This is a genomic window from Aliivibrio fischeri (genome assembly GCA_038993745.2).
Lineage (GTDB): Bacteria > Pseudomonadota > Gammaproteobacteria > Enterobacterales > Vibrionaceae > Aliivibrio > Aliivibrio fischeri_B.
Window position 1 is genome coordinate 230,685 of sequence record CP160630.1, and the last position, 57,671, is coordinate 288,355.

At 34.4% G+C, this 57,671-nt stretch carries 51 protein-coding genes and 4 pseudogenes (1 of these 55 only partly in view); 36 read left to right on the forward strand and 19 right to left on the reverse strand.

Annotated elements, in window-relative coordinates; all coding sequences use genetic code 11:
- The 3 genes in view from AAFX60_015055 to AAFX60_015065 are tightly spaced (each overlapping or abutting the next) and all read left to right on the forward strand, a layout consistent with a single transcriptional unit that may run on beyond the window.
- On the forward strand, positions 1-379 hold the 3' portion of the coding sequence (locus tag AAFX60_015055; protein ID XDF79736.1) for a biopolymer transporter ExbD. 26 nt of this gene lie to the left of the window's left edge; 379 of the gene's 405 nt are visible here — the last part of the coding sequence; the start codon falls outside the window, past its left edge; the stop codon is at positions 377-379.
- Positions 379-999, forward strand: coding sequence for an energy transducer TonB (locus AAFX60_015060; protein ID XDF79737.1), 621 nt, complete (start codon positions 379-381; stop codon positions 997-999). Before AAFX60_015055 ends, AAFX60_015060 begins: the two co-directional genes overlap by 1 nt.
- Entirely contained in the window at positions 996-2,177 is a 1,182-nt protein-coding gene (locus AAFX60_015065; protein ID XDF79738.1) for a hypothetical protein, read from the forward strand. Before AAFX60_015060 ends, AAFX60_015065 begins: the two co-directional genes overlap by 4 nt.
- Before the next feature lie 63 nt (positions 2,178-2,240).
- Here the strand turns inward: AAFX60_015065 and AAFX60_015070 are convergent, their stop codons facing one another.
- From AAFX60_015070 to AAFX60_015080, 3 genes are read right to left on the reverse strand one after another with little or no spacing between them, the layout of a single operon-like run.
- Positions 2,241-2,720, reverse strand: a complete 480-nt coding sequence (locus AAFX60_015070) for a transcriptional regulator (GenBank protein ID XDF79739.1) — start codon at positions 2,718-2,720, stop codon at positions 2,241-2,243.
- On the reverse strand, positions 2,720-3,652 hold the full coding sequence (locus tag AAFX60_015075; GenBank protein XDF79740.1) for an ATP-binding cassette domain-containing protein: 933 nt from the start codon (positions 3,650-3,652) through the stop codon (positions 2,720-2,722). The genes AAFX60_015070 and AAFX60_015075 overlap by 1 nt, the downstream gene beginning before the upstream one ends.
- Entirely contained in the window at positions 3,649-4,515 is an 867-nt protein-coding gene (locus AAFX60_015080) for an ABC transporter ATP-binding protein (GenBank protein ID XDF79741.1), read from the reverse strand. The genes AAFX60_015075 and AAFX60_015080 overlap by 4 nt, the downstream gene beginning before the upstream one ends.
- 297 nt (positions 4,516-4,812) lie before the next feature.
- Here AAFX60_015080 and AAFX60_015085 point away from each other — a divergent pair, with 297 nt between their 5' ends.
- Positions 4,813-5,949 carry a DUF3103 domain-containing protein gene (locus AAFX60_015085; GenBank protein ID XDF79742.1) on the forward strand — a complete coding sequence of 379 codons (1,137 nt, stop codon included), beginning with the start codon at positions 4,813-4,815 and terminating at the stop codon, positions 5,947-5,949.
- Between the two features lie 52 nt (positions 5,950-6,001).
- Here the strand turns inward: AAFX60_015085 and AAFX60_015090 are convergent, their stop codons facing one another.
- The 3 genes from AAFX60_015090 to AAFX60_015100 all read right to left on the reverse strand — a co-directional run bounded on the left by AAFX60_015090 (position 6,002) and on the right by AAFX60_015100 (position 8,595).
- Positions 6,002-6,400, reverse strand: coding sequence for a CBS domain-containing protein (locus AAFX60_015090; GenBank protein XDF79743.1), 399 nt, complete (start codon positions 6,398-6,400; stop codon positions 6,002-6,004).
- Positions 6,401-6,899: 499 nt separating this feature from the next.
- Positions 6,900-7,502 (reverse strand): hypothetical protein, encoded by a 603-nt coding sequence (locus tag AAFX60_015095; GenBank protein XDF79744.1) that lies wholly within the window; start codon positions 7,500-7,502, stop codon positions 6,900-6,902.
- A gap of 154 nt (positions 7,503-7,656) precedes the next feature.
- Complete coding sequence (locus AAFX60_015100; protein ID XDF79745.1) at positions 7,657-8,595, reverse strand: putative sulfate exporter family transporter; 939 nt, start codon at positions 8,593-8,595, stop codon at positions 7,657-7,659.
- Positions 8,596-8,812: 217 nt separating this feature from the next.
- Between AAFX60_015100 and AAFX60_015105 the strand changes: the two genes are divergently transcribed.
- A complete protein-coding gene (locus AAFX60_015105) occupies positions 8,813-9,676 on the forward strand; it encodes a 5'-methylthioadenosine/S-adenosylhomocysteine nucleosidase (protein ID XDF79746.1) in 864 nt (287 codons plus the stop codon).
- Positions 9,677-9,686: 10 nt separating this feature from the next.
- On the opposite strand, the gene AAFX60_015110 is transcribed toward AAFX60_015105, so the two are convergent.
- Both AAFX60_015110 and AAFX60_015115 read right to left on the reverse strand, forming a co-directional pair.
- Positions 9,687-10,634 carry an endonuclease/exonuclease/phosphatase family protein gene (locus AAFX60_015110; protein XDF79747.1) on the reverse strand — a complete coding sequence of 316 codons (948 nt, stop codon included), beginning with the start codon at positions 10,632-10,634 and terminating at the stop codon, positions 9,687-9,689.
- A gap of 82 nt (positions 10,635-10,716) precedes the next feature.
- Complete coding sequence (locus tag AAFX60_015115; GenBank protein ID XDF79748.1) at positions 10,717-11,886, reverse strand: anaerobic sulfatase maturase; 1,170 nt, start codon at positions 11,884-11,886, stop codon at positions 10,717-10,719.
- 164 nt (positions 11,887-12,050) lie between these two features.
- Between AAFX60_015115 and AAFX60_015120 the strand changes: the two genes are divergently transcribed.
- The 4 genes and pseudogenes from AAFX60_015120 to AAFX60_015135 all read left to right on the forward strand — a co-directional run bounded on the left by AAFX60_015120 (position 12,051) and on the right by AAFX60_015135 (position 17,401).
- Complete coding sequence (locus AAFX60_015120; protein ID XDF80183.1) at positions 12,051-13,448, forward strand: DUF1214 domain-containing protein; 1,398 nt, start codon at positions 12,051-12,053, stop codon at positions 13,446-13,448.
- A 129-nt stretch (positions 13,449-13,577) separates the two neighbouring features.
- Positions 13,578-15,203 (forward strand): annotated as a pseudogene (locus AAFX60_015125) (phosphoethanolamine--lipid A transferase).
- Between the two features lie 99 nt (positions 15,204-15,302).
- Complete coding sequence (locus AAFX60_015130; protein ID XDF79749.1) at positions 15,303-15,989, forward strand: response regulator transcription factor; 687 nt, start codon at positions 15,303-15,305, stop codon at positions 15,987-15,989.
- Positions 15,977-17,401: a HAMP domain-containing sensor histidine kinase gene (locus AAFX60_015135; GenBank protein ID XDF79750.1), complete on the forward strand. Its 1,425-nt coding sequence runs from the start codon at positions 15,977-15,979 to the stop codon at positions 17,399-17,401. Before AAFX60_015130 ends, AAFX60_015135 begins: the two co-directional genes overlap by 13 nt.
- A gap of 67 nt (positions 17,402-17,468) precedes the next feature.
- On the opposite strand, the gene AAFX60_015140 is transcribed toward AAFX60_015135, so the two are convergent.
- From AAFX60_015140 to AAFX60_015150, 3 genes are all read right to left on the reverse strand, one after another.
- The gene (locus AAFX60_015140) at positions 17,469-19,007 is read right to left on the reverse strand and encodes a sulfatase-like hydrolase/transferase (GenBank protein XDF79751.1); all 1,539 of its coding nucleotides are present in this window, start codon (positions 19,005-19,007) and stop codon (positions 17,469-17,471) included.
- A 23-nt stretch (positions 19,008-19,030) separates the two neighbouring features.
- Positions 19,031-20,473, reverse strand: a complete 1,443-nt coding sequence (locus AAFX60_015145) for a DUF1254 domain-containing protein (GenBank protein XDF79752.1) — start codon at positions 20,471-20,473, stop codon at positions 19,031-19,033.
- Between the two features lie 112 nt (positions 20,474-20,585).
- Positions 20,586-21,494, reverse strand: coding sequence for a LysR family transcriptional regulator (locus AAFX60_015150; GenBank protein XDF79753.1), 909 nt, complete (start codon positions 21,492-21,494; stop codon positions 20,586-20,588).
- A gap of 476 nt (positions 21,495-21,970) precedes the next feature.
- On the opposite strand from AAFX60_015150, the gene AAFX60_015155 reads away from it, so the two are divergent.
- The 20 genes and pseudogenes from AAFX60_015155 to AAFX60_015250 all read left to right on the forward strand — a co-directional run bounded on the left by AAFX60_015155 (position 21,971) and on the right by AAFX60_015250 (position 37,165).
- Positions 21,971-22,861, forward strand: coding sequence for a helix-turn-helix transcriptional regulator (locus AAFX60_015155; GenBank protein ID XDF79754.1), 891 nt, complete (start codon positions 21,971-21,973; stop codon positions 22,859-22,861).
- Positions 22,851-23,999 (forward strand): EAL domain-containing protein, encoded by a 1,149-nt coding sequence (locus AAFX60_015160; protein ID XDF79755.1) that lies wholly within the window; start codon positions 22,851-22,853, stop codon positions 23,997-23,999. Before AAFX60_015155 ends, AAFX60_015160 begins: the two co-directional genes overlap by 11 nt.
- Complete coding sequence (locus AAFX60_015165) at positions 23,968-24,288, forward strand: Hpt domain-containing protein (GenBank protein ID XDF79756.1); 321 nt, start codon at positions 23,968-23,970, stop codon at positions 24,286-24,288. Before AAFX60_015160 ends, AAFX60_015165 begins: the two co-directional genes overlap by 32 nt.
- 350 nt (positions 24,289-24,638) lie before the next feature.
- Positions 24,639-24,851 carry a Flp family type IVb pilin gene (locus tag AAFX60_015170; GenBank protein XDF79757.1) on the forward strand — a complete coding sequence of 71 codons (213 nt, stop codon included), beginning with the start codon at positions 24,639-24,641 and terminating at the stop codon, positions 24,849-24,851.
- Between the two features lie 9 nt (positions 24,852-24,860).
- On the forward strand, positions 24,861-25,295 hold the full coding sequence (locus AAFX60_015175; protein XDF79758.1) for a prepilin peptidase: 435 nt from the start codon (positions 24,861-24,863) through the stop codon (positions 25,293-25,295).
- An 8-nt stretch (positions 25,296-25,303) separates the two neighbouring features.
- Entirely contained in the window at positions 25,304-26,089 is a 786-nt protein-coding gene (gene cpaB, locus AAFX60_015180; GenBank protein XDF79759.1) for a Flp pilus assembly protein CpaB, read from the forward strand.
- A gap of 10 nt (positions 26,090-26,099) precedes the next feature.
- Positions 26,100-27,421, forward strand: a pseudogene (locus tag AAFX60_015185) (pilus assembly protein N-terminal domain-containing protein).
- Positions 27,418-27,954, forward strand: a complete 537-nt coding sequence (locus AAFX60_015190) for a hypothetical protein (GenBank protein ID XDF79760.1) — start codon at positions 27,418-27,420, stop codon at positions 27,952-27,954. Before AAFX60_015185 ends, AAFX60_015190 begins: the two are co-directional and overlap by 4 nt.
- 1 nt (position 27,955) lies before the next feature.
- On the forward strand, positions 27,956-28,099 hold the full coding sequence (locus AAFX60_015195) for a hypothetical protein (GenBank protein ID XDF79761.1): 144 nt from the start codon (positions 27,956-27,958) through the stop codon (positions 28,097-28,099).
- A gap of 56 nt (positions 28,100-28,155) precedes the next feature.
- Positions 28,156-29,172, forward strand: a complete 1,017-nt coding sequence (locus AAFX60_015200; protein XDF79762.1) for a P-loop NTPase — start codon at positions 28,156-28,158, stop codon at positions 29,170-29,172.
- A gap of 2 nt (positions 29,173-29,174) precedes the next feature.
- On the forward strand, positions 29,175-30,461 hold the full coding sequence (locus AAFX60_015205) for a CpaF family protein (protein XDF79763.1): 1,287 nt from the start codon (positions 29,175-29,177) through the stop codon (positions 30,459-30,461).
- A complete protein-coding gene (locus AAFX60_015210; GenBank protein XDF79764.1) occupies positions 30,458-31,381 on the forward strand; it encodes a type II secretion system F family protein in 924 nt (307 codons plus the stop codon). The genes AAFX60_015205 and AAFX60_015210 overlap by 4 nt, the downstream gene beginning before the upstream one ends.
- Entirely contained in the window at positions 31,381-32,262 is an 882-nt protein-coding gene (locus AAFX60_015215; protein ID XDF79765.1) for a type II secretion system F family protein, read from the forward strand. Before AAFX60_015210 ends, AAFX60_015215 begins: the two co-directional genes overlap by 1 nt.
- Positions 32,252-32,995 carry a hypothetical protein gene (locus AAFX60_015220; protein XDF79766.1) on the forward strand — a complete coding sequence of 248 codons (744 nt, stop codon included), beginning with the start codon at positions 32,252-32,254 and terminating at the stop codon, positions 32,993-32,995. The genes AAFX60_015215 and AAFX60_015220 overlap by 11 nt, the downstream gene beginning before the upstream one ends.
- A 4-nt stretch (positions 32,996-32,999) precedes the next feature.
- Positions 33,000-33,487, forward strand: a pseudogene (locus tag AAFX60_015225) (TadE family protein).
- Positions 33,471-34,009: pseudogene (gene tadF, locus AAFX60_015230) on the forward strand (tight adherence pilus pseudopilin TadF). Before AAFX60_015225 ends, tadF begins: the two co-directional pseudogenes overlap by 17 nt.
- Position 34,010: 1 nt before the next feature.
- Positions 34,011-35,282: a TadE/TadG family type IV pilus assembly protein gene (locus tag AAFX60_015235; GenBank protein ID XDF79767.1), complete on the forward strand. Its 1,272-nt coding sequence runs from the start codon at positions 34,011-34,013 to the stop codon at positions 35,280-35,282.
- A 39-nt stretch (positions 35,283-35,321) separates the two neighbouring features.
- A complete protein-coding gene (locus tag AAFX60_015240) occupies positions 35,322-35,993 on the forward strand; it encodes an OmpA family protein (GenBank protein ID XDF79768.1) in 672 nt (223 codons plus the stop codon).
- 121 nt (positions 35,994-36,114) lie between these two features.
- Complete coding sequence (locus AAFX60_015245) at positions 36,115-36,750, forward strand: helix-turn-helix domain-containing protein (protein XDF79769.1); 636 nt, start codon at positions 36,115-36,117, stop codon at positions 36,748-36,750.
- Between the two features lie 16 nt (positions 36,751-36,766).
- Complete coding sequence (locus AAFX60_015250; GenBank protein ID XDF79770.1) at positions 36,767-37,165, forward strand: hypothetical protein; 399 nt, start codon at positions 36,767-36,769, stop codon at positions 37,163-37,165.
- A gap of 2 nt (positions 37,166-37,167) precedes the next feature.
- Here AAFX60_015250 and AAFX60_015255 read toward each other — a convergent pair whose 3' ends face one another.
- Together AAFX60_015255 and AAFX60_015260 are read right to left on the reverse strand one after the other, a co-directional pair.
- Positions 37,168-39,378 carry an ATP-binding protein gene (locus AAFX60_015255; protein ID XDF79771.1) on the reverse strand — a complete coding sequence of 737 codons (2,211 nt, stop codon included), beginning with the start codon at positions 39,376-39,378 and terminating at the stop codon, positions 37,168-37,170.
- A 125-nt stretch (positions 39,379-39,503) separates the two neighbouring features.
- On the reverse strand, positions 39,504-39,659 hold the full coding sequence (locus AAFX60_015260) for a hypothetical protein (GenBank protein XDF79772.1): 156 nt from the start codon (positions 39,657-39,659) through the stop codon (positions 39,504-39,506).
- 518 nt (positions 39,660-40,177) lie between these two features.
- Between AAFX60_015260 and AAFX60_015265 the strand changes: the two genes are divergently transcribed.
- On the forward strand, positions 40,178-41,032 hold the full coding sequence (locus AAFX60_015265; protein XDF79773.1) for an MIP/aquaporin family protein: 855 nt from the start codon (positions 40,178-40,180) through the stop codon (positions 41,030-41,032).
- Positions 41,033-41,097: 65 nt separating this feature from the next.
- Positions 41,098-42,612 (forward strand): glycerol kinase GlpK, encoded by a 1,515-nt coding sequence (glpK, locus tag AAFX60_015270; GenBank protein ID XDF79774.1) that lies wholly within the window; start codon positions 41,098-41,100, stop codon positions 42,610-42,612.
- A gap of 12 nt (positions 42,613-42,624) precedes the next feature.
- On the opposite strand, the gene AAFX60_015275 is transcribed toward glpK, so the two are convergent.
- The 3 genes from AAFX60_015275 to AAFX60_015285 all read right to left on the reverse strand — a co-directional run bounded on the left by AAFX60_015275 (position 42,625) and on the right by AAFX60_015285 (position 46,504).
- Positions 42,625-43,077, reverse strand: coding sequence for an Hpt domain-containing protein (locus tag AAFX60_015275; GenBank protein XDF79775.1), 453 nt, complete (start codon positions 43,075-43,077; stop codon positions 42,625-42,627).
- 140 nt (positions 43,078-43,217) lie between these two features.
- Entirely contained in the window at positions 43,218-45,488 is a 2,271-nt protein-coding gene (locus AAFX60_015280) for an ATP-binding protein (protein ID XDF79776.1), read from the reverse strand.
- Positions 45,485-46,504 (reverse strand): cytochrome c peroxidase, encoded by a 1,020-nt coding sequence (locus tag AAFX60_015285; GenBank protein XDF79777.1) that lies wholly within the window; start codon positions 46,502-46,504, stop codon positions 45,485-45,487. The genes AAFX60_015280 and AAFX60_015285 overlap by 4 nt, the downstream gene beginning before the upstream one ends.
- A 332-nt stretch (positions 46,505-46,836) precedes the next feature.
- Here AAFX60_015285 and AAFX60_015290 point away from each other — a divergent pair, with 332 nt between their 5' ends.
- Both AAFX60_015290 and glpD read left to right on the forward strand, forming a co-directional pair.
- Entirely contained in the window at positions 46,837-47,604 is a 768-nt protein-coding gene (locus tag AAFX60_015290) for a DeoR/GlpR family transcriptional regulator (GenBank protein XDF79778.1), read from the forward strand.
- A gap of 177 nt (positions 47,605-47,781) precedes the next feature.
- Positions 47,782-49,329: a glycerol-3-phosphate dehydrogenase gene (gene glpD / locus AAFX60_015295; GenBank protein ID XDF79779.1), complete on the forward strand. Its 1,548-nt coding sequence runs from the start codon at positions 47,782-47,784 to the stop codon at positions 49,327-49,329.
- Between the two features lie 29 nt (positions 49,330-49,358).
- Here the strand turns inward: glpD and AAFX60_015300 are convergent, their stop codons facing one another.
- Positions 49,359-50,480: a winged helix-turn-helix domain-containing protein gene (locus AAFX60_015300; protein ID XDF79780.1), complete on the reverse strand. Its 1,122-nt coding sequence runs from the start codon at positions 50,478-50,480 to the stop codon at positions 49,359-49,361.
- A 510-nt stretch (positions 50,481-50,990) separates the two neighbouring features.
- On the opposite strand from AAFX60_015300, the gene AAFX60_015305 reads away from it, so the two are divergent.
- Positions 50,991-52,079 (forward strand): choloylglycine hydrolase family protein, encoded by a 1,089-nt coding sequence (locus AAFX60_015305; protein XDF79781.1) that lies wholly within the window; start codon positions 50,991-50,993, stop codon positions 52,077-52,079.
- A 21-nt stretch (positions 52,080-52,100) separates the two neighbouring features.
- Here the strand turns inward: AAFX60_015305 and AAFX60_015310 are convergent, their stop codons facing one another.
- Entirely contained in the window at positions 52,101-53,807 is a 1,707-nt protein-coding gene (locus tag AAFX60_015310; protein ID XDF79782.1) for a GGDEF domain-containing protein, read from the reverse strand.
- A gap of 365 nt (positions 53,808-54,172) precedes the next feature.
- Here AAFX60_015310 and AAFX60_015315 point away from each other — a divergent pair, with 365 nt between their 5' ends.
- Complete coding sequence (locus AAFX60_015315) at positions 54,173-54,298, forward strand: hypothetical protein (protein ID XDF79783.1); 126 nt, start codon at positions 54,173-54,175, stop codon at positions 54,296-54,298.
- Between the two features lie 31 nt (positions 54,299-54,329).
- On the forward strand, positions 54,330-56,291 hold the full coding sequence (locus tag AAFX60_015320; GenBank protein ID XDF79784.1) for a methyl-accepting chemotaxis protein: 1,962 nt from the start codon (positions 54,330-54,332) through the stop codon (positions 56,289-56,291).
- Between the two features lie 42 nt (positions 56,292-56,333).
- Here the strand turns inward: AAFX60_015320 and AAFX60_015325 are convergent, their stop codons facing one another.
- On the reverse strand, positions 56,334-57,464 hold the full coding sequence (locus tag AAFX60_015325; protein ID XDF79785.1) for a winged helix-turn-helix domain-containing protein: 1,131 nt from the start codon (positions 57,462-57,464) through the stop codon (positions 56,334-56,336).
- Between the last annotated feature and the right edge of the window lie 207 nt (positions 57,465-57,671).

Here is a 57,671-nt window from a genome sequence, read left to right on the forward strand (position 1 = left end):
TCAAGAAGAAGCACAAATCGATTTAACATCAATGTTAGATATCGTTTTTATTATGTTGATCTTTTTTATTGTAACGAGTTCATTTGTACGTGAATCTGGCGTAGAAGTTAATCGTCCTCAGGCCAGTAATGTATCAAGCCAAAAAGATGCGGGGATATTTGTGGCTATCACTGCATCAAACGATATTTTTATTGATAAACGCATGGTAGATGCTGAACGAGTGCAAGCAACCTTAGAGCATTTATTACTCGAACAACCAGAAGCGTCATTAGTGATTCAAGCGGATGAACATGCGTATAACGGTACGGTTATTAAAGTGATGGATGCAGCGAAAGGCGCTGGTGTTAAAGGTATCGCTTTAGCTGCGGAGAAAGGCTGATGTGGCGTTTATTTTTAGCTATGCCAATCGCAATATCCATGACGTTTGGCATATTCACATTTATGGCTTGGATGGTAGATAACGGCACTCAAGAGAAGCCTGAAAGCAGTGAAACGGTTCGTTTTGATATGGTGATGGCAGAACAAGAACAAGATGTACAGCGCCGCCAACGCCGTGTGCCCGAAAAGCCAGATACACCGGAGCCTCTACCACAAGCGACCCCAATGGCAGCTCAAACTCAAACGTCAATGGCGACACCACAGAGTCCAATGCCACTAATTGGGTTGGACTCAAGTATTTCTGGTTTAGCCATTAGCGCACCAAATTTTGCTGACTTTACAGGTAATCAGCAAGCAATGCCATTGTATCGTGTTGAACCTCGTTATCCTTCTAAAGCGATGAAAAGAGGGGCTGAGGGCTTTGTTGTTATGTCGTTTACGATTGATGAGCAAGGCCGTCCTACTGACGTAAAAGTCACTGATGCAAAACCTCGTAGAATGTTCGAGAGAGAAGCGGTTAAAGCGTTGAAAAAATGGAAATATCAGCCAAAAGTGATTGATGGTAAAACCATTGCTCAAGTCGGACAAACCGTGAAATTGGAGTTTACATTAGCAAAATGATGAAATTTATCGTCCCTCTTTTTAGCGTTGTTTTGATGTTCAGTGGGTTTGCTCAAGCGCAGCAGCTAACCCAATATAATGCGGCAAAAGTACAGCGTGCAATTCAATTGCAGCAACAAGATAAAATAGTGGATGCTATTGATATTCTCTCTAAACTAACGCCATCACAGGCTTATGATAAAGCCTATGTACAGCGAATGTTAGGTGTTTTTCATTGGCAAAATGGGAACAGTAAAGCGGCAGTAAAATACCTTTCAACTGCAGTTAACAGTCAGCAACTCGTTGATGAACAAGCGTGGGTAACACAGCGCATGTTGGCGGATTTATTATTAACAGAACAACGGTTTAAAGAGGCATTACCTCATTACTACCTATTAACGAAAACAATACCTGAAAATCAAAAAATAGGGGACTTATGGTTTCGGATTGCTCAAACACATTATCAAATCTCACAGTGGGATAAGGTGTTATCTGCATTAAATAAGCATCAAAAAGTAGCGAAAATTCATAAAGAACAAGACAAAAGACAATTGTTGGTTTTAAAGCTTGGTGCGCAATTACAACGTAAATATTGGAAATCAGCGATACCAACGTTAACCGCTTTGATTGAATTAGAGCCTGAGCAGGCGGGGTGGTGGCAGCAATTATCAAGTATTCAGTTGCAATTGAATCAACCAAATAATGCGTTGGATACCTTGGTGTTAGCACAGCGTCAAGGTATTGTGTTAAGCCAATCTGAATTGAAAATATTAGCCCAGTTATATGCAGAACGTGGCATTCCTGAAAAAGCGGCGCAAGTAATGGCGCAATTAGCGGATTATGAAACAGATAAAGAAATAATAATTACGCAAGCAAGTTACTGGCAGGCTGCAAAAGAGTGGGATAAAGCGATTGCAGTTTGGCAAAAAGCCGCGCAGTTTGATGGTCAATATTATTGGCAAGTTGCTCAGCTTCAGATTCAAGAAGGGTATTATCAACAAGGGCTAAAAAGTCTTGATAAAGTAAAGGATTACAATAAAACCGATGATGTAGCATTAGCTAAAACTCGCGCTTACTATAAGTTAAATCAACTGGAATTAGCGCTTGTTAATGCTAAAAGAGCTAATGAGTTTAAGCCATCTAATGAAGCAAAAGGATGGATACAATATTTGTCTCAAATGAGGCAGATTAAAGGTTAATCTACTTAATAAAAAAGCAGCGTTCAACGCTGCTTTTTTATTGTTACCATTAATGAATATTATTTAATGCAGTGAGTTTGAATTGTGCATATTTGAAGGTGTCTGTTTTTCATTCCAAGCCACACTTGCCATTAATTTAACGTGATTTTCAATTAATGTATTAGCTTCATTATTCCATGTGGGTTGATCATGTTGTTGGTTACAGAACTCTAAACTTAATACAGTAATGTGCTGTAGTCGTTTAATACACCAATCTTTGATCTCAATATCTGCTGCAGAGTTAAAGGCGGCCATTTCTAACTTTGAGCTGATGTATTGTAATGTTTGAAATGCTTTTGCAATATTATGATACTTAGCATGCTCAAAAACTCGTAGGCATCCATCTAGCCAGCAAGCAATCGCTTTACTTTGATTATCGGTTAATTCTGGTCCCCAAATGGATGTTGGCGCTGAATAAACCAATTGTTCAAGTGAATCAAGCGACTTATCGTGCTTTGTCTGATACCAATCTGTAACTAAAGCTAACCAAGTATTTAGTGTCATTATGCTGCCTCATCCCAATGTTTTACGAAATGATTCGTACCCACTTTTTTATATTCTTCGATAATTATGCTGCTATTTTTCCTAATTTCATCTGCATCTATAGAATAGTTTGGTTCATTTTTGACTAAATTGCCAAATGGTAAATCAGGATCTGGTACAGCAGATATGAGTAGTTTTGTGTAAGGGTGCTGTGGATTACGTAAAATAGAATTAGTATCTCCCCATTCAACAATTTGCCCCTTGTACATAACCGCTGTTTCTTCTGCTATATAATGCGCTGTTGCTAAATCGTGAGTGATATATAAGAATCCAATCCCAAGCTCTTTTTTCATTCGTTGCATGAGGTTAAGTACACCTAAACGAATTGATACATCAAGCATGGATGTTGGTTCATCAGCTAAAATCATTTTAGCTCCAACAGCAAGAGCCCTTGCAAGGTTAACTCGTTGACGTTGGCCTCCGCTTAATTCATGAGGAAACTTCGCCAAAGTATCATGATCTAATTCAACGAGATCTAAAAGTTCTAGAAGGCGATGAGCTATTTCTTTATTCCCCTTAACTTGTTTATGAATCTTAAGAGGGCGTGTTAAATGGTGTTCAATTGTATGTGTTGGATTCAATGAACCAAAAGGATCTTGGAAAACCATTTGTACTTGGCTACGGTAATTGAGAATCTCTTTTGACGAACGAATATTATCAATGTTTTTCCCATCAAAGAGGATTTCACCTTCAGTTGTTGGGTATACTTTAGTTATGAGCCGAGCACAGGTACTTTTGCCACAACCTGATTCGCCAACTAGGGCTAATGTTTTTCCTGCATAGAGGTTAAAACTGATCCCTTGTAAGGCTTTAAAATTTTCTTCTTTAGCAAACCCACCACCAATGGTGAACTCTTTTACTACGTTCTTAACTTCTATAAGTGGCTGAGTCATAATATTGCACCTTCTGTTGACTGTTGTGAAACAGGGGCATTGTGAACTTCATGAATATTCGGGAAAGATGCCCATAATTTTTTTGTATAAGGATGTTGAGGATTCTTTCTGATTTCTTGTGATGTGCCGACTTCAACAATTTCGCCGTAGCGCATAATTGCAATTCGATCGCAGAGCTGACTCATTAATGCTAAATCATGAGTTATAAATAAGACGGAAAAACCAAACTCTTCTTTTAATTGAAATATTTGCTGAAGAATCTCTCGTTGAACAACGACATCCAGTGCTGTTGTCGGTTCGTCCATAATGATTAGTTTTGGACTTAGAGAAAGGGCTATAGCAATAACTAGGCGTTGTCGCATACCGCCACTAAATTGATGAGGGTATTCTGATAGACGTTCTCTGGGGATATTGACTAAATCTAATAATTTTTCAGCTCTGTCTTTTGCTTGGTCGTTGTTCATTGCTTTATGATGTCGGAGTACATCTGCAAATTGTTCTTGAATAGGAAGAACTGGATTGAGGGAGTTCATTGCACTTTGGAAAACCATAGCAATTTCGCTCCAACGAATAGCGTTCAATTGACCGTCAGATAAGCGCAATAAATCTTTGTTTTGAAAAAGAATGCTGCCGGAAGATATAAATGCAGGCGGCTTATGCAGTCGGTTAATAGCAAATGCTATCGTACTTTTTCCACAACCTGATTCGCCTGCTAGTCCGAATATCTCTCCCTTTCCTACATCGAAACTTACTGATTTGACAGCATGAAAATCTCCATTGTCAGTGATGTAATCGACGCATAACCCTTTTATTTGCAATAACGGATCGGAGTGTGTTCCATTTGTTATTCTGTTTGTTGTCATTTATTTTTACCATATGAGAAAGATAATGATTATCATTATTATCACGAGCTTTCATTTTATAAAAGACGCTCAAAGTAAATAAGAGATATGAGTCGAAATAAGTATGTAATGGCAAGTAATAAGATTCATGGCTATGAAAGAGGCAGATAAACAAGGTGTCTCATTTGTGATATTTGATCTTGGAAAGATAAATTAGAGTATTGACTTTAATTTTATCTCATTTTTGGTATGGTTGGGGTAAGGACAAATTTGAATGGATTCAAAATCAATACAATAACTATAAATAAGGAATGCTGTATGAACAAATTAACAGCGCTACTCGTATTTTGCTTGATGACTCCTGCTATAGCTGCTGCACAAGATGATGTGTCTAAGCGAGCTCTTGCACAAGAGTTAAGCCGTGCTTTTCCACAATTAGAAAACAATTTAAAAAGTACTATTAATCAGTATCAAATGAGTGCTTCATTATCTGATTTATCAACTCAAACTAAACCTCAACCACAAGTTCGCACTTTTATGGCTGCAATGACAACAGCAAATAAAACTGAAATCCAAGCTCGTGGTTTAGAAAAATATACCGACGAATTGCTTGAATTGCGTTTAGCTGATCCAAGTATGTTAGCTCGCTGGCAAGCAGGTCAAAGTCCATTATTTGCCTTTGAACCAGAAGGGGCTGAGAGCGAATGGCAATACATCGAGGCTTATGATATTGATGGCAATCTTCATTATTTAGATGTTTACGATGTCCCAGAACGTCCAGTATTAGTGGTTGATACTAATAACCGTGAAGAACTAAAAGCTGGTTTAGCGTTAATGCGTGATGAGTTTAAAGCGCTGCAATCTAATGAACCAAGTGAAAAAGTGAAGCCTGCCCCTTATGCTATGTTAAGAGCTGCTGCGGAACCTACTGAAATTAATACCACTATCTTAAAGAAAATTCAGTTAAAAGATGATCACGAACCTTGGATCTCTGGTAAAGCAGAAATATACGCAATAGTATCTGGCGTCAGTCCTTCAAGAGACGAACCAACGATTGATGTGATTGAAATGCCTTATTTAGATTACGCAGAGCAATCTTACCCTGCTAATCAGATTATGGTTTTTTGGGATCGTTATCGTTGGGGTGCCGCTGATATTATTTTAATGGAACAAGATGATAAAACGGATTATAAGCAGTTAGCGCAAACGATCTTAAAAGTAGCCAGTGATTTCTTAGCGACCATTCCTGATAAGGAAGCGCAAGCGTATTTGATTATTCCTCAAATGACGAGTGCAATTATAGCGTTACTTCCTGATGATCTATTCGTTAACGATGACGATTTTGTTGATGTGTTTTACACCATAATGAAAGACACTGAATACACGGAACACTCAGGCGCTGGAAACAACGCAACTGCAGATTTCGCACCGTTAATTATTCAAAAAACTCAATAGTATCTTACTTTAATAAGAGTGACTTAAAGGCTTAGTTTTTTAAGTCACTTATTTAATATCCAAACCCTGTCATCCCATTAAGTACAATATTGTTGTAACTTACCACTCCCACTATTTCTCCGTGCCTGAGCACTGGAGCGCGACTGATCCCAAAACGTTCAAATAGCTGAGCGCAATATTTTATGTTCATATCAGGTGAGACAGAAAGCACAGGTTTTGTCATGATTTCATAAATATTGGTTCTCTCTGCTGAGCGGTTTTGCATGAGCACTTTTTTGGCAATATCGTTCAATAATACGATCCCGTACTCATCATCATCGTGTCGTTTTTTTATTATGAGTTCTTTTACTTGTTTCTGTTTAGCTAATAAGATCCCCTCGGCTACTGTCATTAGGCCATCAACAATAACGTAGGTATTGGACATAACGTTTTCGACTTTTATTTTATTCATGACTTTTCTACTACATCTTTAGTTCACGCAGCCCTTGATGAACAACCTCAAGTGTATCTTCAAGAACAATTAGTAACTGATATAGTATTTCAATTTTATGTCGTTTTTATGTCATTTATATTGTGTCTATTTAAAGGTGGTTGGTTGTTTATTAGACAGGGCCGAGGTACTTGAACTAAGTGCTTGTTCTATAAATTGAAAGGAATTAGGCATATAAGATATCAACTAAATTTTAGATGCTATCCCCCAATTCTAGTAGGTATTTATAATTGTCCTAAACCAATTTTGAGGCAGTAATTGATGAATAAATATGACTTAGAAAAGCAAGTGCTAGTGAAAGTGATGAAAAAGACCTTGAATTAGCATTGGTAGCCAAAGACATTAGTAAGGCTGATATCATACGTATGTTGAGTTATTTCATTAAAAAAACCGAAGCCTTGAGTGAATAAATTTTAAGTAAAAGCTAATTGAATCTCCCCCTATCAATTAGCTTTTTTTGTTATTCGGATACTTGTATTTTTCGCACTTGATAGCCAAAGCCTAATGCGCTGTATGCTAACAAAGAATAGCCGAGTAACTCAGTACCTTCTTCCGCTAGATTCTTAACCGTTCGAATATAATCACCTTGTAGTAGAATTTGCCATAAGTGATTCATACCAACTAAACGAGAAAAAACCAGAACCACAACTAACGCACAACTCATCGTGTAGAAGTAACGGCTATCGAAGAATTTTGCAGAGGTGGAAAGTAAGCCTTGCTTATCTTTTAGAGCAAAGAAAATACACACGAAGGTGACGACAAGTGCTGGCACAAGCCAAAATCCATGATAAACCTTATCAAGTACACCATCGCATTCTCTAATGAACATGCAACTAAAAAAGCCGACGACTAAGATAGCAAATGAACGCGCCTTAGGGTTTATTTTTGCTATGTAACTGAATGATAAGATAACAATTAAAAGTAAAAACTGTTGGTAGTATTCAGTCAGTGACTGCTCACTTACCCCATCTTTTAATGTGATAATGTCAGTACGAATAACAAGATAGGCAATGGCGACAACAACGCATTGAATAAAGAATTGAAGCAGTCCTCTTTGGATCATTTTGATCTCTTTGGACTTTGAGTAGGAAAAAAGCATAACAGCCTCTCAAATAACGAACGGTTTGTTAGTATAAGAGGCTATTGAATGTAGATATGTATCTATTTATAAAAAATAGGATTCCATAACAGCGGGCTGGTATACCTTAAAATTGTAATTATGCGTAATTCATAATATAAAACAATGAGGTAGTTGAAATGATCACCCAAAGCGAGACCCCAAAAATAAGGGGCTTTGCACCAGCAGCTTTAATTTTTTCGATTGAAATGCCACATCCAATAAAGAATAAGCATAAAACCAGCAGTTTTTTCGATACATCAAAAATACCATTATAAACGACATCAAATTGTGGCAGGTTATCGCTTATCAGTATGGCTAAACAATAAAAGACAATGAAGTAAGGAATAGTGATTTTCTTGCTATTGCTTCTGAATAACAAAGCACTGATTAGAGCAACAGGTACAATCCACAAAGCACGAGCCAATTTTAATGTAGTGGCTGTTTTAAGTGCTTCTTCGCCATAAGCAGACGCCGCCCCTACAACAGAAGAGGTGTCATGAATAGCGATTGCTGCCCATGTTCCGAAGGTGTGTTGGCTTAACTCTAGTGCATGACCAATGACAGGAAAGATAAAGAGTGCAATAGAATTAAGAACAAATACAGTAGCAAGAGCAAGTCCTGTAGATTCTTCATCTGCATTAATCGCCGGAGCGACAGCTGCAATCGCACTTCCGCCACAAATCGCTGTGCCTGAAGCAATTAGGTGTCCTGTGACTTTATCTAATTTCATCTGTTTTGCTAATAGCCAACCTAAAATTAGGGTACCTGTAATAGTGGCTAAAATAATACCGATGCCATTTGACGTCGCTTCAATCGCTTCATTCAGTTGAATGCCAAACCCTAGCCCAACAATAGAGTAAGCCAATAGTTTTTTGGTGACTTTGCCAAGAGCAAAATTGGTTGGAACGAATCCGAAACTGGCAAGAGCAAAGCCCATAACTAACGCGGTTGGAGAACTAATCCAAGGCGTAAGGGTAAGTAGTGCTGCGATATAAAAAGGAGAGTAGTGTAATAAGTGTTGTTTATTAAAAGTCATCTTGAGAATTCTTGGGTACAGGAAAATGAAAGATACCATTTTTTATTTATTTAGTAAGTTTAATTAATCCATATGTATAGTTTAATTAAACTTAACATTATTGGTGTTGAAAGCTCCTTTTTTAAAAATTAAGCAATCGTTTGCTTTTCTCTGACTTTGTCATTTTAAAAGAGTATATAGTCCGTGCGAATTTATTTTTATCAATATTGGAGTTTATATGCGTTCGATTAAAACTGTTTTTCTTTTCTTTATTATGTTGTCAGTTAGTTTCTTTTCTATGGCTGAAATGAAAAGCGTAACTGTGAAAGGAAACGTTCAATCGCCACTAAAACCAATTATTATTCAGGGGCCGATGCCTATTGAAGCTCAACACTTTGCAGCATTATTAGATAACGTTGTTATTGAAAAGAGTGGTCTGTTTGTGTTTTACAAAGGAACGCTAAATGGCTATCCAGTGATTGTTAGTCAAACAGGAAAAGGGCTTGAAAATACAGCGGCAGCAACAGCTATCGCTATAGAACGCTACAGCCCAATAGCGATTATTAATCAGGGAACATCTGGAGGACACGATAAAAACTTAAATGTTGCTGATATTGTTCTCGGTAAACGTACGGTTAATATTGGTAACTTAAAAGCGCCTAAAACACCAGAAGGAAAGGGTTCTAATTCACTTACTTGGATACCAATGGATATTATGGCCTCTAGCGGGAGTGCCGGTGGTGACGATGCAAATAAAATTCGCTATTACGAAGGTAGCAGTGCACTGATTTCTTCTGCGCATAAGGTTAAATATAATAAAGGTAAAGTTGTGGAAGGAACTATTGGTTCTGCAAACTTTTGGAATAATGAATTAGATCGTATTAATTGGTTTCATACAAACTTTGGTACAAGTACCGAAGAGATGGAAAGTGCCTCGGCAGCTCAAATTAGTGAAGCTTATAAGATTCCATTTTTAGCTATTCGTATTTTATCAAATAATGCAACTAATGGTGGTCATTATAATCCGAACACGGCTAAATATTGCCAGTCTTATGTAAAAGATGTGGTTATTCAATATATTAGTGATCTTAATTTAAAGTAATTGTATTGAGTTATCGTTCAGATAAATACGTCACTACAGCACTATGATCAGAACCAGAAAATTGGCTTAACACTTCACGTTTACAAATGAAGAGTGAAGGTGATTCAGTGTTTCTTATCCAAAGATGGTCTATCGCAATTCGAGAGAAAGAAGGTATTGAGAGACCTTTTATCTCTCGTGGCCAGCTTTGTAGTGGAGCGGTGTGGTAATCTTGATAAGCGTCTGTAAACCGTCTTGTATTTGCAGATAAATTAAAGTCACCGATGATAAGAGTATCCGCATAAGGTGAATAGTCAGATAATCGTTCTAAACTGCCTATTAAGGCGTTTCTTTCATGCCAAAGTTGTTCTGATCTTGGTGATGGAGGATGAGCTGTATATAAGCTAACGGGACGATGTTCACTGCTTTGCCAAACGCCACTTATCATGTAATGGCCCGCTGGAGTATTTTGTGCTTTCAGATTTAATGGTTGTTTGCTGATGATCATTTGTCCACTTGGATAACCTAACCCAGGAGTTCCACCAAATTGATATGGATACTTATCGATTAATTCCATAAATCGATCACCATGCCATGGTGCTGTTTCTTGTAATACGACTAAATCGATCTCGTTTTTCTCTAAGTAATCCAAGAATGGCGTGAGGTTAGGGTTAGTGTAATACAGGTTATATTGAACAATGGTTAAAGGGTCTACACACTGACCATTGCTGTAGCTTGAGGGAGGAGAAAGCATAAACCATATACAAGATAATAAAAGCGCTAATCCTGAAAAAGCATAATAGTGAAGAAAAGCAAAAACAATGCTGAGCCCAATATAATAGGTAACTAAAATACTTGGTATGCCTGTTATGTTTTCAAACCACCAGAGGGTGGATAGCTCAAAAGACATGCCCCAGATAGCAGAGGGCAACAGTAAAATGAATATCAATATAATTAAATTTGATGGACGTTTTAGCATTCAACACTCATCCGTAAGTGATTGTCGTTAATACTAAGTATGGTATATAAACTTGAGTTGTGTTGAATGTATATTAATTTTCCTAAAACATAGGGTAATGAATGGGAGAGTAACCTTGCTTCATTGCATCTACCATCTTAAGCATTGTTGGTAAGGCGTGTTTAAAAAAATGTTCATAACCTTCACACAGAACATTATGGTTTTCACCATTATTGATTTTATCTACTCTGTTTTTAGGACATCCACCATTACACAAGGGTTTAAAATCACAACGAAAGCATTTTTGATTCAGTGAATCGTGTTTATTTTGCCCAAATAGCATTTGTTCTGGTGAGTTAACCATCTGTGCTAAAGAGGCATTATTATCATTGATATTACCTATTTTATAGTTGTTATAGGCGTAATGGTCACAACTAAAAACGTCACCGTTAGATTCTATCATTAATTGTTGACCGCAAGTTTCTGCATGGTGGCACATTTGGCTTTGATGACCCATTAAGATCATTAAGCAGTTTTCAAAGAATTGAACATAAATCTTACCAATATCGTTAGCAGCCCATTCATCAAAAACATTGCATAAGAACTCCCCCCATTGTTTACCAGTTAAAGTCCAATCGTAATCAAAGCGACGATCCATTTCATGGTCAATACATGGCTGAAATTGCAGATAAGTGCTGCCATTCTCTTTTAAAAATCGATAAATAGTTTTGCCATGCTTATAGCTTTTATTATTGATAACCGTGAGTGTATTAAACTCAACGTTCTGTTGTTTTAAGTGTTGTATGCCACGCATGGTTCGTTCAAAAGAGGAGTTACCCGCTTTATCAATTCGAGCAATATCGTTAATCAGTTGTGGTCCATCGATACTGATCCCGACCATAAAATTATGTTGGGCAAAGAAAGCTGCCCAGCGTTCATTAATGAGGGTGCCATTGGTTTGAATTGTATTTTGGATTGGAGTTGTCGATTGATGTGCTTGTTGAAGTTCTATTGCGGTTTGATAAAAAGCTAACCCTTTCATCATTGGCTCTCCACCATGCCAAATAAAATCAATAACAGGTATTTGTGGTGGTTGAGATTGAATATGATTAGAAACCAGTTTATCTAGTGTTTCTGCATCCATTCCTAGTTTGCTTTTGTCTTCATTTTTCAGGTAATAACAGTAATGACAATCTAGGTTGCATCTCGCACTTTCAGCTTTAATAAATAAACCATATGGTGTTGATGATGTAGTTGCTAACTGTTCTGTCATTATTGTGCCTCATTAAATGATCATTGTTGACATTTATTAATTTAATGAATTCTTCTTATATAGTCGAATTGCATTTTTTAATAGAGGATATTCATTCTTTCAATTGTTCTTCTTTATTGTGAGTCGATAGTCTAAAAGTGTATTTCTTAATAGAGGTTTGAATGATGAAAAAAGCATTGATGACTACGCTTATTGCGAGCAGTATTTTAAGTAGCACTTGCGTGTTCGCAGCTCAATTAACACCGGTGAATCCCCAAGAAGAGTTAGCTTATAATTTAGGACTTCAAGCCTTTATTTATGGAGCGGGGCCTTTAACTGTTGCTCAGGTAAGGGCTGCTTCAACCAATGTTGATGCTCCTATGGATAATGGAGCTGCGCCATTAAATATGATGGGGAAAACACTTAAGTTAGCTGGGCCAGAAGATAGAGTTGTTCCAACGGTTAATAACGACACTTTATATTCCCAATCTCATATTAACTTAAATGATACTGGCCCATTAGTTATTGAAATTCCTCCAACAAATAATCGTTATTTTATTGTGCAATTGCTTGATGATTATTCAGAGGCTGTTGGTAATTTAATTGAAGATAATGTTGGTCAAGATGGTGGCAAATTCTTATTAGTTAATAAAGGCTGGAAAGGCGTTGAAGGGGGCATTCCTGACGGTATTGATGGTGTTATTGAATCGAGAACGCCATTAGTTTGGTATATCCAACGTACTGGTGTTTCGGGAGATAAAGATCTAGCGGCAGCATTAAAAATACATGATGGTTTTATTAATTACCCGTTATCAGAACTTGGTAAAAGTCATAAACCAGTACAATTAACTCATGCTAAAACAGGTATTTCTCCAGTTCCTCAACCAAAAGGCTTAGGGTGGTTTAGTTTAATTGATAAAGAGCTGCGCAATAATCCAATCGCATCAGATGCGTCAATTGTCGATCAATTCAAATATATTGGTATTGGAGGGGATGAACCGTTTAATCCTGATAAATTAACAGAAGATCAGAAAAAAGGGCTGATGCGAGCGCTTAATGCTGCCCCACAAATTATTCAATATGCCAGTCGTGATTTAGGGACGAAAAATAATGGTTGGGCAATGATGTACGAGGGAGGACGTTACGGTAATGACTTCTTGAGCCGTGCTAGCATTAACTTTCGAGCTGCAGGTTTAAATACAAAAGAACGAGCTTTATATCCAAATCGCTATACAGATGCGGATGATCAGCAGTTATCGGGTAAAAATAAATACCGTATGACCATGCCAGCAGATGCTCCAGCTAAGGCTTTTTGGTCTTTAACTATGTATGACGCGAAAAATCTGTTTATGGTCCCAAACAGTATTGATCGTTATTCAATATCAACAAATCGAGAAGATGAGCTTATTTATAATAAAGATGGTTCATTAACGGTATGTATTCAGAATGCTAAACCTACAGATACCAATTGCAATTGGCTTCCTGCGCCAAAGGATGATTTTTATTTACATATGCGCTTGTACGAGCCAACTCAAGCTGTGTTAGATAATACTTACGCTTTACCTCAGGTCATTAAGCAATAAAATATGGTGAATTTGTTAAATAAAAACGTATTAACTAAATTAATGAAAAAACAGTAAACCATAAGTTTATCTTCAGCAAATCTTAAGTTTGATATGTGACACTTGTCTCATTGTTAAGGTGCTGAAGGTATGCTTGTTTTGTCTAATCTGATTTCAAAAATTAAAAACCATAAAATATCGATGAATATGGTGTCACTTATCACGATAGTTTCACTTTATTTTGCTGTGGTTTTTAACTATCCAATTAATGAAAAAATTTATCAACTCTCACAAGGACAAGAGGTTTTTCTTTTTAACGCCAGCACTGCTTACATGTGCTTTTATTATTATCTTCTCCTTTATTGCTTTTCCTTATCTGTTTAAAGGTATTGTCGTTGTATTGACCATAACGTCTGCTATGGCTTTTTATGCGGCTCTTCAATATAACACCATGTTTGATTACGCAATGATAGAAAACATTTTTGAAACTAATGTAGATGAAGCCTCATCGTATTTAAGTTCGGCATCTATTGGTTACTTAATTGTGTTTGGACTTATTCCATCGATTCTATTATTAAAAGTGAATATTGTGCGTCATGCCTCTTGGTTAAAAGAGCTTTTTCATCGTGCGATACTAATGAGTGTCGCGATTGTTGGTTTACTTTTAATCTCAGTTTTTTATTTTAAAGATTACGCATCGATTGGTCGTAATAATTCCTATTTAAATAAAATGATTAACCCTGCCGATGCATTTAATACCGTTAAATACATTAAAAATGAATACCTGACGGCACCTTTAGAGTACATCACGATTGGAGAAGATGCCGTTGTTACCCCTGCTAAAATGGCAAACCAACGTTAATGGTTATTTTAGTTGGTGAAACGGCTCGTGCACAGAATAGTGCTTATAACGGTTATGAAAGAGAAACTAATCCATATACAAAAGATCTTGGGTTAATTACTTTTCAGAATGTGACTTCTTGTGGAACAGCAACGGCACACTCGTTACCTTGTATGTTCTCTAATATGACACGAACTAGTTACAATAAAGATCGTGCTAATAATCAAGATAATGCATTAGATGTATTAACTCATGCTGGTGTGAAAGCGGTATGGATTGATAACGATGGTGGCGATAAGGCGGTAGCAAAAAATATCGAGAAAGAGATGATTACGGATCATTCAGAATCCAACTTATGTAATGGTTCGAGCTGTTATGATGAAATTTTATTAAAAGGGTTGGATAAACGAATTGCGGAGACACAAGGTAATCAAGTGTATGCACTGCATATGATAGGAAGTCATGGACCTACCTATTGGAAGCGTTATCCAAAAGAGATGGCGGTGTTTGGCCCTGCATGTAACCGTAGCGACATTGAGAATTGCAGTGATGCGGAAATAACGAATGTATATGATAATACATTGGTTTATACCGATTATGTTATTGCTCAAACGGTTAAAAAATTACAAAGCTATTCAGATAAATACAATGTAGTTATGCTTTATATTTCTGATCATGGTGAGTCATTAGGAGAGAATGGACTTTACCTTCATGGTGCACCTTATATGATGGCACCTAAAGAGCAAACTCATGTGCCATGGTATATCTGGATGAGTGATGATTATGCAAATCAAAAAGGCATTGATAAAGCAGCGGTAATCGATAATTCTGCAACGGGTGATTATTCACATGATAATTTATTCCATACTATTTTGGGCTTATATGGCGTAACAACAAAAGCCAAAGATAATGCGTTAGATATTATGGCGAATTAATTAAAACCGGCTTACACAGAAGAGAAATAGGCTAATCATGAGAATGGTTAGCCTATTTTTGTTATTATCTGATTATAAAAATATAAGGTGATAAGAACGATGAAGATATTGTTGATTGAAGACTCAGAACATTTACGCCGAAGTCTGATCGTCGGATTAAGTAATTTAGGTTTTACTGTTGATGAAACGGGCGATGGATCTAAAGGGTTATCAATGGCGATCACTAACGATTATGACTTTATTATCTTAGATCTTATGTTACCCAATGTGGATGGTATTACGCTTTTAAAAAGCATTCGTAAAATGGGTAATGATGTCAAAGTGATCATCTTATCTGCAAAGTCACAGCCAGAAGACCGTGTTGAAGGCTTGATGTCTGGGGCGGACGATTATCTTGTAAAACCTTTCTCTTTTGATGAACTTCATGCTCGAATACTAACGGTAGGAAGAAGAGGGCAGGTGAAAAATAACGATGATGATATAAGTATTGGTTTATTTAAGCTTGATCTTGCAAAGAAAACCTTGGAATTTGATACTAAGTTCATTGATTTAACGAAAAACGAATACAAAATTATTGAATGTTTGTTCTTATCAAAAAATCAGGTAATGACCACTGAAAATATCAGTGATTACGTCGTCGGTTCGTTTGATTCTTTATCAAAAAATACCATTGAATCGCATTTATCTTCTGTTCGTAAAAAAGTAAAAGCCCTAGGTGGAGAGCTACCAGTTAAGAATAAAAGAGGATTTGGTTATTACGTGGAAAAAGACGTATGTACTCAATAAAGGATCGATTAGTTAACGCCTTAACCGTGATCATTGGCATTATTTTGCTAGTGGTGTTTTTGTCATTAGATTTTATTTTGGATGCATGGGTTGATCAGCAATTTGATGATGCTTTAGTTGAGAAATCAAATTATTTTAAATCCTTGGTAGAAGTGGAAAGTGATGGCATTGAGTTTGAATATCATAACGGGTTTATGCCCCAATTTGAGCGTAAAGAAAATGCGCAATATTTTCAGATTTGGCTAGATGAACAAACTTTTGCGAAATCTCAGTCTCTGTCTTATTACGAAAATATTGACCTTGATTATCGTGATGTAGCGACACATGACAGTCGTATCTTTACGATAAAATTACCTGATGGCAGTATGGGAAAGGCCATCTCTTCACGCTTTCAGCCTCAATTATCACATGATGTGAAACCTGAAGATGTAACCTATATTGGTTCAATGTATTTAACTCTTGCTATTTCAAATCAGCGTGTATCAAACATATTATTATTTGCTGATTTGGGACTTTTGTTTGTATTTATTACTGCTATTTTTGGTGTCAGAACCGTGGTAACAAAAGTGGTGGATAGAGAATTAGACTCGCTTTATATACTCAATAAAGAGATATCAGAGCTGGATGTGAATGCTGAGCAGATTAAAGAAAACCCAAAAGAGAGTAAAGAAATAGCACCTATTCGCAAAGAGTTAAATCGGTATATTGAATTAAACATTCAAAACGTAGCTAATGAAAAACGTCTTTCGTCTGATATCGCTCACGAACTTAAAACACCGATTGCAGAGATAATTAGTCTTAGTGAAATGAATATTCGCTTTCCTGATGACGTAAGAATTTCAGCAACTTATAAAGAAGATGTGTTATCTATTGCAAATAATATGAAGAACATCGTGAATCAGTTGATGGCGTTAAATCAAAGTTCTTCTAGTCATTATCATATTGAAAAAAGTGACGTTGATATACGAGATCTTGCTAAAGAAATAAGTATTGATTTGGAATTTAAATACCCAGATGCAGAAAAGCGTTTAACGTTTATTTCGACATTGTCTTCACCTGTCATTTATGTTGATCGTTTTAGCCTAGAAACTGTCGTTAAGAACTTATTAGATAATGCTTTATTTTATAGTGAAGAAGGTTCTGAAATTGTTGCTTCAATTGATAATTACGATGCAGCTCATTTTGTACTAAAAGTGCAAAATAGAACGTTAACAAAATTAACTACAGAGCATCTTGAAAACCTGTTTAAGCCTCTTTACCAAGTAGATAAATCAAGAACGCATACAGGGAGACATGGATTAGGGTTGTCGATAGTGAAGAATATTGCTCATGTAAATAATTATGAACTATCTGTTGATTATACAGATGAACAAGTGATTACATTTAATGTCATCATTCCAAAAGAGCAATAAGTTAAAATGAAATATAAAAGAGGAGCGATGAACGCTCCTTTTTTATTGATTGGCTAGAGTCTCAAATTTATTTCACAGAATTATCAGACATTCCAATACCACCTGATTTTTGACGTGGTGGGAAAGCTTTCAATGATTTTTTATACTCACCAATCTTTTTCTGTAGTGTAGGAACTATCCAAGAACGTTCTTTCATCCATAAGAACCAACCATTAGTATCAACGCTTCGCTCCCATGGATCTGCTTTGATATCTAAGATAATACCAAGAGGCCATGTTTTTGCGGGTTCGGTCCATTCTGTTTTAGTTTTTAAATGCACTTTCCAATTGTCTACTCGGATAGCATTCAAATCTTGTTCATTGTAATAGAAGAATTCATGACGCTTACTTGGGCCTTTTTTAGTTAGCATGTCCATTTGGTTATACCCATCTAAATGAGCCTTGTATTTAGTTCCATTAATTTCTTTGCCTTTTAGTAGCTCTTGCTTAATTTTGGTATCACCAGTTGCAGCAGCCATTAAGGTTGGAACCCAATCTTCTGATGTCATAAATCCATCGGTATATTCGCCTTCAGGTATATGTCCAGGCCAACTGATCAGCATAGGTACTCGGAATGCTCCATCCCACGTTGTTCCTTTTTGACCACGGAAAGCGGCAGTGCCAGCCATTGGCCAGTGATCAAGGTTAATACCGTTATCAGACGTAAACATGATGATGGTGTTATCCGTCTCCCCCAAAGCATCTAATTTATTTAGTAATACACCTATTTGGTCATCTAATTCTTTTAATGCATCAAAATATTCTGTGTGACCACTAACGCCTAAATACTCATCTTTAACATGTATTTGTTGATGCATACGTGATGGGTTAAACCATAAGAAAAAGGGCTTATTTGGTGTTTGCGCTTCATGCTTTTCTAACCATTGTGTTGTGAACTCAACGTATTCATCATCAATGGTTTTCATTCGCTCAGAGCCAAGAGGCCCTTTATCTTCGATACGCTGTTTACCAATTTCCCCCCAACGTGGTTGTACGGTTTTGTCGTAACTCTCTGTGGCGAAGCTGTGAAGCATATTTCGCGGACGGCCAATAAAGTCAGGGTCTTTGGGAAAATTAGGTTGTTCTGGCATTTCCATTACATTTAAGTGATAAAGAAAACCATAAAATTCATCAAAGCCATGAACCGTTGGTAAAAACTTATTGCGATCGCCTAAATGACTTTTACCAACATGTATGGTGTCGTAACCTTTTGCTTTTAACATGTCAGCAAGAGTGGGGTCTTCTTTTTGTAAACCAATATTAGAGCCTGGTTGACCAACCGTTGTTAATCCAGTTCTAAATGGATATTGCCCTGTAATAAAGGCGCTTCGTCCTGCAGTAGAGCTTCCTTGTGCATAATAATCACTTACCATCATGCCTCGTTTAGCTATACGATCAATATTTGGCGTGTTAATTGCGCCTAACCCTCGATGGTAAGCTGAAATATCCATAGGGCTAACGTCATCAACCGTTATGGTCACTATGTTCGGTTGAGTTTGTGCTGCATGAGTTCCAAATGAGGTAACAGCAAGAGCTAGTGCTGTTTTTGCTATCGTTTTTGTTTTCATATTTATTACCTTGCAGTAAAAATTTATTTATATGGTGTTGGTTGAATTGGTGGTACTGTCCATTTCATATCAAGAATTTCTTGAGACGGTATATAAAGACGAGTGATGGCATAAAAGTTACCTTTTGGGGTTGGCAACCAGTTTGCTAAGTCTTTAGGATTTGTTGGCTTTTGATTTGATAGAACAAGGTCAAAAGAACCGTCACTGTTTTTTTGGATAGGGGTTTGATCATTTATGTTGAAACGATGAATATCATTAGCAACTAACATTTTTGTTTGGGCGTCATAAACGGTAATTGACCAAAAAGCAGCAACTGGTGGTTGGTTATCGAAATGTATGCTGTAGTTTTTCTCACCAGAAAGAAATTGATTGTTTACATCTGTGTAAGCAATTGGATACATAGCTTCTTTTGCACCTTGGCCACCAAGATAAGGATGGGCCACCAGAGAGCGAAGTGCATTGTCATCACCAAATTGGTCTAAAACGAATGAATAGAACCAACCATCTTTTGCTTTTAAAGTGACTGGGTTTGATGCTTGAACTGAAACTATTTTTTGACCGTCTTTAATGGCTTTTTCAAGTTGAACTTTCATTTTTGAAGTCAGCTTTGTTCGGTCAAACCCATCTTTACTTAGACCAATTTTATTAAACTGACCTAATAAGGCTTGTTGAAGCTCTGCAATAGGGGTGTCTTTTATATAAGCTCCTAATTCTTCATAAAAGCGAAGTGGATCGTCTTGCTTTCCCGCACGGGCGGGCAGAGGTTGAGATACAAAATCACTTGAATCATGGGCTAGATATTTACTTAATGGCGTTAAAGTATATTTATTTTGGATATCATGGACGTTCTGGTAATCCTTCTCGCCAAATACTTGAGTTCGTCCCCATAGCCATATTTTTGTAGTAGGCGCTTCGACAACGGTTAATCCTGTTGGGATATCTCCAACCCAGTTTGGCGGCACAATCATTATCTCTTGTGCATTTTTGCCTGTTTCTCTTGTTCCTACGTATTTAAAAAGGTTGTGCCACATATCAAATAAGTTGATCACAAAGTAGCGATCTTTAACTGCTGGTGTTGATAATATGATCGGTTCATTGGAGACATCGACAACAGCACTTGAATATAAGGTGTCACGATTAGCGGTTGGCATATCCGTATCTAGATTAGTCGGAAGCCTGCGAGCATGGCCAAAGTGATTTAATGGTGCTCGATAGCTTGTATCATTTTGTGGCTGAGACATATCTGTATATTTTCGAACTATTTGTTCCATGCGAACTAAAGTCGAACCCCACAAATAAGCATTGGTCGCTAAAATATAACTTTCTTGATCAAGCCAGTTAGACGCTTGGTTTTCTTGAATTTGTTCTGTTGGAGATAAAAGGGGATGAGTTTCTTTTGCATTAATGCTTAAAGAACTCATTAAAAGGGTGGAAATGATTACGGTAGAAATACGTTTTTTAAACATAAATAACTCCTTTATATAATTAAAGGGATCTTATGTTTTTTGGTTTGAAATTATCTCTATACTCTCTATTAAGAATATTAATAGAGAGCTGCTATTTCGTTATTAATAATAGTTAAATTGAATTTAAAATTTCTTTTGCTTCTTTAATTAGCCATTCAGTTAATGGTTGATTGCGATTTGTTTGATGACAAAATAAGGCAATTTTACGTTGATAGCTCTGAGGCACAATTTCATGAGGTATCGGCAAAAAGCGAAAATGAGGCTGCATCAATGCCTGAAGAGTTCGTGGCATAACACCAACATAATTACTTTCTTTCAGTAAATTTGTCATTAACGAAATATCACTTGTTCGTAAATTGATTTTTTTCTTTATTTTAAGATTACGAATTAACTGCTCTGCTTTTGATGGCCCTGTAATCCCTCCAGGAATAAGGCAAATAGCCAAAGGATATAAGAGTACGTTTTCAATTGACGCATGCTGCAAAGGGTGTTCATTACTCACTACAAAAGCAAACTCATCACCACCAATCTCCTGCTCTAATAGTGTTTTATTTGTCTCCATTGGTAAATAAGTAATTCCAAAGTGCTGATGAGGGCTGTTTTCTAAACGCTGTGGAGTATCTCCTGCCCAGTGTGAGCATTGAACGGTTAATTCAGGAGCCAGTAGCGTCAGTTTCTTAATTAACTGTGAGCCTAATGTTGGAATTAAAGGAGGGGAAATTAGTAAGTTTAAATCACCATTCAATTGAGATATATCCCATTGAGTATTATCTGAATAGAGCTTATCTAGCTGAGTCAAAAGAGCTGGAAGCGTAGCTAATATGTTTTCACATTTGATTGTAGGAGTAAGGTTGTTTTTATCACGAATGAACAAAGGATCACCAAATTGGTCTCGTAACTTTTTTAGCATAATACTGATTGTAGGTTGGCTTAAATTCATTCGTTTTGCTGCCAAAATGGTTTGCCTCTCTTCATTTAGGATGACGAGAAGTCTGAGCAAATTTAGATCTTTGTTCTGCATGGATGTTACCTAACCACTGAGCATTGAAAATAACTAAAGAGAAATATAGCTTGAAAAAAAAGTGAGTTCAGCAACTATGTGAAAATATCGAGATATTGATTAGAAAATAAAATAGAACGAAAAACTTCTTAAAGTGTAAATTATGTTCTCATGGAAAATAAGTCTCACATATAAGGCAACCTTCACCTCTAAGTGAGATCTAGATCGTTGAATTAAATAAAAAGTATATTTAGTCATTGCTTAAAATTTAGATAATATGGAGTGTTTTTGCTAAATATAAAAAAACCTAAATAGATTAAATTTAAAAAAATGTATATTTAACAGATAATTATATTAATAATAACGTTTAATTTATGAAATAATTTCTATAGAATAATTTTATTATTAGGCATTTTTATTTATTTGTTTGGTGTAAATGCCTTGGGGTGTCAGTGCTTAAAAGCTTATAATGGCTAAATAAAGGGTTGGTTCAACACATGAAGTATCTTTTTGAACAAATTTTAAAAAAATATAGAGAGAAGAGCGGCGTTACTCAAGAGATTATGGTTGACTTATTGAGTCACAATTCTTCGAAGTTAAAAAAATTAGATAACGTAACATTTAGTCGCTGGGAAAGAGGGATCACTATTCCTCCGTTCAAAAAACAAATTGAGATATATCAGTTATTAGGTGTCGATCCTATAGATGAAATCATTGATTCAAATATAGAATTACCAAAAGTGGATAATGAGAATTATTTCGCTACTGATTACTATACTTATGGTAATAGTGATTTTGTTATGCATGTATTAAATCGAAATACGTTATCCGGTTTAGATTCTGTTCTTGAAGAAATGGAATTAATAATTGATAGTGATTATTATTTTAAGCAGTTAATAAAAGCCACTGGAAAAAATAGTATAAAAAAATCAATAGAGTCATTAATGACGAAACTAAATGCTGAGATTATTGTTTGTAAATATAAATCTCGATTAATTGCACATTCCATTACGCTTTATGTATCATCAGATTTTTTAAAAGATTTAATGTGTAATGAAATAGATTATACAAAAATAAAAAATTACGCATCAAATAATCCCTTAATAATATCATTCTATGCGTCAACTAATGATAGCCTTAAATATATACTAGGCCGAATTTTGACAAACTTTTTAGATATACCAAATATAGATTCAAAATTGTATTTTATTTCAGGTGAAAAAAATATACATAAGTTATTTGTTAAATTAAACTCTAAAATTAAATTTAATGAATTTATCGATGATAAAAACTATAAGTTATCTGAAGTAACTAAGCTAAATATTAATCACTCAAAAGATGCATTACATTTTCTTGTTGATTTTAGAAGAATGGAATATGAAAAGTAAAATAAATATAATATTAGTAGATGATATTGATTTTTCAAGGAAAGTAGTTTCATTTATTATAAAGAAGAATTTTCATGATCAAGTAAATATCATAGAAGCAAAATGTTGTAACGATGTAATAAATATCTTGAGTAAAAAGAATATTATACATGGGATTATAACAGATATAATGATGCCTAATGGAGATGGCTTAGATCTAATAAAAGTATTATCTGAGAATAATTACCACATACCAGTAGCTATTGTTTCATCAGTAAAAGCGACTATTTTGGAAAAAGTAATGGACCTTGCTGAAGTCAGTGGGGTTACTATTGTTAATTCTTACAATAAACCCATTTCAGCTGAAGAAGTCATTTCTACCATTGATTTTTTTAATGTGAATAGAATTGAAGATCGAAAGATGTTGTTTGAAGATGTAAAGCAAAACGATCTTGTTGAATTATATTATCAACCAATCGTTAATTTCGGCTCTCATCAAGTTGATGGTGTTCAGGTTTCTCCTCATTGGAAAAATCAAAAGGCAAGTGCTGTTGCCGAAAGCGTGTTTCTACCAGCCATTAATGATATGAAAAATACTGCTGGGTTTATGAATTTGATGTTCACCCTGCTTGAGCGTGATATCAAGAGTAAGTTTTCTGATTATCGTTATACCTTTCGTATAAATGTGAAGGATATTTTAATATGCGATGATGATTTTATTAATCATGTTTTTGATAAAATTGAAAAGGAAACGAAGGATAAGATCATTGTGGTTGTTGAGTTTTCAGAAGAGGCTGTGTTACTTGATAAATTAACAGAAAATCTGGAAAAATTACTCTCAGATGGAGTTCGCATATCAATTGAATTGGTTGAAAATGGTACGCAGTGCAAACTATTAGAACAAGGAATTGCTCTCTCTAATATTTGTTTTGAATATAAGAAAAACGTATTTGATGATATCGAGAGGTTTAAAGAACTGAATGGTAAAGATATTCCTATCATTATAGGCAACATTCAAAAAGTAAATCAGCAACAAGCATCATTAGATTATGGCTTTGAATGTTTACAAGGTGATTTCATCACGTCTGAAATGAAAAACGATAAATTAGTTAAATGGATTAACGCTTATGAATCAGAAACTGAAAACCTTCAATGTTGAAGATTTTGAAAATGGAACTTCAACATCTCACTCCAGTAAAGAAGCACATTATTTTAAAAGAATGATAGTTGAAGGAATAGAGAAAGAACTTAAGGAAATTGAAACTGACGGTGTTCAAGATACGATTCACGCGATAAAAGGCATATCGAGTTATGCCGGGTTAAATAGAATGCATGAAGTCTGTATGAGACTTGAACATTATCATCAAGTAATGAGATTCAAATTAGTTAAAGAGATATTGCATCGGGAGTATCAAACCGTTGTAAATGATGAACAATTTTTAGCCTAAAATAAAAAGCATAGTTTTGACTATGCTTTTTTTTGTTTCTAAAGAAAGACTAATTACATTTAAATATAGATCTTGATCCAGTAATTACAACACAAGCATGATACTAACACTTTAGTGTTATATATTTATAATTATTATGCTTGGTAATATTGATTAATAACACCCTCCTAATAATTTAGCATTTTATTTAATTTTTATAATGCACATGCCTTGTTAGTTTTTTGTACCAACATTTATTATTTCGTCTCTTTCTTAATACACAGAATCTTTTTTGATTATGTATGTTAGTTTTAATAAGTCAGTATATAAACTCTATGAGTTTAACATTAGAGATAATAAGGTAATAAACAATGTTAGTTAAGTTTTTCGAATTTTCTAAGAATGCAATCCGAAACTTTAAAAATGATGAGCGTGGCGTTACAGCTATTGAATACGCAATTATTGGTGTAGCTATTTCTGCTATTATATTATTGATGTTTAATGGCACTCTTCAACAAGCCTTAATTGATGCAATTGGTACAATTTCAGATAACATTACATCAGCAAACGATACTGGCTCTTAATATAGCCGAATGAATAATAATTCAATTATATGGTGGGCATTCTTGTTCACCATATCGTGTATTATTTGCTATCAAGATATAACCAGACGAACTATATCAAATCAAATGTGCATTATAGTTCTTATTATTTGCATTTGCCTTGTTATAAAAAGTGGTAACTACTCTTCATTATATTATTCATTAATAATATTTATCGGTGGATTTGTACTTTTTATAAAAAAAATTATAGCAGCAGGTGATGTGAAGCTTATATCTTCTTTTTTTATTGCAATTAACCAAAATTATCAGTTGTTGACTTTTACTATTATTCTATTAGTTGGTGGGGTTATATCTATAGTCCTATTAATTCATAAGGTAATAAATAAAAAAAACACAACAATGACAGTTCCTTATGGAGTTCCTATCTGTATTGGGTGCTTATTTGGTATTGCTGCATCACTTTAAGGTAATTTATGAAAGCTAAAATAATCGTTGTGTTAGCAATGATTACTATCTTGTTTGGGTTATATGGCCTAGCAGGTAGTTTATCTATGTTTGCTCCTCAAAATATAATAAAACCAAAAGAAGAAAATAAAATAAAAGTTTGGCAATTAAAAGAAAATGTAAACGCTAGAGATGAAATTAATCGACGCTTAGTTTCTCTTGTTCTTCTTCCTGAATCAGAGGCGAATAAACTGAGTTTTTCAGAAGACGTGCCAATTAACTGGAATAGAGGAACGATTTATAGACACGATCTTAAAAAGGGTGATTACATTTCAATGGAGGATTTTATCACTCCAGAAGAAGATAACTATATTGAATATGTAATTGCACCAAATCGAGTTCCATTCCCATTACCTATTGATTCACCCGATATTATCGGAGGTGTAATCGGTAATGGTAGTTTTGTTGATGTATTAGCTCTTACCAAAAGTGATGAAAACCGTAATTCAAATCGCGCAACGAAAAAAACACTATCGATTACGCCAATTTTTACAAGTATTAAAGTATTGCAAGTAAAGCGAACAGTTATTCCTGAGACTCGTATAGAGCCAGCGAAAGAAGGCATAGTACTTATTCTTGAACTTACTCGTAGTCAAGCTGTTGAACTTATCGTTGCAAAAGAAGCAGCAAAAATTGAAGTTCATAAATCAATTGGTAATTACAGTATCGAAGATTTAAAAGCAAATGCTGGTGACGTACTAGATGATTTTAGAGCGGTGACAGAATATCGCGCAAATAAAGTTACTATTAAATAGAGTAAATAAAATGTGGAATAATTATTATCGAGCACTGTTGGTATTAGTTTTATTACCTATATCATTTGTTAGTTTAGCGGGCAATATTATTAATATGTCAGAAGGTGATTCGCAAGTCATCTTAGCCAATAAGGACGTTGGTTCTGTATTTGTATCTGATCCAAAAATCGCAGATTACCAAGTAATAGAAAAGAAAAAAGTTATTGTTTATGGGAAAAAATAGGGCAGAGCTCTGTGATGGTTTTTGATAGAAATGGTCATACCCTTGCAAATAAAAAGCTCATCGTAAATAAAAGTCTTGATTCTATAAAACAGTATATATCAGTCAAATACCCAGATGTTGATGTTGACGTTTTTAATATAGGTGAGCAAGTTGTACTTAGTGGAACGGTTTCAACCGAACAAGAGAAAGATGAAATAAATAATATTGTTGGGCAGCTGCTTGATAAAGATGATGAAAAATTCACTTTTGAGCAAGACATGGAAGACCAAGATTATGAAATTCAGTTCATGGAAAGAACGGATTACAAAGGGATTGTAAATAATATTGAGGTAGCTACAACAAAACAAGTGAATGTAAAAATCTCAATTGCTGAAGTATCACAGTCATTCTTACAAGATATTGGTATTCAATATGGTACAGATGCGGCAGGTGTATTTATTCAACCACTTACTCACTTTAGTTCATCAGACATTATGTCCGTTATTACTGCTATTGGTAGCGATACGGTAGGGCAAATATTAGCAGAGCCAAATCTATCGGTAGTTTCTGGAGAAAGTGCAAGCTTTTTAGTCGGTGGTGAATTGCCGGTTGTAACAACCGTAAATAACAGCACCAATGTGATGTACAAAGAATATGGTGTGAGACTCGAGTTAATGGCCAAGGTTAAGAAAGATGACAAGATCACGCTTTCACTGGTTCCTGAAGTTAGTTCATTAGATATCCAATATGAAAATGACTCATATGATTTACCAGCTCTAAAAACTCGTCGTGCACGTACAACCGTTGAGCTTGGCGATGGGCAAAGTTTTGTTTTAGGTGGATTATTGAGCTCTGAAGATAAAGAAAGCCTTCAAAAAATTCCTTTCATTGGAGATATCCCAATTTTAGGTGCTTTATTTAGAGGTTCATCGACTAAGCGAAATAAAACTGAGTTACTTATTGTAGCAACGGTAAATTTAGTTAAGCCAATTCATTCTTCGCAAATACAACTGCCAATGATGAGAAAGACAACCACATTAAATCGCTTTTTTGCATTAGAAGATTCATATGTAACAGCCGGCGATAAATGGGCTAAAGAGTTATTAGCTATTGGAGGATTTAAAAAATGATCAATTGGAAAGGAATGTTATTTCTCCCATTAGTATTAATGACTGGTTGTGTTGAAAAAGTAAATGAACGTTTTGGCCCGGAAATAGATGTGTTTCCTGTAACGTATTCAGTATCTTTATCTAACACTCGTGAGTCAAAAATGTCGCTATCTACTTTTATCAGCGATCATAAAAAAGAACTTATTAACTATGGCGCAAATATTCAGTGGGTGAGCCAATCAGGAAATCGTTGGGCGAATGAAATAAAAAAACAATTAATTAAAGAAGGCGTAAATAAAGATTTAATTATTATTTCTCAGGGTGAAAAAGGTGATGTGTATTTCGATATTAAATTTTCTATCGTTGTGCATAAAACACAAGTATCTAGCTGCCAATATGCTGAACTTGGGGCTATTAACACAGTAGCAACGGGGTGTTTTATTGAAAATGCGCGTTGGTCATCAATGGTTAATCCACAGAAAATGTTAATAACACCATCAGTAGATCAAGAGCATAAAGAAGCTGAAGCAACAGCACCTGGAAAGGAGGAATAATATGTTTGATTTATCAAACTCAATGAATCTACCTGTGAATAAAAAGCAAAACTTAGAACTTGTTCTTTTTCACCAAACAGATGAATACCGACAGTTAATAGAAGAAGTTTTCCGTTTTGAAGGGTATCAGAGCCTCTTGTACTAGATAATACCGAAGAAGTCGTTGCACAGCACGCTAGAAAGTACCCAAATCATATCATTATGATTGAACTTAATAATAGTCATCATGTTGTGAATGATATTGAGCGTATTAGCCATCTTTTACCTAATAATGCACCAGTTATCGTGTTAGGAAAAGAGAATTCAATATCTGTTATCCGTGCATTAAAAGACATGGGCTATTACTATTTATTTTGTCCTGCTACTAAGACTGAACTCTTTGATTTTGTAAGTGAAATCAATGAGAAAAACATGAAAAAAGAGTTAGGAAGTACGACAAGAAAAGCGAAGAAAATTGCTGTGTTAGGTGCTAAAGGTGGAGTTGGAACTTCGTTTATTGCAGCAGAACTTAGTAAAGAATTATCTGGTAGTCGTAATAGTTCGTGTGTTGTTGTTGATCATAATATTCGAGGCGGCAACTTAGATATTATGCTTGGCATGAAACACTTTAAAAGACGAAAGCTAACTCAAGGTATGCTTCTTTCTAATTTGGATGTTGATTATGCTACCAATATGGTAACTAAGTTGAATGATATGCTTTCATTACTCTCAATTGAATCTGACAATTTTTCAATTGAAGAAATGAAAGAATATATCAGTGTATTGACGTCACAACTTGCGCTTCAAGCTAATTTTATTATTGAAGATCTTTCTGGTTCGGCAAGCGAGAAACTCAGTTATCTAACTAAATCAGCTGATGTTGATGCTGTCGTGCTTGTTGCGGATCAAACGGTATCGAGTTTACGAGAAGCAGCTTTAGTTGTTAATACAATTAAAGAAAAGAATCTTCCAATCCGCGTAATTGTGGTTGTTAATCATACTAAACCTGAAAAGTACTCAACAATAGAGTCACAAGAAGTAGAAAAGTATATTAATAAGAATATAGATGTGATTTGTCCATTTGAACCTAAGTTAGGTACGTATTTATTACATAGAGACAGTATTTATACAAAAGATATAGAAATTGCTCAAAGTTTAAATCGTATTACTGCTTTATTGCTTGGTGAAGAAGAAATCAAGAAATCAAGCTTGCTTAAGCGTTTAATTAAAAGGTTATAGATATGGACCAAAATAAATCAATTTATATCGAAATTCGAGCTCAAATTTTTGATGTATTAGATGCAGAAACGGTTAATTCATTAAGTAAAGAGCAGCTACATAATCAACTGAGTAATGCGATAGACCTGTTAATTGAGCGCCATGAATGGCCAGTAAGTACAATTGTGCGAGCTGAATACGTAACAAGTCTAGTAAATGAATTACAAGGTCTTGGGCCTCTTCAGGTATTAATGGAAGATGAATCTATTAGTGACATTATGATTAATGGACACGACAAGATTTTTATCGAACGAGCAGGTTTAGTTGAAGTCGCACCGGTTAGCTTCATTGATGAAGAACAACTACTACATATAGCTAAGCGTGTTGCTTCTCAAGTTGGACGACGTGTTGATGATTCATCACCAACTTGTGATGCGCGTTTAGCTGACGGTAGTCGTGTAAATATTGTTATTCCACCAATTGCCATTGATGGAACCTCTATGTCTATACGTAAATTTAAAAAAGACAGCATAGGTTTAGAGAAATTAACTGAATTTGGTGCGTTGAGTCCAGAAATGGCGCAGTTATTAATGATTGCATCCCGTTGTCGTTTGAATATTTTAATATCAGGTGGTACGGGTTCTGGTAAAACAACAATGCTGAATGCGCTATCGCAATATATTTCAGAAAAAGAGCGTATCGTAACGATAGAAGATGCTGCTGAACTGAAATTACTTCAACCGCATGTAGTGAGATTAGAAACTCGAAATTCAGGGATTGAAGGTAACGGGGCAATTACTCAGCAAGACCTTGTTATTAATGCCTTACGTATGCGTCCTGACCGAATAATCGTTGGTGAGTGTCGTGGCGGTGAAGCTTTTCAAATGCTTCAAGCAATGAATACTGGCCATGACGGTTCAATGTCAACGCTCCATGCGAATACACCTCGTGATGCAATGGCTCGTGTAGAGGCAATGGTGATGATGGCAAGTAACAACTTACCGCTAGAAGCGATTCGTCGAACCATAGTTAGTGCTGTTGATATCGTAATTCAAATCAGCCGCTTACATGATGGAAGTCGTAAAGTAATGAGCATTACTGAGGTGATTGGTCTTGAAGGTAATAACGTTGTATTGGAAGAACTCTACAAATTTGAATCAACAGGCCAGAACACTCCAGAAGGGAAAATTATCGGTAATTATTCTACCACTGGTTTAATGCAACGATCGGTATTAGTTGAAAAAGCTCGATTCTTTGGATTAGAGCAGCAACTAAAAGCGGTATTTAATAAGTTTGATGAGGCGATATGATTTATTTTATTGCATTAGTTATCGGCATTTTGCTTATTTTATATTTATTAATGCCTCAAAGTAAAAAACATCATGAATATCTAAAAAAAAGTAATTTTTCAAGTTCTGATTTATCAAATGACGAAGACAAACAGGCAGTAAAATTAGAATCATTGTCTGATGAAACACTAAAGCAAAAATTACTTCGCTTTTTTAATAATACGTATCAGCAAGTGGACTCTCTAGCAAATATTAAAATACCTTTATATTGCGCGTTTTTAGTGGTTCTTGGAATATATATAAATAAGAGTTTTCTTCAAGCTAACCCTTTAATGATCGTTGCTATTACAGAAATTAGCGGCTTAATTTTTGGCGTTATGTGGTTAAGAAAACGAGAAAAGAACCGATTTGAAGAGTCTTTTCCTGATGCATTAAACATGATGTCTAGTGCGGTGAGTGCTGGTGAAGGAATTATGCAGGCGGTTGTGTTTGTTGGCCGTTCGTTAGATGGGAAAGTAGGGAAAGAATTCAAAAGAATGGGAGAGCAGTTACAGTTGGGAGAATCGCCAGATACTGTTTTTCGAAAGTCTTGTGAACGATTTCCATATCCATCATTTCAATTTTTTATTATTACTTTACGAACCAGTATGCAGCGAGGTGGACAACTAAAAGAGGTAATGAAGCGCCTAAATAGATTGATGTTTGGTGCAAGAGCGATTGAAAAGAAAAAACTGGCGTTAACTTCTGAGGCTAGAGCATCAGCAAAAATAGTCGCAGCAATTCCGTTTATTTTCTTATTTATGCTGCAATACCTTAGTCCTGAAAACTATGAATTTGTGATGTTTAATCCTGCGGGAAGACCAATATTATATTATGTGTTAATCAGTGAAAGTATTGGGATACTCATTATATGGTTATTGATGAGAGGAGTTCGTTCATAATGAATTCACAAACAATATTATTTATTGAGTTAGTTTCAGTATTTATTGGTATCTCTTTATTTTTATGGTTGTTAGTCCAAATTCTATTGCAACGTAAATTATTAGGTAAATATTTAGCAAAGCATAAAGAGTTTAATAAAGATGATAATGTATTTGATAAAGTAGAGCGATTTTTACCTAGTGTCGCTTCGAATGATGCCGACAGCATTGAAAGAAAGTTTTATTCTGCCGGTTTATACGAATCAAAATACGCTCATTTATATATGCCAGTTAAATATTTATCTGCAGCTATTGGCTCTGGGATAATTTATTTATTACTAGGTAAAGATTCATCAATGACAACGCAAGTCGCATTAATGTGTATTTGGTTAGTTGTGTGTATTTCTATCCCCGATGCAATACTAAGTTCAAGAAAAAAAGCATTGGAAGAAAAACTGTCTGGTCAATTACCGTATTTGTTAGATTTGCTAGCAATGTGTGTACATACCGGAATGACTATCGAATCATCATTAAGCTATCTAGCTAAAGAAATGCAAGGGTTTGATAAAGACTTAGCTCATATGATTGCAAGAACGAATGATAGAGCCAATATCGTTGGATTAGAGCCAGCTTTAGATGAGCTTTATGTTCGGGTACCGACTAACGAAATGCGAAGTTTTGTTATGACGTTAAAACAAAGCCTACATTATGGTAGTTCGATATATGAAATATTAAATACATTAGCAGCTGATATTCGTAGTGTTCGCTTACTTTCGTTAGAAGAAAAAGTGGGAAAACTTGCAGCAAAAATGTCGGTACCACTTATTTTATTTATCATGATCCCCGTCGTGATATTAATTGCTGCTCCAGGAGTAATGAGGATGATGACAGGTGTATATTAAAAATATAGTAATAGGCTTACTTTTTGTTACGTTAGTTGGGTGTTCATCTAGTCCTGATACTGAAGAAACAAAAGAGAAAATTCTTATTAAAACAAATAATTATTCAGATTTGATTATTTTTTATAAGAATCAGTTAAAAGTATCTGAAGACCCTTATACTCGTGAAAAACTGGCGCAAGCCTATTTAGATTCTGGAGACCCAGATTCAGCACTTTTTGCTATCCAATATCTTAATGAAGATGACGATTCTCGAAGTATTTCTTCATTTTTAATTGAAGCAAATGCGCAGTTAGAATGCGGAATGTTAGAACCGGCTTTAGATACAGTAAATCGTGTATATAAATTAAATGAGGATAACCCTGAAATTGAAAATTTATTAGGTGTTATTTATGCGAGTAAGCGTGATTTAGATAAATCTCGTCATTATTTCAATTTAGCAAGAAAGCATTTATACAGTGATATTACGATAAAAAATAATTTGGCTATTCTCAATATTATTGAAGGTAAATATGACCAAGCAGTCAAATTATTATTACCAATATATATGAGTAATAAAAATGATGCCTTAGTACAAGCTAATTTAATGTTAGCAATGGCCAAAGCTGGCGATTTAGAGTTTATGGAAAAAGTATTGTCGCCGCAATTCAGTAAGCAAGAAATTGAAAGACGCTACTCAATTCTAAAAAATACTGAATCACATCGTGATGATACAAACCTGTTTGGAGCGGATTAACATCATGAAAATTAAAAAGAACAGGGGTGTGGCCAGTATTGAATTCGCAATGGGATTCATGATCTTTTGGTTGATTTGTATGGCTTGGGTTGAAATGAGTTATATGTCATATGTATCAGCAATAAGTGATCTCATTATTTCTGAATCAGCTCGAGAATCTAAAACAGAAGATTCGGATTATCTGCAGGCGTTTACTGATGCTGTAAATGATAATCAATCGATCTGGGGTAATGTGGTTGACCCAAGTAAATTTACGATGTCGATACAATACTTAAAGAGTGTAAACGAACTAGGTTCATTGGTTGAGCCATGTGTCGTTCCGATAGTGAGAGTACTGCTGAATGTGGTTCATCAAACAATAGTTCCATTGCTGTTTATCGAATTGATTATCGTTTTTCACCCATTTTTACTTATTTTATGGGATTTGAAGGTATTTTCAGCCGAGAAGATATTGTGATTCAGGAGTACGAACGTGATGCCTTTAAAGTTTAAACAACGTGGGAACTTTACTGTTGAGTTTGCAATGGTAGGGCTAGGTCTTAGTTTAATTTTTATATTTAGTGCAGATGTAATAATAAAACTATCAATAAAAGGGAAGTTAGATCGGCTCTCTTATTCTCTTGTTAATGTTTTAAAAGAGCGAACACAGTTATATGACGAAGATTATTTAATAACGAACAGTGAAAGTAGCGAAATATTTAATATTGCAAAGAATTCACTGCGCCGCACATTAGGTAGTTATGAAGATGAACGTTTTGGCGCCGTTATTGAAGAGTTAACTTTTCGTGATATTGGTGCACCGAATACACCGGTTACGTATAACTATGGCTCTTTTTCCTGTCCTTTATCTAAAAGGATCGGTGAGCTTGACTATTTATCAGTGGTTACCACATGGAAAGGCAAGCAACGTTATATCGTGTCACCTTATGTTATCAAACAGACAATATGTTTGGTTCAGTCGTTGGTGAGTCATACACAGATGTCATTTCATCGTCAGTGATGATTGGGAGGTAGTATGAGAAATTTAAGAAAGCATCAGCAAGGTCACGCAGCCATTTTATTTGCAATGATGATACCTGCGTTGTTTGGAATATTTGCTTTAGCTAGTGATGGTGCTAGAGCTATTCAAACTAAAGCAAGAATAGAAGACGCCAGTGAGGTGGCAGCTCTTGCCATTTCAGCTCACAATGATCCTGATCAACCGGATAATGGCTCTTATAATCCAAGTACTAGGAACAGACAAATAGTCGTGGATTATGTAAATGCTTACATTAGTGATATTGATGCTGTTACAGATATTAAAGTGGCAAAAAGACGCTGTGAATTAATTTCTGACTGCGTAGCTGGTTTATATAAAGGGGATGCGCGTTATTTGGAACATGAAATTGATGTGACAACAAGGCAAAACTCATGGTTTCCAGGTAATGAAGCTATAGAAGGAATGGGGGAAACGTTTTCAACACGTGGCAAGTCCTTGGCTCGTAAATATCAAAGTGAGGCCGTTGATGTGATGTTCGCTGCCGATTTTTCCGGTTCAATGCTAGATACTTGGAGTGGCAGCTCTAACCCTAAATATGTTGATCTAATTGAGATCATTAGAAATATTTCTGTTGAATTGCAGAAATTTAATGATTTACCAGAGAACCGCGATAAAAGCACGATGGGAATATCAGCATTTAGCACCTTTACTAATTCATTCACATCGGATACCGGTATTCAATGTTCTCTATCTCAAGGTGTTAATAGTAAAAATAAACCAGGAAACTGGTTTCGACCTGTCAAACCTGCAAATACGGTTGCTAATATTTGGAATGAGAAAACTGAAGATTATTGTAAATCGGGTGCTTATGCCGGTTTTCATGATGTCAATTTAACTTCAAATTTTAATTCTTTAAATGGTCAAGTAGGTAGCTTTTATGCAGGTGGAGGTACTGCCTCTTATCAAGCGCTAATTCGTGGAGCACAGCTACTCGATAGAGGACGTAATTCTCGACGTTTGTTGATCGTATTATCGGATGGTATGGATAACGATAGAAACTTAGCTAATGGATTAGTTAGTAATGGCATGTGCCGTGAAATTCAAGCTGGTTTAGAGTCAGATAGAACACCAGATGGTAGACCGATTGCAGCAAAAATGGCAGTTATTGGGTTTGACTATGACCCATTCGCCAACAAAGCGTTAAAGGATTGTGTTGGAGAAAAGAATGTATACAAAGCAGAAGATGCGGATGAAGTCGAAGACATAATTCTAGAGTTAATAAACGAAGAAGTTGGCCATTTAAAATAATAATTTGACGTGTAATACGTTTAAAGTAGAGAGTAAAAAATGTATAAAATTTTAATTATAGTTGCTACAGTTTTAGGGTTATCTTTTAATGCTAATGCTAATGCTAATGCTAATGCTAATGAGAAAGTGGAAGATATCAAAAAATCAGAACAATCAGTTTTAATTTATTGTGGTTCTGTAAACAAAGAGTATCAAAAAGAAGTGAATGTGGCTGAAGGAAAAAGACTTTCGCTTAACGAAGGTGGCTTTTATCAAATTCAGCATCTTGAACCAATTGAACCTAAAGGTGCATTTGTTAATCGTGAGCTTGATAGCATTGATGTTGAATCAACGTGTTCCGAATTTTTAATCAGTAATACATCAGACGCATTAGTAAATAAAAATGCAGTATTAGCTCGTGTGTATTTTAACTTTGATAAATCAACATTAACTAAGCGTTCAGAGTATGTGCTTGATAAGCTTTACTCCAAAATGGGCGAGAAAGACATTAAATTGAAAGTTGAAGGTCATACTGATTCAAAAGGCAGCAGTACCTATAATTACGATCTGGGGCTAAAAAGAGCGAATATTGTATATCAATACTTAGTTCAACAAGGAGCTGAACCTAATCAGTTTTCTGTGGTTACTAAAGGTGAACGAGAACCTATTAAAACAAATAAAACTGCAAATGGACGAGAAAAGAACCGACGAGTAGAAATTGAGAAAATTTAATTAGCTTAAATTGAATTTTTTTGGTTCAGAATAGAGTAATAATTAAATTTTAGAATGTAATATTCTATAGTTTTATTGTTGCTCTATTCTGTTTTGTTTTATCTAAAGTTAATAGTTTGTTGTGAATAATATAGATGTATATGTAAACAAGAAAGAAAGATTGCTGACAGATAATATGAGTTTGAATGTGTATTTAACAAAATACGAATTCAAGCTCTTTATTTGTTTGTTAAACTCTCCAGGTGTTAATCAAACAAATGAAGTTTTAATTAACACAATATGGAATGACAATGGTAAGGATAACTCTAATTTAATACAGTTGATATCGAAAACAAGGCGACACTTAAAACCATTAGAACACGTTTTTAAAATTAAATCACAAAGAGGAAAAGGGTATACAATAGTAGTTAATAATAATTATAATTTTATTGGCGATTGTTTTAGAGCAAATGAAGTAAAGCAAGATGATGATAAAGAAACACTTACGCTTGATATTACGGATAAAATTTTTAGTAAAGAACTTGTTTTGTCATTATTAATATCTTTAGTAGTTTCCTTATATATTTCGAATAGAACTTTATTTTTCCCTGATATTAATAGTATCAATGATAGATTTATTGGGATGAATTGTTATAAAGATAAGATGATAAAATCAACTTATAAATTTGATTGTGAAAAATCTGGAATTAATTTCTCAAAGAGTAAGAACTATGTACTATCTACTTTTGATGAAAAAATTGTTTATACAGAAAAGTGAAATGGTTAATAATTATATGATGTTAACCATTTTTTTGGTAACTGGTTTATTCTTAATAACAAAAGAGGTAAAAGAAAATTATGTTGGAACTTTAACCGAACTATCTGGAATTAAGCACCATTATACAGTTACCATTTTTGATTATAAAAAAATGTTAGTAGATGAAACTATTTATGGAATAAATGGATTAACAAGAACTAATGTTTGTTTATTTACATTAAATCATATAGATGATAATAGATATATTTTATTAACAAAAGAATCATTATCAAAAGAATCGAAAAGAGAAAGATGTATTGGTTTTTTTAGTAACCTTTCAATGCTGTCGTTTTATAGTGATGATGATGGTTTATTCGTTGAAAATAATAATGCATATCTATTTTTAAAACGAAAAAAAGAAAATAGGCTCAAGTGAGCCTATTTAAAAATAGTGGTTATTATTGAGTCTAACTCTTTATTTTCTATTGGTTTTGCAAGGTATCCATCACAATGTTTTTTAATTTCAAGCTCTTCATGTACCATACCATGGGCTGTAATTGCTATAACTGGAATATGTTTGGTGTTATCTGATGATTTGATACGTTTTGTTAATTCAATTCCATCCATTATTGGCATTTTTATATCTGTAAAAATAATATCTGGTAACTTAATTACTGACTCAAGTTTATTTAGCATATCTTGTCCGTTGATAGCTTCGATAATTTCAAACCCGTAATCTTCGACCTTTTTCTTTAAAACTTCCCTGTTGAATTCTATATCATCAATAATTGCGATGGTTTTTGAATCTTTAAATTTAGTAACATTTCTCCGCATTGTATGATATTGGTCTATTAATTTAGATTTAATGATCTCAACATCCTTTAATTTAATACAAATAGACGTTCCTATTCCAACTTTACTTTTAATTGAGATATTACCGTTCATATCTTCTATGATTTTCTTGGTAATAAACAAACCAAGGCCTGTTCCATATTCTCTGTCTTTATCATAGAGTTGTTCAAATGGATTAAATATACGTTCTAAATCTTTTTCTTCAATTCCTCGGCCATTATCTGTAAATACCATGATAAGGTCGGTTGTTGTTGTCGTGGAATTTTCATATTTTACATCAATATCTATTTTTCCACCGTCTTCTGTAAACTTGATGGCATTACTTAAGATATTCATTATTATCTTATTTATATATTTTTTATCTATATTTAAATGGTGAAATTCCGTTTTTTTGTATTGAATTTGAATATTCTTTGACTTTGATTGAAATTGCGTAATATCAATAATGTCTGAAATGATATGATCGATAGAGTTTGGTTTATTGTGAGCAATGATTTTGTCGGCTTCAATTTTACTTAAATCGAGAATGTCATTAACCATCTCTAATAAGCCTTGACCCGCTTTATTTAATGTTTCTAATGTTTTCTTTTTCTCACTGTTTTCTTCTTTTTCTATAAGATATAAACTTAGACCTAATATCGCATTTAAAGGCGTTCTTAATTCATGTGATATATTAGCTATAAATTTTGATTTATTGATATTAGCTTTTTCTGCTTGCTCTTTGGATTGTTGAAGAAGTTTCGTTCTTTCAGTTATCTTACTTTCTAAGTTATTGACTAAAATCGAGATATCTTGGGCCATCAAAGAGACATTTCTCGCTAATGTTCCTAATTCGTCTTTTCTATATAGTAAAGGATTATTGTATTCATAATTACCTCTTTGAATTTCTTTGATCCATTCACTAAACAGAATTAATGGACCTTTTACATAATAAGTGATTAAAATTGATGTTATAAGAGTGAATAGGGTAATAAATATTATTGTGTTAAATAATTTATTACTAAAAAGAATGTAGTTATTATCAATTTTATTCGTTAGGTCCTGATCGTAATTGGCCGATAGCTTTTTCTTTATAAGAGTAACGATGCTCCATGGAAGGTCTTTTACGGGTTGAATTGCAATAATATGGTCTTCTCCGTTGATTTTTATTTCAGAATCCCATCTCTCTTTTCTTTCAATTTTTCTCATCGCTATCATTAAGTCATAAGAAATTTCGTCTAGCTTTGTAATGTCCTTAAGTTTTTGTTTATAAATAGATAAGTATTGTTTGCTATCTGAATTGTCTGTTACGACATTCATGTTTTTATCTATTATTATTGTAACGAAGTCAGAGTAATAGTCTTTATTCTTTAATTTATTGAGCAGTTCGGTTACGTCTGTTTGAAAAATTAAATATGTACTTTCATTAATTTTATACTGCTGAGTAACGTGTGTTTCATCGGTAGTGTATCTGATCTTTACATCACTGATGGTTACATTAGTAGAATACTTTTTTAGCTCTTGTACAGCAGTGTCTAAGATATCTCTTGATTTAATCGAGCGAATGTTTTTGATTAATTCAACATATCTTTTGGAGATGTTTTTAATCTCAATCATTTTGCGGTTTAATGAATTACTTACATCAAATGAATAATGCAAAGCACTTTGATGTAAGTACTTATTTTCCGCATTTGTAGCAATTGTTTTTATTTCTTCTTGATTTGAAGTGATTATCTTATACGACGTAAACGAAATGAAGACGGAATAGGCAATAATGGTACCAGCAAGAGCAACAAAGAATTTGTTTTTCAAAAGCATTAGTTGTCCTTTCTTTTCTTAATTATGGTATAGGGTAATATTTTTCTTTACGGTATTTTTTAACGTTTTTATTGAAAAAGGCTTTTCTAATATAGTTTGCTTGGGAAAATTATATTGTTTCATTTCTAATAGTTTTCAAACGAACCCATTAAAATGACATTTTGAGCAGCAGTGAAAGGATTAAATGATTTCTCACTTAAAAGTTCCATTTTATCTTCAATTGTGTATTTCTCACTGTCTAAATCGTAAACAACAAGATCAGGTACAGGTATCTTATGCATGTCTTTTTCTGTGAGTTTGTGAAAATTTGTGACTGTCATTGTCTTCGTATCATGTACATCATTTAGTTCACTCAGTACTTTATTTGCTACATCTTTGATAAGAAAGTAATTACTTACTATTAATATGTTCATAACTATGGCTCAAAAAATGATGGATTTCAGTTCGCCATACTAATAGCTATTTAGATTTGTATTGATAGCATATTTAACTCGGCCTTTTAAATTTCTGCCTAAAGCGCATTATGCTTGGCTATTATCTTTCGATAACGAATGTACCACGCTCGTTTCTTTATGGATTATATGGAGTAAGTAAGAGATGACTCATGGTCAGACCTGCTCGTTTGCTTGTTTTATGCTTTAGATCTTCTTTTTAGAATTCTGACACGTACTTTCTGTGCTCGAACGCTCATTTTGGTTGTGTTGATATTTTAAATATTAAGAATGAGAGTACATTTCTTGGTGCTTAACGTGAATGCTGTACCTACATATAACGAATAAAACGCATAAAGGAATCAATCATGAGACAAAATAAACAACATACCCTGTTTGGTGAATGCCTTGCAGAGTTCATTGGAACAGGGTTACTGATCTTTTTTGGTGTGGGCTGTGTTGCTGCTTTAGTGCTAACAGGAGCTGAATTTGGTCAATGGGAAGTAAGTATTATATGGGGCTTTGGCGTTGCCATTGCTATCTATTGTACTGCGGGAGTGTCTGGTGCACATATCAATCCAGCAGTTACGATTGCGCTTGCGGCTTTTCATGGCTTTGATAAGGCAAAAGTTATTCCATATATCATTTCACAAATGCTTGGCGCTTTTTGTTCGGCTGCATTAGTTTATTCATTATACAGTAATTTATTTGCAGATTATGAAATCGCAAATGGTTTCCTAAGAAGCAGTGAAGCCGCATTATCTACTGCAGGTATCTTCTCAACTTATCCTCATCCCTCTTTGTCGATACTTGGTGCTTTTGCTGTTGAATTTGTAATTACTGCTGTGCTTATGTTTGGAATTTTGGCACTAGGAGATGAGCATAATGGTGCTTCTCGTGGACCAATGAACCCATTACTTATTGGTATTTTAATCGCTGTTATTGGTGGTTCGCTTGGGCCGCTAACTGGTTTTGCAATGAACCCTGCTCGTGATTTCGGACCAAAATTATTTGCATATCTAGCTGGATGGGATTATGCCTTAACTGGGGCGAAAGAAATTCCGTACTTTATTATTCCAATCTTAGCTCCTATTGCTGGTGCATGTTTTGGTGGTTGGGCATACCCAAAAATGATTGGAGCTTATCTACCTACGGCAGGGCAAGGTTGTACGATTCCGAATCAATGTGATAAAGATGAAGATAATAAAACTGCTGAAGCATAATTATTAGAATAAGTAATATCTAACAAATAACACCCTACAATTAAATATAATAAAGGAAACTCATCATGACTGAGCAAAAATACATTGTTGCACTTGACCAGGGTACTACGAGTTCTCGTGCTGTCATTCTTGACCACGATGCCAATATTGTCAGTGTTTCTCAGCGTGAATTTACTCAGATTTATCCAGAAGCTGGATGGGTTGAGCATGATCCACTAGAAATCTACGCAACACAAAGCTCTACACTTGTTGAAACGTTAGCAAAAGCGGGGATCCGAAGTGATCAAATCGCAGGTATCGGTATTACCAATCAGCGTGAAACAACGATTGTCTGGAATAAAGAGACGGGTAAGCCTGTATATAACGCCATTGTTTGGCAGTGTCGTCGAACTGCTGATACTTGTGAAAAATTAAAAGAAGCAGGATTAGAAGAATACATTCGTGAAAATACTGGTTTAGTTGTCGACCCATACTTCTCTGGAACCAAAATTAAGTGGATTTTAGATAACGTAGAAGGTGCACGAGAAGATGCTGAAGCAGGTAAATTATTGTTTGGTACCGTAGATACTTGGCTTGTGTGGAAAATGACACAAGGACGTGTTCACGTGACAGATTATACTAATGCGTCACGTACTATGGTGTTTAATATTAATACCCTTCAATGGGATGAAAAACTGCTAAAAGAATTAGATATTCCACTTTCAATGATGCCTGAAGTGAAATCATCATCAGAAGTATATGGTGAAACAAACATAGGTGGTAAAGGTGGAACACGTATTCCTATTGCAGGCATTGCAGGTGATCAGCAAGCTGCACTTTATGGGCAAATGTGTGTTGAACAAGGCCAAGCAAAAAATACTTATGGGACAGGCTGTTTCTTGTTAATGAATACAGGAAAAGAAAAAGTAACCTCTCGTAATGGCCTACTAACTACATTAGCTTGTGGCCCTAGAGGTGAAGCATCTTATGCTCTTGAAGGTGCAGTGTTTATGGGCGGGGCTTCTATCCAATGGTTACGAGATGAGATGAAATTATTGGCGGATGCTAAAGATTCAGAGTACTTTGCGACCAAAGTAGACACCTCTAATGGCGTATATGTTGTTCCTGCTTTTACTGGTCTTGGCGCGCCATATTGGGATGCTTATGCTCGCGGTACGATTGTGGGTTTAACTCGTGGTTGTGGCTCTAACCATATCATTCGCGCAACATTAGAAAGTATTGCTTATCAAACTCGTGATGTAATTGATGCGATGCAAGCGGATTCTGGCATTAAATTATCTGCACTTCGTGTTGATGGTGGTGCGGTAGCGAATAATTTCTTAATGCAATTCCAATCGGATGTTTTAGATGTTGCGGTTCATCGTCCAAAAGTGACTGAAGTAACGGCTCTTGGTGCGGCATACCTTGCTGGTCTAGCGGTCGGTTTCTGGAATGGCTTAGATGAGCTAGCAGATAAGGCCGTTATTGATCGTTCGTTTGAACCACATCATGATGAGGATAAACGTAATCAGCGTTATCGTGGTTGGAAACGCGCAGTAAAATGTGCGCAAGCATGGGCTGAGCTACATGATGAAGAGTAGTTAGAATTTTATTTAATTAATGAAGGAGCACATAATGTGCTCCTTTTTATGGATTCCCTTTTGTGACGAAATTTGTTGTGTTTCATATTTCTCTAATAATCGAGATGCCTGCTGAATATTAACTTCAAGTAAATTAATTAATTGCTGAACATCCTCTAGCATAGGCATGGTTTGTTCTTTTGCATGTAGCTCAATTGACGTTGCTATTTTGATTAAGCGTGGGGCATTGAAATTAGAAGCCATACCTTTTATTGAGTGAGCATTAAATCGAATTGATTTTATATCCTTCCTTTCAAACGCAGTGATGATTTCTGTGATGTTTTCTTCTGATGTATCGATAAATGATTGTAAAAATACACAAATAACTTCGCTATCAGTACCACAAATATCTTGTATTGAAGTCAGTTTTATTTCCGCTTCAGTTAGTGCATCATCTGAAAGTTGATATTTAGAAGGGCGTTTCAATTCTATGATATTGCTATTTTTTTCTTGAGTAGGACATGACGTTCTTTTTTGTTGGATTATCGCATCTTGATGTTGTTTAATTGCATCAATGAAACCATTTTCTTGTAATGGTTTAGTTAAGACATAGTTCGCACCAGCCTTTAAAAAGTTATCATGTGCTTCTTGAAAGACGTCTGCTGTGCAAGCAAAATAACCGTTGAGAGTTTTAATTCTTCTCTAATTGCTTTTGTAGCTAAGATACCGTCCATTACAGGCATATGGTTATCCATAATAATTAAATCGAAATGCGTTTCTTTTAATTTTTCGATGGCAACTTTTCCATTTTCTGCAATGATTGCTTTGTGCCCAAGTCGTTGACAAAACATCTGAGCCACTAATGCATTAATTTTATTATCCTCAGCGATTAATATGGATAAATTTGTTATTGAAGTAGGTTCTGTTGGTTTATTTTTATCTGATGGTAGGGCATCGCTATCTATTAATTGTTTTGATTTGGTGATTTCAAGAGGGAGAACTAAGGTAAAACAAGTCCCTTTACCTTCAGAGCTATTAACTGAAATATATCCTTTCATTGTATCGGTTAATTGTTTCACAATGGCAAGACCTAATCCTGTTCCACCATACTGGCGAGTGGTGCTAGTTTCAGCTTGAATAAATGGCTCAAATATGTGTTTTAGACGTTTTTTGCGTATGCCTATACCTGTATCCTGAACCTTTATTTGGACAGCTTGTTCCCCTTTAGCTGTTAGAGTATGGCTAAAATTAAGAGTAATGCTTCCTTTATGAGTAAATTTAACTGCGTTGCTGATTAAATTAAAAATAATTTGTCGTATGCGAGGTTTATCACCAATGAAAATTGTTTTCTCGTTAATGTTATTATCAATAATGAATTGAAGCCCTTTATCTTCACAAATTGATAGATAGGTATTAGCGATAGGATCGATAACATCATTAAAGTAAAAAGAAGCATGATTAAGCTCTAGTTTATTTTGTTCTATTTTTGAAAAGTCCAATATATCATTGAGCAAAGAGAGTAAATGATCACCTGATTCTAGTAGTACTTTTATTTGTTTATGCTGTTCTTCATCTTTTATATTGCTTTCAATAATTTGAGCCATACCTAATATACCGTTAAGAGGTGTCCTTAATTCATGGCTCATAGTGGCTAAAAACGTAGATTTAGCTTTGTTTGAAACATCAGCTTTATCTGCCGCTTTTATCAGTTTATCTTCTAGTTCTTTTTTCTTAGTGATGTCTCTTTCAACAACAACATAGTGCATGATATTGCCGTTAGGTTTAAATATTGGAGTTACAGATACATCTATCCAATACAAGGTTCCATCTTTATGATTATTTGTTAATTCAAAAGAAACGGATGTTCCTGCTTTTAAGGATTGAAGCAAAGTAAAAATATTTGCATGTTGTATTTTATCTAACTGCAGAACGGAGGGAAGATCTTTACCTTTAATATCTTCTAATGTATTGCCAGATAAGACAGAATAACTTTGGTTTATCCAAGTTAACTTGCTTTGTTTGTCCAAAATAAATATTGCGTCGTGAGCATGCTCGGCAACGAGCGCTAATTTTGTTTTTTCTTTTTCAGAGCGGATTAATTCTCTTTTTATAGTTAATGTTTGTATAAGTTTATCTCTAAGGCGAATATAAAAATAAAGTGCTATACAACAAAGTAAAAATAAGGTTGTTATAAATAATTGAGTTTTTATCGCTTCAGATTGAGTTATCCAATAAGCATTTTGCTTTGTAAGTGTTTGCTTAACTGTATTGTTAAAGATACTTTGTTCTTTTTCTTTTTGTTCTGACTCAATACGTTCACGCAGTTTTATGTAGTTGGATAAGCTAGTGAAATCAGAATCATTGAGCGTAGTGTCAGATAAAGTTTTTTCTTTAGGTAAAGTGCCATGTAAGGTTAATTGAGATATTAAGTACTTATCCTCAACATTTTTTATGTTATTTATTAATTGTTTTTCTAATAAAAAAATAGTGTGGGTTGTGTATTCTTTGGATACTTTTAGCCTAAGTAAAGATTCAAGATCGGTGACAATCGCAACGATATTGGAATAAGTATTTTGAGAAACAAGTATAGCTTGGTTATCACTAATTAGAAAAAACTCTAACCAAGAAGAAGTACGACTGTCTTTTAAACGGTTATACAAAAATGAAGCTTGTAGCTCACTATCAACCAGTAGTGAAGCGTACTCATCGTATGTTTTATTATCTTGGTGATTAAAATGATAAATATTTTCACGTGATTGAATTATATTATGCGATAGCGTTAGATAGGCTCGCTGATATTGCTCTACAAGATGGTTTCTTGTGATAATGAGAGAAATGATAACTAATGTACATGTAATTATAGTGATAAGGCTATAGCGTAATAATTGATTTTTCATTGCACTAGCTCCTCTAAAATAGTTGGTCTTGGAGCTGTGAGTGTATTTAAAAAGGCACTTATTTCTACAATCGTCATTGGCGATAGCTCTTGGCCTAGCTGAACTTTTGCCATTATGGTAATTGCTTCCTCAAGTGTTTGTACTTTTCCGTGATGAAAGTAAGGAGCTGTGATTGCGACGTTACGAAGACTCGGAACTCTAAATACATGGCGATCGTTAATGTCACCAGTAACATTAAATCGACCAAGATCAGAGTTATCTCCAAAACTGTTCTCTAGTTCAGTTAAGTTGCCTAGTTTTTGAAAAAGGTTACCACCGATATTCTGCCCTTGATGGCAATATACACATCCTAAACTTTGAAATTTGTTCCATCCATTGATTGCAACTTTTGATATTGCCTTATTATCTCCTTTTAAATAGAGATCGAATGGAGCATTAGGGGTTCTTAGTGCCCTCATAAAATGAACGAGAGCATCTTTAATTGTTCTATCTGAAATAGTGCCCTCATAAGTTTTTTCAAAGAGAAGTTGGTATTTAATATTACTATCTAGGTATTCAATTATTGATGCCCAGTTGTTATTCATTTCTAAAGGGTTATGAACAGGCCCTTCTATTTGTTCTTCTAAACTTGCAGCACGTCCGTCCCAAAAAAATCGAGTGTTAAGGTCTATATTAAATATGGTAGGGGAGTTTCTTATTCCTTTTCCATTAACGCCTATAGATGTAGGGATTGATTCTGCGCCATTTGATAACAGTTGGTGGCAAGAGTCACAGCTGATTTTGCCATTTGAAGATAAATTCTTGTCTATAAATAGGTTAAATCCAAGCCTAACTTTATCTATGTCAGCTATTGAGTTTTCTGAGATAGTATTTACTACCGGCGATAATAACTGGTTGTTGTTATGAGCTTTATGAGTTGGTAGCTGAATAGGCTCTCGAAAAGTAAAATACAAATAGAGACTTAATAGGCTGATAAGAAATAGAGGTATGATCCAACGCCATGGTAATAAAGACACGATTTATTCCTTGTTTAATCTATGCGCTGTAAAAAGTATAGTACAAGTCCACTTCTTTTAAAGTACCTAAACCAAGGTGTCTATTTTTACATGGCTATATAAGAAATGTTCGATTAAGCGTATTAAAGAACATTTGAATTCCGTTAGTTATAAATTTGTATAAGATTTACTCTGGTTAGTGACTTTTTATCAGCTATGTTTTCTTTTTCGAACTTTAATTGATATATATCACGCATATTCATTGCAATTATTTCCAATTTTATGAGCTTCTTTGTACACTTTATTGAGTAAAATATTAAGTTGTTGATTGTTCGTAATTAGGGGAGTAATTCGTGAAGCAATTATCAAGACATCAAGAAATCGTAAACTTAGTACAGCAACACGGATACGTCAGTACTGAAGATTTAGTTGAACAATTTAAAGTTAGTCCACAAACCATCCGTCGTGATTTAAATGAATTAGCCGATGAAAATAAAATTCGTCGTCACCATGGTGGTGCAACCATTCCTCTTAGTTCAGTTAATACGGCCTATACAACGCGTAAGGTAATGCAATTAAATGAAAAAGACACCATTGCAGAGGCATTAGCAAAGCATATACCTGACGGTGCAACCTTGTTTATAGATATTGGAACAACACCTGAATCAGTAGCTAAGGCATTGGTAAAAAACCATAAAGACCTGCGTGTTGTTACTAATAATATCAACGTTGCTATGATTTTGATGGCAAATCCAGACTTTAAAGTGATTTTAGCCGGTGGGGAAGTTCGTAATCGAGATGGTGGAATTGTAGGTGAAGCAACATTAGATTTTATTAAACAATTCCGTTTAGACTTTGGTATTCTGGGGATCAGCGGTATTGACTATGATGGATCACTACTGGATTTTGATTATCATGAAGTGCGAGTAAAGAAAGCGATTATTGAGAACAGCCGTAGTGTTTATCTCGCTGTGGATCATACTAAATTTGGTCGTAATGCTATGGTTAATTTAGGTAGCATTACTGAATTGCATATGATTATCACCGATCAAGAGCCGCCAGAAGAAATCGTCACGATTCTAAAAGATAATGAAATTCCTTATGAAGTAATTTCAAAGTAGCTCTCATTTCTGACGAATAAACGATCCCTGTTCTTGATTAAGATCAGGGATTTTTTATATCTGCATCACACTAAATGTTCGAAATCGAAAATATAAAGTGACTCTAAACGAAAGTTAAGCTATCGTGTTTTTATCGTTAGTAATGCTCGTTCGCTCATTTTGTGTAAAGGTTAGACTATGAATAATGAAAACAAAACTCATATAGCCGATTCAGTTTTAGACGTCATTGTTGTTGGTGGTGGTATTAATGGCGCTGGTATTGCTGCAGATGCCGCTGGTCGGGGCTTAACCGTTGGTTTATATGAAGCATCTGATTTTGCTTCTGCAACTTCATCGGCAAGTTCAAAGCTCATTCATGGAGGATTAAGATATTTAGAACATTATGAGTTCCGTCTAGTTTCTGAGGCGTTAGCAGAACGTGAAGTGCTATTAGCTAAAGCACCACATATAGCTAAGCCAATGCGCTTTCGTTTACCCCATCGTCCATTTTTACGCCCTGCATGGATGATCCGTGCTGGTCTTTTCCTTTACGATAATTTGGGCAAACGAACAACACTTCCTGCTAGCCATTCAGTTGATCTTGCTGCTTCAGGCTTACTTAAAAGTGAAATAACAAAAGGCTTTGAATATTCGGATTGTTGGGTAGATGATGCTCGTTTAGTTATTTTAAATGCGATGGCCGCAGAAAAAAATGGGGCTGAAGTTAAAAACTATTGCCGAGTAGAAAAGGCGATTCGTGTTGATAATATTTGGCACGTAACGGTTTTTGATGCGCAAGCGAATGTTCGTTTTGAACGTAAAGCTAAGGCATTGGTTAACGCTGCTGGACCATGGGTAAAACAGTTTTTTGATGACAGTTTAGAAGACGAGTCTCCTCGCAATATTCGCTTAGTAAAAGGCTCACATATTGTTGTGCCTAAAATTCATAATGAAGAGCAAGCGTATATTTTACAAAATAAAGATAATCGTATTGTGTTTGTTATTCCTTATATGGAAGATTTTTCAATTATTGGTACTACCGATGTTGAATATAAAGGTGATCCAAGAAAAGTAGAAATTTCTGAAGAAGAAGTTAATTATCTTATTGATGTTGTTAATCAACACTTTGTTGATCAAATAAAACGTGATGATGTTGTTTGGACTTATAGTGGCGTACGACCACTGTGTGATGATGAATCAGATTCACCTCAAGCGATTACCCGAGATTATACGTTAGAATTAGAGCAAGAGTTAGATCAAGCTCCATTACTCTCCATTTTTGGTGGCAAATTAACGACCTATCGTAAGTTAGGTGAAACGGCGATGAAAATGTTGAACCCATATTTTGCTAAAATGGGGACGCCATGGACCAGAAATGTTGCATTACCTGGTGGTGATTTTGATTATCCTCGACATCAACTGGTCGATAATATCTGTTGTAAACATCAATGGTTAGCTAAAGAAACAGTGACACGTTATGTTAATCAATTTGGAACATTAACCTGGATTTTACTAGAGGGCATTGAGTGTCAATCTGATATGGGAGAGTTGTTTGCTCAAGGCGTTTATCAAGCAGAAATTGACTATTTAATTAAACATGAATTTGCTAAGAACGCAGAAGATGTTCTATGGAGAAGGACTAAACTTGGTCTATATTTGACAGAAGAAGAAGAGAAACAAATAGCGTTATATATCGAAAGTTATTTAAGCCATAGACATAAAGTAAAACTTCAAAATGTGATATAAACGAAAGCAGCCACGATTGGCTGCTTTTTTTATGTATGCTTATAAGCAATGTATGAAATGTTCATTTCATCATTAAAATAATAACTTATGTTTTTAGATATAGGGTATGAATAACTATATGATTGTTTTTCTCTAGGGCCTGATAGCAGGTTGTATGCATAAGTCATTTTACTATTCTTTACCATACCAAATTGAAATCGTAGTGAAAGCAGATTATCGTCATCAATTTTTTTTATTAAATATTTATGATGATTTTTATTCTTTATTGGGGTTATTTTATTGACTGAGGCATAGCCAAACCCTCCAGAATAGCCAGACTCTTTGATATAAGTTGCCTTTTTTGAAAAATAATCATTGTTGTTTGTTTTTTCTAAGTCAAAGTTTATAAATAACTCCCCATTATATTTTTTGTTATTTAACGATCTTAATTGTATTTCTGCTGATAACGAAGTTAATTTATCTTTTTTCACTAATAATAAATCCATATCATCATCAAATTTAACATTAGATATTAAATCTGCCATCTTAATCGGTGTTGATTCTTTTTTAAAATAAATGGCATTATAAACGTTAATACATATATTTTTTTTAAACTTGCATGCTGAAATTGAGATGAAATTATTTTGATTATTTATAAAATATTTAACATCATCTTCTAATTTCAGATTGCTAGTATCGAATTTATTTGATGCAGATGTAGTTACTATATTATTATTTATTTTTTTGAATTTGAACGATGTCAGTTTTTCATTTCCTAAATTAGAAACTGGGTATTCTAATATTAGTATAGATATCATGCTTAAAAACAAAACCAAAGCAGAGTACATTCCCATACCTTGCTCTTGAACGAGATGTGCAGCTTTGTACCCTTTACCTTTTACTGTTTCGATTGGTTCTAAGCCATGCATGCTTAACTTCTTACGCAGCAAGGAGATAGCTTGCGGAACGACTGATGAATGACATTTAATTTCTTTACACCATGAATGGTTACGAATCTCTTCTTTACTAAAGATAACGGTAGGATTTTGTATCAGTAAAGATAGAATATTTCGTTCTACTGAGTTTAACTTTATTTCCTTATTACTTTTTGTGATGATCTTTTTTTCATTTATCAGTAATGTGAAATTATGAAATTTAATTTTATTAGACATTGTAATCCCTATATTCTAAATGACCTATGATTCTCAAATATGATATTTAAAATGTCTATGATTATTAGGGATTATCTTTAGATTAATTTGATTATATAGAATTCTATTTAAGTACTTTATTGGTTTTTATTTTTTTTCATTTTTTTATTTCTAACGATGTCGCAGTTATGAGAGGATGGAATTCTGTTACTTATTTAATCGATATATTTTATAAGGATATTTATATGGAAAGAATCACTCTTATATGTAATTCAATGCAATCATTTATGGACCTTTGTGAAAATAATTTAGTTACCTCATGTTTTGTTCATTGTACTTTTATCGTCGAGTTAAGTGATTTTAAATGGATGGAAAAACGGTTAAAAGATAAAAGTGGTAATGGTTTGTCCGTGACCAAATTAGTCAAAGATGGCTACTTCTAAAAGGTAAATTTACATACTAGCGAAGAAATACTTGGAAACTTATTTGATAGGAGTAATATCAAGCAACCATTAACAGTGAGATCTCAAAATGAAAATAAAAATTCTCTCTATGCTTGTTGCTTCTTGTGTTGCCTATTCAACCAGTGCTTGTACTGGTATTTCTCTTTCAACAACTGAGCATGATTATATTCAAGCGAGGACGATTGAGTGGGGACAAAATGATCTTAATAGTAAGCTTATTATATCTCCGCGTAACCACGCTTACGTCTCAACGATGCCAGATCAAAAAAAAGGATTAAACTGGAATTCTAAATATGGATTTGTTGGTATTTCAGTCAGTGATGACCGATTTATTGCAGATGGCGTTAACGAAGAAGGATTAACCGCTGGACTGTTTTATTTTAAGAATTACGGCTCGCTAGAGAAGTATGACCCAAGTGATACGACAAGAACCATTACAGATATGGATTTTAACCGTTGGATGTTATCGCAATTTAAAACGGTAGCTGAAGTAGAGCAAGCGATTAATAAAATTAAAATTGTTCCAGTGTATATTGACGCGAAAGGTATTCCATCACCGACGGCACACTGGCGAGTTGCTGATAAACAAGGGAACAATATCGTTATTGAAATAATGAACAATGGTGAAGTGAATGTTCATAAGAATACGGCGAAGGTATTAACTAATGCACCTGACTACCAATGGCAAGTGACTAATCTTAATAATTATATTCATTTATCTCCAGGCTCAAGCCAAGGGCAGAAAATCAATGAGGTAAATGCCTTTTCATTTGGTGTCGGTTCAAGTTTCTTAGGTCTTCCTGGGGATATTACGCCTCCATCTCGATTTGTGCGAGCTGCATTTTATGTGAATTCAGCACCTGTTATGAAAACAGAAGAGCAAGCGGTATCACAAGCATTCCATATTTTGAATAACTTTGATATTCCAATTGGTAGTGAGTTTAGTGCTAAAGAACATATTCCTGATTTACCTAGCGCAACTCAGTGGACCTCGGTAATTGATCAAACTAATGGTGCATTTTTTTATAAAACAATGCGAGATAGTACGATTAAGAAAGTAGATTTAACTAAAATAGATTTTAATCAAAAAGAAGAGGTGAAACGCCCACTCGATTCAGGGCGTTTTCATGTGATTGATGCGACCAGTGGATTGTAATTTGCTAAATAAAAATAAGCTTCATGCCGGGTGAAGCTTATTTTTCTTCGACTTTTTGCGTTTCCGCTTGTTAATGTACATCGCTTTATCGGCTTGCTCTAATGCGTTTTTTACGTCGTGCTCTATTAAAGAAACACCAAAGGAGAAGGATAAATCTAGACCTTTTTGTTGAAAATGTTCTTCAAAACTCGTTCGTATAGCGGCTAATTTTTTACTTATGTTTGTTGTGGAGGTTGAATCAAAGCATAAAATAAACTCATCTCCACCAAAACGAATTAATAAATCTTCTTTTCTTAAGTATTTATTAATTAAACGTGCACCTTCTTTGAGTTGTAGATCACCACACTGATGTCCGAGCTCGTCATTAATGCTTTTAAAACCATCCAAATCAATAAACGCCATGGTGTTATACAGGTTTGTATCTATGTGATTTAACTTTATCTTTGTAAAACAGCCTGTTAATGGGTCTATCGCAGCATTTCCTTCTTGATCATCTTCATAGACGAAAGTCATAATGAAAGTTTTATCAAAATATTTAATTTTCTGTCTATAAGTATGAAAGTGTTGTGTGCAACTTCCTACTTCTACCGTCTCATTGGAAATCAGAATATCTGAGCTTTTGTTTAATAATTGTTGGTCAAGTTGCAAGCAGGTCTGATAGTCAGGATATCTGGCCAACACTTCGTCAACTGGCATTCCGACTAAGCTACATCCAAGGTAGTCGATATGTTTTTGGTTATTATAGATTGCCACCCCATGTTCATCTCGTAAAATGAAAAGACAATTACAATGTTTCATTAAATTTGTTGTAAAAAGAATTGATGGGCTTTTAATCCCATCAAGCAATTCTTGATACTTTAAATTTAACGCGCTTAAATTAAAATTATTATAATCAATGCCAAGTAAATTAAATGGGTCTTGACGTTTTAGATTGCTAAGAGCGACAGTGAGTTCAGTATTATTTCTAGCAATGTTTACATTATAAATAAAACGATCAATAGGTTCATTGTATTTATTATCACTGTTTAATGGACGATTATTTTTTTCTTTATGTCGTGAATTAAGTTCATTTAGTTCTAACGGATACGATAAATGATAACCTTGTGATATGACAGATCCAAAAGAGTTAATTAAGTTTAACTGATTTATATTTTCAATGCCTTTTATCGCTACTTTATAACCGAGAAATTTATGTAATTTATGATATAAAGAGCGTAAAAAACAAAATGACAAATAGTCATCACTAATTGTACTAATAAGAGCACGATCAATTTTTATATAATCAAAATTGAGTCCTAGTAATGGATCAGAGTGCTTGCATTCTGTTCCATAGTCATCAAGAGTAAAAAGTACGCCTAATGCCTTCAATCGTGACATATTTTGCTTTATTTTCTCTAACTCATAGACTTGGTTTTTGAAGTTAAGTTCTAGAGTAAATCCTTGATGTTGAGAAAATATTTGTTCGCAATGTTCAACAAACTCATTTGATTCCAGACTTTTTGCGAATATGTTTATCGAAATATGAATGTTTTCGTTGTTTTTTAACGTTAATTTGTCTGATACGACATGCGAAACAACCTCTTTATCAAAAGACGTTTTATCTTCAAGTGATTCAATGAATTCATTTGGAAGAATCGTTGAGTCTTTAAATCTAATTAATGCTTCGTAAGAAACAATAGAACCTTCAAAGAAGTTAGGCTGATAAATGAAGTATTTATTCATAATCATCGTTATTATTTTACTAGAAAAATTGTCGCTAATGTAGCACGCTTTATTTATATTGCCTTTGAATATTTATAGTACAAATCAAGACATTGATCACATTTATAAATTGATTATATATGTATCTGAGAATCCGTGATTTATCTAGAGCATTACTATCCACCAAAAGGTGATTATGAATATAACGTTATGAATAAATTAATCTAAAATATTTTAAATTAATACCTATTAAGTTATTGATATTTTTCTATTTACCTCTTTTTTGATGTTGAGTCCCACTCCTTACTAACAATTTAGTCATGTAGAATTAACTTTTAATATTACAAATGGAAATGGTTGTTGACAAAAATATGCGTATTCAAGATCTCTGTGTGAAAAAACAAACTCAAATAAAATGTGATGCATCAGTCGGCTTTCTTTTAAGCCCTGAAGAAGTTTCATATATTGAAATGTTATTGGATGTGAAAATCATTTTTGCCAATTCTTTTTCAAATTAAATAGACAATAAACGTTAATAAAGGATAAGGTTTGAAGCATTTACAACGTATTTTTATGAATCTTAAAGTTAGGTATCAAGTTCTATTACCCGTTGTGATCGCAGTATCACTTACAGCGGTGTTATCTATGGTAATAATGAGTAGCTATGATCGCTTAGAATATAACTCAATATCAATGGACCATAATTCTTCAGATAGTACTAAACTTACAGAAGCTCAAGAAAAATTGTTACATTTAAGAATTACGGTTAGTCGTTCGATAGGTATTCCTAGCGAGTTACCTCTTTCATATGCCAAATTTGAAGAAGTAAATAAAATGGTCGCTGACTTTTTCGATGAGGTAAAAGCATCTGAAAGTAAATTTTCATCATCAGATGACTTTGTAAAAAAAATGGATGAGGTTAAAAGGCTGCTTGATATATATGGTGGGAATTTATCCGATAATATTAATTTATATGAGGAAATGAATACCTCATGGGGAGGTTTGCCTTGGATAACCGATTATATTAGTGAAGCGAATCGCCTTATTTTAGAAAGTAATGCTGATGATTTAGAAAGACAAGAGTGGAATAAAATTAGACAAGAGCTATATGCTTCTACAGCCATTATTGTTGTTAGAATGTCGTCGGTCTATGCGTTAAATTTGAGCTCTGACTTTAGAGATGAACTTAATGATAATTTTAATATCATATTTACTCAAACAGCCAAAGTTAAAAATAGAAAAGCAAAAGCAATCTTATTAAAAGGTTTTAAAGATTACTCATCAGTGAATGATATCTTATGGAAACAAGGACGTTTAATTAACACTAATAATTCTGAATTAGTAGATATTGGTACTAAAGCCGATTTAATTTTAGCTGGCTTGTTAACGGCTATCATGGATAAAACACATAATTTGAGTCTTGATGCGACTAAGCAAATAAACGAAAGCAAGTCGTTCATGCTTCTATTTTTAACCGCTGTTGCTGCATTATCTATTGGGATCGGCTGGTTAGCAGCAAGGATCATTGCTAAACCTATTCTTGAAATACAGAGTCAAATGAAACTGATTGCTTCCGGTGATTTAACTTACTTAACGAATCTAGAGGGAACAAATGAAGTTGCTCAACTGTGTATAAATACAGATGATACCGTTACCCACTTAAAAAGTTTGATTAATGATTTAAGGAACGTTGGAGATGAGGTGTCATCCGCTTCAACAGAGCTTGCCGCTGTGATGGTGCAGAGTGAAGCTAATGCCAGTGATCAAAAATCACAGGTAGAACTAATTGCAGCAGCAGTAACAGAGCTATCAGCCTCTTCTGCGCAAGTTGATGCTTCTGCTTCACAAGCTGATGAGCGAGCTAAGCATGTTTTAACACTAACCGTTGAAGGTTCAAAAAGTGCTAACGAAAGTGCAAATTTAAGCAGTTCACTTGTACAGCAGATGGACTTAACTTCAACTGAAGTATCTAACCTAAAAACTCAAACAGATAAGATCAGTGAAGTGATTACTGTGATTGAATCTATCTCTGAGCAAACAAACCTTTTAGCACTAAATGCTGCAATTGAAGCGGCAAGAGCTGGTGAGAGTGGGCGAGGGTTCGCTGTCGTTGCTGATGAGGTACGAGTGTTAGCGGCGAAAACACAACAATCAACGCAAAATATTCAAGAAATAATTGATAACTTACAGCAGAAGTCTGTTGATGTCGTGCAATCTGTTGATGAGTCTATTCAAATTATTCATGAAACAACGAGAATGAGTGAGGATACAAATCAGAAGTTAGGGGATATATCTGATGCAATAGAAGAAATTACGCATACTAATTCTGAAATGGCTGCTGCTGCAAATGAGCAAAATAGGGCGATATCTTCTATTAGTGAAAATGTGAATGTTATCAGTGAGAGCATTAATCAAAATGTGGAAGGGATAAAAGAAAGTGCTCAGGCAAGTAGTCACTTATCTGAGCTATCTGAAGGGCAGAAATCTAAGTTGGCATTTTTTAATGTATAAAGGGTAATTCGATAGGCTGTATTTATGAAATACAGCCTATTACTATTTATAGCAAAAAGTTAAATATGCGATATTTGTATTTTCCATATAGATATAATTAACCCCGTTTCCCATTGGATATATGTGATTAAAATAAGTAGAGTGCTTGCCATTTTTTAAAAGTGGGAAAGCATAGAGCTGATTTTGATCTTTTATGGTTCCAAATTGTTGACGTCCAGACTTAATCCCACTGTATTTTTCATCCCGACTTATTTTGCCAATGTAATGTGTAATAGGTTGATTTTTAACTTTTTCTGTTTCTACGTTTAGATTTACAGAGTAGCCAAAGCTACCAATGTATCCCGATTCTTTTACATAAGCAGATAACTCTGCCTTGTATTGATTATTATTTAATTTAGTTACGTCATAATTAATAAATGCATGTCCAGAATAAGCACTATTATTTAAAGCTCTTAAATTAATACTACTTGATACTTTATAATTACCATCTTTGTTAGAATTATAAAAAATTGGTTCACCAATCGGTTTGTTAAATTTAAATTCAATATTACTTATTAGCTTATTTATATCGATATTTTCATTGCTATTATCAATAAAAAATATTTTATTATATATGCTTGAACACTCTTGGTCTGTCATTTTACATGCAGATAAACTCAATACTTTATCTTGTATGTTTATGAAATATCTTATGTTTTTGTCTAGTATTTCTGGGTTTATTACAACAGGTTTTGAGTTTGATGTTTGATAGATATTGTCGCTTACTTTGATTAAGGATTGATTAATCTTAGGTTGAAGATCTGGTTCATACGTATACGTATAGGTATGGTATGCCAGAAATGACGTGGCAATCACTCCCATCGTGAAGCCGAGCTTTTTCTTTTTTGTTGAAAAGCATGGTTTTGTATTGGAGGTTGCTTTATATCCCTTTCCTTTCACTGTATCTATGGCGTCAATGCCATCTCGATATAATTTTTTGCGTAAAATTGAGATGGCTTGGGGTACTACGCTGGTATTGTTATTTAGCTCTTGATCCCAAGCATAATTAAGAATTTCTTCTTTACTAAATACTTGTTTTGGCGCTAATAAAAGCAACGTTAATATCTTACATTCGGTTTCTGTTAACTTTATTTCATTATTTTTTTTTGAAATCGATTTATCCGCGATGTTCAATATGAAATCGCGGTGCTCAATTTTTATTCGTTTAAGCATAGAGTGAATAGACTGTATTTTATATATTCGATGTATTAATTGTTATTATATATAAGATTGTCAATACCGATGTCAAGTTTGTATCAAAAATGAACACTATATTTCTAAGTATTTGATTTTGATCACTTATTGTTACTCTTTGTATTTTAAGGATAAATATTTTTTCTT

Coding starts and splice junctions, on each gene's coding strand:
- AAFX60_015255 (XDF79771.1), bottom strand. CDS start 39,378: ATGCTTTTGAAAAACAAATTCTTTGTTGCTCTTGCTGGTACCATTATT.
- AAFX60_015145 (XDF79752.1), bottom strand. CDS start 20,473: ATGTTTAAAAAACGTATTTCTACCGTAATCATTTCCACCCTTTTAATG.
- AAFX60_015095 (XDF79744.1), bottom strand. CDS start 7,502: ATGATCCAAAGAGGACTGCTTCAATTCTTTATTCAATGCGTTGTTGTC.
- AAFX60_015150 (XDF79753.1), bottom strand. CDS start 21,494: ATGCAGAACAAAGATCTAAATTTGCTCAGACTTCTCGTCATCCTAAAT.
- AAFX60_015240 (XDF79768.1), top strand. CDS start 35,322: ATGTATAAAATTTTAATTATAGTTGCTACAGTTTTAGGGTTATCTTTT.
- AAFX60_015085 (XDF79742.1), top strand. CDS start 4,813: ATGAACAAATTAACAGCGCTACTCGTATTTTGCTTGATGACTCCTGCT.
- AAFX60_015140 (XDF79751.1), bottom strand. CDS start 19,007: ATGAAAACAAAAACGATAGCAAAAACAGCACTAGCTCTTGCTGTTACC.
- AAFX60_015305 (XDF79781.1), top strand. CDS start 50,991: ATGAAAATAAAAATTCTCTCTATGCTTGTTGCTTCTTGTGTTGCCTAT.
- AAFX60_015115 (XDF79748.1), bottom strand. CDS start 11,886: ATGACAGAACAGTTAGCAACTACATCATCAACACCATATGGTTTATTT.
- AAFX60_015210 (XDF79764.1), top strand. CDS start 30,458: ATGATTTATTTTATTGCATTAGTTATCGGCATTTTGCTTATTTTATAT.
- AAFX60_015100 (XDF79745.1), bottom strand. CDS start 8,595: ATGACTTTTAATAAACAACACTTATTACACTACTCTCCTTTTTATATC.
- AAFX60_015215 (XDF79765.1), top strand. CDS start 31,381: ATGAATTCACAAACAATATTATTTATTGAGTTAGTTTCAGTATTTATT.
- cpaB (XDF79759.1), top strand. CDS start 25,304: ATGAAAGCTAAAATAATCGTTGTGTTAGCAATGATTACTATCTTGTTT.
- AAFX60_015090 (XDF79743.1), bottom strand. CDS start 6,400: ATGAATAAAATAAAAGTCGAAAACGTTATGTCCAATACCTACGTTATT.
- AAFX60_015310 (XDF79782.1), bottom strand. CDS start 53,807: ATGATTATGAATAAATACTTCATTTATCAGCCTAACTTCTTTGAAGGT.
- glpD (XDF79779.1), top strand. CDS start 47,782: ATGAATAATGAAAACAAAACTCATATAGCCGATTCAGTTTTAGACGTC.
- glpK (XDF79774.1), top strand. CDS start 41,098: ATGACTGAGCAAAAATACATTGTTGCACTTGACCAGGGTACTACGAGT.
- AAFX60_015080 (XDF79741.1), bottom strand. CDS start 4,515: ATGACAACAAACAGAATAACAAATGGAACACACTCCGATCCGTTATTG.
- AAFX60_015160 (XDF79755.1), top strand. CDS start 22,851: ATGAAAAGTAAAATAAATATAATATTAGTAGATGATATTGATTTTTCA.
- AAFX60_015155 (XDF79754.1), top strand. CDS start 21,971: ATGAAGTATCTTTTTGAACAAATTTTAAAAAAATATAGAGAGAAGAGC.
- AAFX60_015205 (XDF79763.1), top strand. CDS start 29,175: ATGGACCAAAATAAATCAATTTATATCGAAATTCGAGCTCAAATTTTT.
- AAFX60_015300 (XDF79780.1), bottom strand. CDS start 50,480: ATGTCTAATAAAATTAAATTTCATAATTTCACATTACTGATAAATGAA.
- AAFX60_015105 (XDF79746.1), top strand. CDS start 8,813: ATGCGTTCGATTAAAACTGTTTTTCTTTTCTTTATTATGTTGTCAGTT.
- AAFX60_015120 (XDF80183.1), top strand. CDS start 12,051: ATGAAAAAAGCATTGATGACTACGCTTATTGCGAGCAGTATTTTAAGT.
- AAFX60_015265 (XDF79773.1), top strand. CDS start 40,178: ATGAGACAAAATAAACAACATACCCTGTTTGGTGAATGCCTTGCAGAG.
- AAFX60_015110 (XDF79747.1), bottom strand. CDS start 10,634: ATGCTAAAACGTCCATCAAATTTAATTATATTGATATTCATTTTACTG.
- AAFX60_015280 (XDF79776.1), bottom strand. CDS start 45,488: ATGAAAAATCAATTATTACGCTATAGCCTTATCACTATAATTACATGT.
- AAFX60_015190 (XDF79760.1), top strand. CDS start 27,418: ATGATCAATTGGAAAGGAATGTTATTTCTCCCATTAGTATTAATGACT.
- AAFX60_015135 (XDF79750.1), top strand. CDS start 15,977: ATGTACTCAATAAAGGATCGATTAGTTAACGCCTTAACCGTGATCATT.
- AAFX60_015235 (XDF79767.1), top strand. CDS start 34,011: ATGAGAAATTTAAGAAAGCATCAGCAAGGTCACGCAGCCATTTTATTT.
- AAFX60_015130 (XDF79749.1), top strand. CDS start 15,303: ATGAAGATATTGTTGATTGAAGACTCAGAACATTTACGCCGAAGTCTG.
- AAFX60_015250 (XDF79770.1), top strand. CDS start 36,767: ATGATGTTAACCATTTTTTTGGTAACTGGTTTATTCTTAATAACAAAA.
- AAFX60_015175 (XDF79758.1), top strand. CDS start 24,861: ATGAATAATAATTCAATTATATGGTGGGCATTCTTGTTCACCATATCG.
- AAFX60_015060 (XDF79737.1), top strand. CDS start 379: ATGTGGCGTTTATTTTTAGCTATGCCAATCGCAATATCCATGACGTTT.
- AAFX60_015065 (XDF79738.1), top strand. CDS start 996: ATGATGAAATTTATCGTCCCTCTTTTTAGCGTTGTTTTGATGTTCAGT.
- AAFX60_015165 (XDF79756.1), top strand. CDS start 23,968: ATGAATCAGAAACTGAAAACCTTCAATGTTGAAGATTTTGAAAATGGA.
- AAFX60_015070 (XDF79739.1), bottom strand. CDS start 2,720: ATGACACTAAATACTTGGTTAGCTTTAGTTACAGATTGGTATCAGACA.
- AAFX60_015195 (XDF79761.1), top strand. CDS start 27,956: ATGTTTGATTTATCAAACTCAATGAATCTACCTGTGAATAAAAAGCAA.
- AAFX60_015260 (XDF79772.1), bottom strand. CDS start 39,659: ATGCATAAGATACCTGTACCTGATCTTGTTGTTTACGATTTAGACAGT.
- AAFX60_015200 (XDF79762.1), top strand. CDS start 28,156: ATGATTGAACTTAATAATAGTCATCATGTTGTGAATGATATTGAGCGT.
- AAFX60_015170 (XDF79757.1), top strand. CDS start 24,639: ATGTTAGTTAAGTTTTTCGAATTTTCTAAGAATGCAATCCGAAACTTT.
- AAFX60_015075 (XDF79740.1), bottom strand. CDS start 3,652: ATGACTCAGCCACTTATAGAAGTTAAGAACGTAGTAAAAGAGTTCACC.